55 protein-coding genes (2 of these 55 only partly in view) are annotated in these 57,671 nt (G+C 35.2%); 27 read left to right on the plus strand and 28 right to left on the minus strand.

The window, feature by feature from the left end:
- From ICJ85_RS01340 to ICJ85_RS01375, 8 genes are all read left to right on the plus strand, one after another.
- A protein-coding gene (locus tag ICJ85_RS01340) for a DUF5977 domain-containing protein (protein WP_188221967.1) crosses the window boundary here: on the plus strand, positions 1–1,070 show its 3' portion. Its footprint begins 331 nt before the window's first position; only the last 1,070 of its 1,401 coding nucleotides appear in the window; its start codon lies off the left edge, out of view; its stop codon occupies positions 1,068–1,070.
- Positions 1,063–1,443 carry a hypothetical protein gene (locus ICJ85_RS01345; protein ID WP_188221968.1) on the plus strand — a complete coding sequence of 127 codons (381 nt, stop codon included), beginning with the start codon at positions 1,063–1,065 and terminating at the stop codon, positions 1,441–1,443. Before ICJ85_RS01340 ends, ICJ85_RS01345 begins: the two co-directional genes overlap by 8 nt.
- Positions 1,431–3,104: a phage tail protein gene (locus tag ICJ85_RS01350; protein ID WP_188221969.1), complete on the plus strand. Its 1,674-nt coding sequence runs from the start codon at positions 1,431–1,433 to the stop codon at positions 3,102–3,104. Before ICJ85_RS01345 ends, ICJ85_RS01350 begins: the two co-directional genes overlap by 13 nt.
- On the plus strand, positions 3,104–3,346 hold the full coding sequence (locus tag ICJ85_RS01355) for a hypothetical protein (protein ID WP_188221970.1): 243 nt from the start codon (positions 3,104–3,106) through the stop codon (positions 3,344–3,346). The genes ICJ85_RS01350 and ICJ85_RS01355 overlap by 1 nt, the downstream gene beginning before the upstream one ends.
- Before the next feature lie 11 nt (positions 3,347–3,357).
- Entirely contained in the window at positions 3,358–4,668 is a 1,311-nt protein-coding gene (locus tag ICJ85_RS01360) for a hyaluronate lyase N-terminal domain-containing protein (protein WP_188221971.1), read from the plus strand.
- Positions 4,668–5,432: a hypothetical protein gene (locus tag ICJ85_RS01365; RefSeq protein WP_188221972.1), complete on the plus strand. Its 765-nt coding sequence runs from the start codon at positions 4,668–4,670 to the stop codon at positions 5,430–5,432. The genes ICJ85_RS01360 and ICJ85_RS01365 overlap by 1 nt, the downstream gene beginning before the upstream one ends.
- 5 nt (positions 5,433–5,437) lie before the next feature.
- The gene (locus tag ICJ85_RS01370) at positions 5,438–6,235 is read left to right on the plus strand and encodes a carbohydrate-binding protein (RefSeq protein ID WP_188221973.1); all 798 of its coding nucleotides are present in this window, start codon (positions 5,438–5,440) and stop codon (positions 6,233–6,235) included.
- Positions 6,236–6,501: 266 nt separating this feature from the next.
- Positions 6,502–7,140 carry a thymidylate synthase gene (locus ICJ85_RS01375; RefSeq protein ID WP_188221974.1) on the plus strand — a complete coding sequence of 213 codons (639 nt, stop codon included), beginning with the start codon at positions 6,502–6,504 and terminating at the stop codon, positions 7,138–7,140.
- Here ICJ85_RS01375 and ICJ85_RS01380 read toward each other — a convergent pair.
- Together ICJ85_RS01380 and ICJ85_RS01385 are read right to left on the minus strand one after the other, a co-directional pair.
- On the minus strand, positions 7,137–8,129 hold the full coding sequence (locus ICJ85_RS01380) for a hypothetical protein (RefSeq protein WP_188221975.1): 993 nt from the start codon (positions 8,127–8,129) through the stop codon (positions 7,137–7,139). The genes ICJ85_RS01375 and ICJ85_RS01380 overlap by 4 nt on opposite strands.
- 14 nt (positions 8,130–8,143) lie before the next feature.
- Positions 8,144–9,469, minus strand: coding sequence for a DUF6161 domain-containing protein (locus ICJ85_RS01385; protein WP_188221976.1), 1,326 nt, complete (start codon positions 9,467–9,469; stop codon positions 8,144–8,146).
- 204 nt (positions 9,470–9,673) lie between these two features.
- Between ICJ85_RS01385 and ICJ85_RS01390 the strand changes: the two genes are divergently transcribed.
- From ICJ85_RS01390 to ICJ85_RS01405, 4 genes are read left to right on the plus strand one after another with little or no spacing between them, the layout of a single operon-like run.
- Positions 9,674–9,937 carry a hypothetical protein gene (locus tag ICJ85_RS01390; protein WP_188221977.1) on the plus strand — a complete coding sequence of 88 codons (264 nt, stop codon included), beginning with the start codon at positions 9,674–9,676 and terminating at the stop codon, positions 9,935–9,937.
- Complete coding sequence (locus ICJ85_RS01395; protein WP_188221978.1) at positions 9,934–10,155, plus strand: hypothetical protein; 222 nt, start codon at positions 9,934–9,936, stop codon at positions 10,153–10,155. The genes ICJ85_RS01390 and ICJ85_RS01395 overlap by 4 nt, the downstream gene beginning before the upstream one ends.
- Positions 10,156–10,197: 42 nt before the next feature.
- On the plus strand, positions 10,198–10,755 hold the full coding sequence (locus ICJ85_RS01400; RefSeq protein ID WP_188221979.1) for a glycoside hydrolase family 19 protein: 558 nt from the start codon (positions 10,198–10,200) through the stop codon (positions 10,753–10,755).
- The gene (locus ICJ85_RS01405) at positions 10,752–11,222 is read left to right on the plus strand and encodes a hypothetical protein (protein WP_188221980.1); all 471 of its coding nucleotides are present in this window, start codon (positions 10,752–10,754) and stop codon (positions 11,220–11,222) included. The genes ICJ85_RS01400 and ICJ85_RS01405 overlap by 4 nt, the downstream gene beginning before the upstream one ends.
- A 304-nt stretch (positions 11,223–11,526) precedes the next feature.
- On the opposite strand, the gene ICJ85_RS01410 is transcribed toward ICJ85_RS01405, so the two are convergent.
- Complete coding sequence (locus ICJ85_RS01410) at positions 11,527–11,712, minus strand: hypothetical protein (RefSeq protein WP_188221981.1); 186 nt, start codon at positions 11,710–11,712, stop codon at positions 11,527–11,529.
- Between the two features lie 182 nt (positions 11,713–11,894).
- Between ICJ85_RS01410 and ICJ85_RS01415 the strand changes: the two genes are divergently transcribed.
- Complete coding sequence (locus ICJ85_RS01415; RefSeq protein WP_188221982.1) at positions 11,895–12,161, plus strand: hypothetical protein; 267 nt, start codon at positions 11,895–11,897, stop codon at positions 12,159–12,161.
- On the opposite strand, the gene ICJ85_RS01420 is transcribed toward ICJ85_RS01415, so the two are convergent.
- From ICJ85_RS01420 to ICJ85_RS16640, 13 genes are all read right to left on the minus strand, one after another.
- The gene (locus tag ICJ85_RS01420) at positions 12,153–12,884 is read right to left on the minus strand and encodes an SOS response-associated peptidase (RefSeq protein WP_188221983.1); all 732 of its coding nucleotides are present in this window, start codon (positions 12,882–12,884) and stop codon (positions 12,153–12,155) included. The two genes, ICJ85_RS01415 and ICJ85_RS01420, sit on opposite strands and share 9 nt — an antisense overlap.
- A 15-nt stretch (positions 12,885–12,899) precedes the next feature.
- Positions 12,900–14,309, minus strand: coding sequence for a tyrosine-type recombinase/integrase (locus tag ICJ85_RS01425; RefSeq protein WP_188221984.1), 1,410 nt, complete (start codon positions 14,307–14,309; stop codon positions 12,900–12,902).
- Positions 14,310–14,422: 113 nt separating this feature from the next.
- Entirely contained in the window at positions 14,423–15,163 is a 741-nt protein-coding gene (locus tag ICJ85_RS01430; protein ID WP_188221985.1) for a YebC/PmpR family DNA-binding transcriptional regulator, read from the minus strand.
- Positions 15,164–15,289: 126 nt separating this feature from the next.
- Positions 15,290–15,586 (minus strand): 4a-hydroxytetrahydrobiopterin dehydratase, encoded by a 297-nt coding sequence (locus ICJ85_RS01435; protein WP_188221986.1) that lies wholly within the window; start codon positions 15,584–15,586, stop codon positions 15,290–15,292.
- 64 nt (positions 15,587–15,650) lie between these two features.
- Positions 15,651–16,487, minus strand: a complete 837-nt coding sequence (locus tag ICJ85_RS01440) for a sugar nucleotide-binding protein (protein WP_188221987.1) — start codon at positions 16,485–16,487, stop codon at positions 15,651–15,653.
- 17 nt (positions 16,488–16,504) lie between these two features.
- A complete protein-coding gene (gcvT, locus tag ICJ85_RS01445) occupies positions 16,505–17,587 on the minus strand; it encodes a glycine cleavage system aminomethyltransferase GcvT (protein WP_188221988.1) in 1,083 nt (360 codons plus the stop codon).
- Positions 17,588–17,697: 110 nt separating this feature from the next.
- Positions 17,698–17,937: a CBU_0592 family membrane protein gene (locus ICJ85_RS01450; protein ID WP_188221989.1), complete on the minus strand. Its 240-nt coding sequence runs from the start codon at positions 17,935–17,937 to the stop codon at positions 17,698–17,700.
- On the minus strand, positions 17,938–18,498 hold the full coding sequence (locus ICJ85_RS01455) for a sugar O-acetyltransferase (RefSeq protein WP_188221990.1): 561 nt from the start codon (positions 18,496–18,498) through the stop codon (positions 17,938–17,940).
- A gap of 77 nt (positions 18,499–18,575) precedes the next feature.
- Positions 18,576–20,213 carry a sulfatase family protein gene (locus ICJ85_RS01460; RefSeq protein ID WP_188221991.1) on the minus strand — a complete coding sequence of 546 codons (1,638 nt, stop codon included), beginning with the start codon at positions 20,211–20,213 and terminating at the stop codon, positions 18,576–18,578.
- Positions 20,214–20,327: 114 nt separating this feature from the next.
- The gene (gene thrC / locus ICJ85_RS01465; protein WP_188221992.1) at positions 20,328–21,620 is read right to left on the minus strand and encodes a threonine synthase; all 1,293 of its coding nucleotides are present in this window, start codon (positions 21,618–21,620) and stop codon (positions 20,328–20,330) included.
- A 26-nt stretch (positions 21,621–21,646) separates the two neighbouring features.
- Positions 21,647–22,570 carry a homoserine kinase gene (locus ICJ85_RS01470; protein WP_188222459.1) on the minus strand — a complete coding sequence of 308 codons (924 nt, stop codon included), beginning with the start codon at positions 22,568–22,570 and terminating at the stop codon, positions 21,647–21,649.
- 109 nt (positions 22,571–22,679) lie between these two features.
- Complete coding sequence (gene thrA / locus ICJ85_RS01475) at positions 22,680–25,127, minus strand: bifunctional aspartate kinase/homoserine dehydrogenase I (protein WP_188221993.1); 2,448 nt, start codon at positions 25,125–25,127, stop codon at positions 22,680–22,682.
- Between the two features lie 83 nt (positions 25,128–25,210).
- Entirely contained in the window at positions 25,211–25,342 is a 132-nt protein-coding gene (locus ICJ85_RS16640; protein ID WP_262891393.1) for a hypothetical protein, read from the minus strand.
- A gap of 181 nt (positions 25,343–25,523) precedes the next feature.
- Here ICJ85_RS16640 and ICJ85_RS01480 point away from each other — a divergent pair, with 181 nt between their 5' ends.
- Complete coding sequence (locus ICJ85_RS01480; protein WP_188221994.1) at positions 25,524–27,068, plus strand: NAD(P)H-hydrate dehydratase; 1,545 nt, start codon at positions 25,524–25,526, stop codon at positions 27,066–27,068.
- A 64-nt stretch (positions 27,069–27,132) separates the two neighbouring features.
- Here ICJ85_RS01480 and ICJ85_RS01485 read toward each other — a convergent pair whose 3' ends face one another.
- A complete protein-coding gene (locus ICJ85_RS01485; RefSeq protein WP_188221995.1) occupies positions 27,133–28,509 on the minus strand; it encodes a TlpA family protein disulfide reductase in 1,377 nt (458 codons plus the stop codon).
- A gap of 728 nt (positions 28,510–29,237) precedes the next feature.
- Here ICJ85_RS01485 and ICJ85_RS01490 point away from each other — a divergent pair.
- Entirely contained in the window at positions 29,238–32,720 is a 3,483-nt protein-coding gene (locus tag ICJ85_RS01490) for a T9SS type A sorting domain-containing protein (protein WP_188221996.1), read from the plus strand.
- A gap of 67 nt (positions 32,721–32,787) precedes the next feature.
- Here ICJ85_RS01490 and ICJ85_RS01495 read toward each other — a convergent pair whose 3' ends face one another.
- The gene (locus ICJ85_RS01495; RefSeq protein ID WP_188221997.1) at positions 32,788–34,161 is read right to left on the minus strand and encodes a T9SS type A sorting domain-containing protein; all 1,374 of its coding nucleotides are present in this window, start codon (positions 34,159–34,161) and stop codon (positions 32,788–32,790) included.
- A gap of 478 nt (positions 34,162–34,639) precedes the next feature.
- Here ICJ85_RS01495 and ICJ85_RS01500 point away from each other — a divergent pair, with 478 nt between their 5' ends.
- Positions 34,640–38,017 carry a MopE-related protein gene (locus ICJ85_RS01500; protein WP_188221998.1) on the plus strand — a complete coding sequence of 1,126 codons (3,378 nt, stop codon included), beginning with the start codon at positions 34,640–34,642 and terminating at the stop codon, positions 38,015–38,017.
- 55 nt (positions 38,018–38,072) lie between these two features.
- Here the strand turns inward: ICJ85_RS01500 and ICJ85_RS01505 are convergent, their stop codons facing one another.
- The 6 genes from ICJ85_RS01505 to ICJ85_RS01530 form a co-directional block, all read right to left on the minus strand.
- Positions 38,073–39,293 (minus strand): T9SS type A sorting domain-containing protein, encoded by a 1,221-nt coding sequence (locus tag ICJ85_RS01505; RefSeq protein ID WP_188221999.1) that lies wholly within the window; start codon positions 39,291–39,293, stop codon positions 38,073–38,075.
- A 110-nt stretch (positions 39,294–39,403) separates the two neighbouring features.
- The gene (locus tag ICJ85_RS01510) at positions 39,404–40,258 is read right to left on the minus strand and encodes a substrate-binding domain-containing protein (RefSeq protein ID WP_188222000.1); all 855 of its coding nucleotides are present in this window, start codon (positions 40,256–40,258) and stop codon (positions 39,404–39,406) included.
- A gap of 13 nt (positions 40,259–40,271) precedes the next feature.
- Positions 40,272–41,141: a nucleoside phosphorylase gene (locus tag ICJ85_RS01515; RefSeq protein ID WP_188222001.1), complete on the minus strand. Its 870-nt coding sequence runs from the start codon at positions 41,139–41,141 to the stop codon at positions 40,272–40,274.
- A 1-nt stretch (position 41,142) separates the two neighbouring features.
- On the minus strand, positions 41,143–42,072 hold the full coding sequence (locus ICJ85_RS01520; protein WP_188222002.1) for a DUF1835 domain-containing protein: 930 nt from the start codon (positions 42,070–42,072) through the stop codon (positions 41,143–41,145).
- Positions 42,073–42,075: 3 nt separating this feature from the next.
- A complete protein-coding gene (locus tag ICJ85_RS01525) occupies positions 42,076–42,405 on the minus strand; it encodes a translation initiation factor (protein WP_188222003.1) in 330 nt (109 codons plus the stop codon).
- Positions 42,406–42,409: 4 nt separating this feature from the next.
- Positions 42,410–43,360: an isopenicillin N synthase family dioxygenase gene (locus tag ICJ85_RS01530; protein WP_188222004.1), complete on the minus strand. Its 951-nt coding sequence runs from the start codon at positions 43,358–43,360 to the stop codon at positions 42,410–42,412.
- Between the two features lie 148 nt (positions 43,361–43,508).
- Between ICJ85_RS01530 and ICJ85_RS01535 the strand changes: the two genes are divergently transcribed.
- From ICJ85_RS01535 to ICJ85_RS01545, 3 genes are all read left to right on the plus strand, one after another.
- A complete protein-coding gene (locus ICJ85_RS01535; protein WP_188222005.1) occupies positions 43,509–45,485 on the plus strand; it encodes an alpha-ketoacid dehydrogenase subunit alpha/beta in 1,977 nt (658 codons plus the stop codon).
- 131 nt (positions 45,486–45,616) lie between these two features.
- Positions 45,617–46,096 (plus strand): Hsp20/alpha crystallin family protein, encoded by a 480-nt coding sequence (locus tag ICJ85_RS01540; protein ID WP_188222006.1) that lies wholly within the window; start codon positions 45,617–45,619, stop codon positions 46,094–46,096.
- 81 nt (positions 46,097–46,177) lie between these two features.
- Positions 46,178–46,579 carry a 3D domain-containing protein gene (locus tag ICJ85_RS01545; protein ID WP_317173031.1) on the plus strand — a complete coding sequence of 134 codons (402 nt, stop codon included), beginning with the start codon at positions 46,178–46,180 and terminating at the stop codon, positions 46,577–46,579.
- Positions 46,580–46,585: 6 nt separating this feature from the next.
- On the opposite strand, the gene ICJ85_RS01550 is transcribed toward ICJ85_RS01545, so the two are convergent.
- Positions 46,586–47,143: an ExbD/TolR family protein gene (locus ICJ85_RS01550; RefSeq protein ID WP_188222007.1), complete on the minus strand. Its 558-nt coding sequence runs from the start codon at positions 47,141–47,143 to the stop codon at positions 46,586–46,588.
- Between the two features lie 249 nt (positions 47,144–47,392).
- Between ICJ85_RS01550 and ICJ85_RS01555 the strand changes: the two genes are divergently transcribed.
- Complete coding sequence (locus ICJ85_RS01555) at positions 47,393–48,070, plus strand: hypothetical protein (protein ID WP_188222008.1); 678 nt, start codon at positions 47,393–47,395, stop codon at positions 48,068–48,070.
- A 2-nt stretch (positions 48,071–48,072) separates the two neighbouring features.
- Here the strand turns inward: ICJ85_RS01555 and mgrA are convergent, their stop codons facing one another.
- Positions 48,073–49,086 (minus strand): L-glyceraldehyde 3-phosphate reductase, encoded by a 1,014-nt coding sequence (gene mgrA, locus ICJ85_RS01560; protein WP_188222009.1) that lies wholly within the window; start codon positions 49,084–49,086, stop codon positions 48,073–48,075.
- A gap of 172 nt (positions 49,087–49,258) precedes the next feature.
- Here mgrA and ICJ85_RS01565 point away from each other — a divergent pair, with 172 nt between their 5' ends.
- The 6 genes from ICJ85_RS01565 to ICJ85_RS01590 all read left to right on the plus strand — a co-directional run bounded on the left by ICJ85_RS01565 (position 49,259) and on the right by ICJ85_RS01590 (position 55,153).
- On the plus strand, positions 49,259–50,821 hold the full coding sequence (locus ICJ85_RS01565) for a DEAD/DEAH box helicase (RefSeq protein ID WP_188222010.1): 1,563 nt from the start codon (positions 49,259–49,261) through the stop codon (positions 50,819–50,821).
- Between the two features lie 172 nt (positions 50,822–50,993).
- A complete protein-coding gene (locus ICJ85_RS01570) occupies positions 50,994–51,446 on the plus strand; it encodes a cold-shock protein (RefSeq protein ID WP_188222011.1) in 453 nt (150 codons plus the stop codon).
- A gap of 27 nt (positions 51,447–51,473) precedes the next feature.
- Entirely contained in the window at positions 51,474–52,388 is a 915-nt protein-coding gene (locus ICJ85_RS01575; protein WP_188222012.1) for an EamA family transporter, read from the plus strand.
- Positions 52,378–53,223 carry a DMT family transporter gene (locus ICJ85_RS01580; protein WP_188222013.1) on the plus strand — a complete coding sequence of 282 codons (846 nt, stop codon included), beginning with the start codon at positions 52,378–52,380 and terminating at the stop codon, positions 53,221–53,223. Before ICJ85_RS01575 ends, ICJ85_RS01580 begins: the two co-directional genes overlap by 11 nt.
- Before the next feature lie 82 nt (positions 53,224–53,305).
- Complete coding sequence (locus ICJ85_RS01585) at positions 53,306–54,352, plus strand: glycosyltransferase family 9 protein (RefSeq protein WP_188222014.1); 1,047 nt, start codon at positions 53,306–53,308, stop codon at positions 54,350–54,352.
- A 189-nt stretch (positions 54,353–54,541) separates the two neighbouring features.
- The gene (locus ICJ85_RS01590; protein WP_188222015.1) at positions 54,542–55,153 is read left to right on the plus strand and encodes a Crp/Fnr family transcriptional regulator; all 612 of its coding nucleotides are present in this window, start codon (positions 54,542–54,544) and stop codon (positions 55,151–55,153) included.
- A 287-nt stretch (positions 55,154–55,440) separates the two neighbouring features.
- Here ICJ85_RS01590 and ICJ85_RS01595 read toward each other — a convergent pair whose 3' ends face one another.
- Positions 55,441–56,343: an EamA family transporter gene (locus tag ICJ85_RS01595; protein WP_188222016.1), complete on the minus strand. Its 903-nt coding sequence runs from the start codon at positions 56,341–56,343 to the stop codon at positions 55,441–55,443.
- A gap of 39 nt (positions 56,344–56,382) precedes the next feature.
- Positions 56,383–57,261, minus strand: a complete 879-nt coding sequence (locus tag ICJ85_RS01600) for a DUF1853 family protein (protein ID WP_241739468.1) — start codon at positions 57,259–57,261, stop codon at positions 56,383–56,385.
- Positions 57,262–57,318: 57 nt separating this feature from the next.
- On the opposite strand from ICJ85_RS01600, the gene ICJ85_RS01605 reads away from it, so the two are divergent.
- Positions 57,319–57,671 carry the 5' portion of a DUF4251 domain-containing protein gene (locus tag ICJ85_RS01605; RefSeq protein WP_188222017.1) on the plus strand. The gene runs 202 nt beyond the window's last position, so only the first 353 of its 555 coding nucleotides appear in the window; the start codon lies at positions 57,319–57,321; its stop codon lies beyond the right edge, outside the window.

Raw genomic sequence — 57,671 nt, forward strand, 5'->3', positions numbered from 1 at the left:
AGATTACCCCTAAGTTTTATAGAGGAGGTGCAATTATACAAATTGAATTAGTCGAACCACAAGTAGGCGCTTCGTGTGGTGTAAGTGTGCCTCCTACTATTTATTACAGTGCAGAATACAGTGAAGATGCAGATAAAAATAACTGCCAGGAGGGATATCATGGAAGTACTGAAACATTTACAGCTGAAGCAGGAAAATTTAATAGTACAGTAAGCCAAAATGCAGCAGATTTATTAGCTGTTCAGTGGGTACGTGAAAACAAGCAGAATTATGCCAATGCAACTGGTAGTTGTATTGTTAATCCTCCTGTTTATTATAATGTAAAACTTACCGGTAATTTGCAAAAAGATGATTGTGGATCTGGACTTAGCGGTTCAACTGTTGAGTATGTTGTTGATGCTTTTAAGTATAGTAGTTTAATAAGTCAAGAAGATGCAGATGCTCAAGCGCAGGCCGAAATAGATAGTAATCTTACACAAGCTTATGCTAACGAAAATGGAACATGCGCAGCACTATTTTATAACCCTAGAATAGGTCGAATACTTTATAAAAACGACTGTAGCACTGGTTTTGAAGGTAGTCAAGAGGTTTATATTGTTGAGGCTGGTGTATATTCATCAAACATTAGTCAAGAGGATGCCGATGCACAAGCTTATGCTGATTTAGATGCAAATGCTCAAAACTACGCTAATGAAAACGGTACTTGTTCTTTTATTGGAACTTCTACAGTAACTAAAGATTTCATTAGAAGTTTGCCGAGAGGTGTTTATGAGGGAGTTTGGACTATAGGGAATGAAGTGAAACGAGATTCTATTTTTTCATTCATAGCCTATGGTGTTGATGTTAGGTATTTTGCTCAGGAAGGAGATACCGGAGCTGATGTTGTTCAGGCTTTAATAACTGCTATTAATTCTAAGACAAAATCCTTTTGGAATTCAGATAATCAGTACCCCACTTATTCAAATTATGATAAGCCATATGCTTCAGTTTATGGTAGTGATCCATTGAAAATATCCGTAAAAGTTGGTGGAACCTCTAGTTTAACCTTAGTAGTAAATAACGATGTATAGCATAGACACCATACCAATGATTAATTACGGTTTGCATATTAGCAAACAGGATGGTCAGGTCCATTTAATGGATCCGAAAGAGGAATTCTATACAGCGTATGGAAAGCAAGGGTATCAGATCACTAAGCATAAAGATAACAAGCTTGATTTAGTAGGATTCATCATGGCTGCTGATTTAGCTGATTTTAAAACTAAGGTTTCTGGACTTTATGATGTATTTAAATCCTCTGGGCAAAGAAGTATAGAATTAGAAGCAGATCCAATTAACTGTTTTGCGGAGAACGGATTTTCAATAACAGGAGTGTATGTCTTCAGTAATGTTGTATATGCTCGATTTCAAATTAGTTTAACCATAGTTCAATGGCAGTATTAGATATATATAGAAACGGAAGTATCATAGCATCACCAGAGATTGATGAGCGCACTGTGTTGGTTAAAAAATTAATGAATGCCGATAGAGTGAATGCTGCTTTTGTGAGTAATACCGTATTGCCAGTGGAAATTGGTGATTATATTACTGTGTCTGGAAATAACTATTACATCAATCAATTACCCACTATTGATAAAGAAAACGATAACAGCTACAAGTATGACATGGTTTTTCAAGGCGTGCTGTATGACATGTTTAGTAAGCTTCTTATTTCTTCAGATGGGCTGAGTGATTTTAGTTATTCCGGTAATGCTCAGGACGTACTGACTTTTATAGTTAGTAATATGAATCAGATTTCTTCAGGATGGGCTGTTGGAGATGTGGATGATAGTGAATTAAGAACCTTTCAATTTACAAATGATAGTTGCAGATCAGCTTTAACCAAATTATCTGAGGAATATAATTTGGAGTTTCAGCTAGAGAGCAAAACCATCCATTTAAAAGAAGCGGTTGGTACCGTAAAGAATTTGACTTTTAGATATGGAAAGAATAATGGGTTATATACTTTAACCAGGAAAACAGTTGAGAGTAAAACATTAGTCACAAGGTTATATGCCTTTGGAGCTTCAAAGAATTTGACTTATACCTATAGGGATAATGCTAAGCGATTAGTGTTTGAAGAAAGATATCTGGAGGAGAATGTGTCTTCTTTTGGTGTTCGAGAGGGTGTTTATACCAATGAAGATATATATCCTAACAGAACGGCCACTTTAACGGCTATTAATGGAACTTTTAATGACGAAACGAGTTATGTGTCCGATTCAACATTGGACTTCGATATTAATGATTATTTAGCTGAAGGTTTAGTTGCTAAGATTGTTTTTAAAACAGGAAATCTAAGAGGGTATGAGTTTGAAATTTGGAAATACGATCATACCAATAAGCGAATTTATTTTAACGCGTTTCAGGAGTCTAATGGTTATATAGTGCCAAATGAAAATCTATTGCCTGAAGTTGGTGATACCTATACTTTGGTGGATATCAATATGCCTCAGAGTTATATCATAACTGCTGAGAATAATTTAAAAGCAGCTGCTCAAAAGTACCTGGATTCTAATTGCTTTCCAAAGAGTTTGTATTTAGCAGACCTAGATCAGAAGTATGTTAAAGCTAATGCCATCACATTAGATGCCGGAGATCTGGTAAAAATTGTTGATTCCTATTTAGGTGTGGACCGTGCTATTCGCGTGAATCAAATAACTTATCCAATAGTGAATCCAAATAAGATTAAAGCTGTTATAGCCGATTTTATTCCTTACAGTTTACAGGAACAGGTAACTAAGTCAGCTATTACCACAACCAGAACACTTCAGAACATTTATAATACGGTAAATAATAGTTCAAGTACCACTGTAATCAATAACAGTAGCACAACCATTAATAATAATTCGAATGTTAAGAAGATAACGATTAATGGTCAGGAATTCTGGTGGGAGAAAGGATATGATAACAATGGAACTGAGTTAGAGGCAGGGGATGTGATTTATGGAAATTATTGGAATCGATACATTTTTGTTAAGAAATGGACCTTCTTAGGAGGTATTAAGGAGCTTAGAACCTCATGGGATGAATTAGAAACAATTGATGAAACACCTGAAGCGTAATGAGTGGAATATCGCAATTTAAGAAATTAAGAGTATTGGTTTTAAATGCTCTGACATCGGCACCTGATTATGTGGTATCAGCTGATGCTCAAGGGAATTTTGGAAAGTTAGATTTTGAAAAGTTGAGGTATAGAAACATCGATGGCGGGAGTGCGTCTTCAGTTTATTTACCAACTCAAAATATAGAAGGCGGAGCTTCGGCCACCGCTGCATACGGAACCATAGACGGCGGAGACGCTTAAATAATAAAGACATGGCAGATATAATTCAGTTAAGACGAGATACCAAAGATAATTGGGCAGCGGCCAACCCGATACTTGCCCAGGGAGAACCAGCGCTTGAAATAGACAGTAAACGCGAAAAAACAGGCGACGGTGTAACCCCTTACAACGCTTTACCATATAAAGACACCGGAAGTAATACCAGTACCGGAACCACTACCGAGAATGTTTATCCAGATATGGTGGCCATGTATGCCGATCAGGTTAACCAGACTACAGGTAAATATCAATACGTTATTGATGCCTCCGGACATAGTGAGATTGTTGATGGGTTTGCTTTATTCGATAAGAAAGACACTAACACAGCAAGCGAGGCTGATTACCGTATTTTGACGCCTGGAGAGTCTGAAGCTGTATTAACCGGAAGCACTTACAATGCCTTTACCGTTGCTAATATTGATGTGGAGGTAGCTGCTACCGTGCCAACAGGAAGTGTACGCATACAATATGAGAATGTTGATAATAAGATTACTCACATCCTATTTGATAAACCATTTACCAGCTATTTAAAAGGCTACAGCGATGCTTCGGGCACCAATAACTTAACTTTTAAGTTAATTAACAAGAGTACCAATAAAACGCTTATTGATGTTGTAACCGGGTTTGCTTACAGTAACCCTGGCAATAAGTATTATTTGGTTGCTTTAGATGCTAGTATTGCGGTAACTGAAGTAAGTGCCGGTGATGTGCTTGAGGTAGATATTGATGTGAGTCCGGCAGCCGCCGCTGGTGGCGTGCAAAGCGTAACGGGCGACGGTGTAAGCGGCACAGCTACCGACCCTGTTTTAGATTTAAGCAGTTGGCAATTAAAACCGACTGAAGGCGCATTTATAGATGGTGATAAAACTAAGCTAGATAGTGTAGAGTCAGGCGCAACCGCAGATCAGACAGGTGTAGAAATAAAAAACCTTCTATTCGCAGAAAGCGACACCAATAACCTAACCGATGCTTTACTTTCAAAACTTAACGGAATTAAAACCGGAGTAGTTGCAGAAGGCGATATTACCGGAGCAATAAACTTCGATCATAACAACGTAAAATGGTTAGAACAAAACCTAACAGGAAATGTAACCATTACAGATGTTAATCTGGTAATAGACGATAAAGCCAGAGGCGGTGAGTTTGTTTTAAATGGCTTTACCATGACGTTCCCTTTGTATTGGGTTCCAGATACAAACAGCGAAGACCCAACAGGCGCAATACGTGTGCGATTAACTTGGGATATTATGAACATAGATAGTGGTACTGAGCGTGTGAGCTACACTTATACAGTTATTGAGTAATGGGACAAAGAAGACATTTTTTTAAAAAATCTGGTGGGCGAAGTAGCATAGACCTTACTCAAATAGGGGTTTTAAATATTTCGGCTAGGGTATCGTCGCCTAGACAGATGCAAATAAAAAACGACGGAAGTATGGCCTTTGTGCTTGACTATAGTACTGACAGAGGGGCTTTATATAGCTTGTCTACAAGCTTAGATATTGAAACAGGTTCATATTTACGATACGAACCCTCGAACAACTCGGCGGGGTGGTCTTATTGGTGGCGGGATGACGGGTTAATGCTTTATAGCGTAAGTCTTACGGGTATTATTTATAGAAGTGAATGTATTTCACCTTATGACAGTAATGGCGCAACCGTAACCACATTTAATACTGGTATTTCGGGGTACTCAGCGTCAATTATTTTTAGTGACGATGGTCTTACATATTGGGTTGGTAGTAGAAGTAGTCAGTTTAAACAATTTACGGTAAGTACGGCGTGGGATATTTTAACATCTGTATTAGATTATACAATTGCTTTAACTACATACGGGTTTGGTTTTTTAGATAGTGGGCAATACTTCCTTTATAACGCCGGCGATAATGTTTACTTAAGAAAGTTAAGTACGCCCTACAATGTGTCTACTATGGGTGATATAATAGACACTTTTACTCATGATTTATCACAGGGTGGTAATACATTTATGTCTTTAGACCCTAATGGGCAATATATTTATATTGTTTCGGACGGCGTCGACTCTATATATCAACTTGAAATTTTATAAATACTATGAAAGCAATAATAGCAACCGCACTCGATAAACAATATAACGCTGCTTACTTAGGTAATGCAGAAGTAGGAAGTATAAAAACATTTATCCGTATGCCTAAAGATTGGCGACATATAGTGTTAGATGAAAATAACCAAATAGATAAGGCTTTAAGTTGGTCTAGTGCGTTTTTTAGAACAGATACAGATAAACATGCTATTGCAGGTTTTTACGATGTAGTGGTTCCGGCGTATAACACACAAACCCAGTATTACTTACCTGAACAAATTTATTTTGATGTTGAAAATTTAGTATTTACTTATCCAGTACACGACTTTACACAAGCTGAGATTGATGCTAAGTTGAAGGATGAAAAAATAAACGAATCAAACAGTTTAAAACAGGAACTTATTCAACAAAAACTTGAAGCTCAAATACTGGAATCAGCACAAGCAGAATCAGACGACACTGTTGCATTAGATAATCAAGCTTTATACCCTTTTTGGGAAGTTGGAGTTGCTTATACAGTAGGTTTTAAAGTGCAAGCTTTTGATGGTGTAGACGTATTTTTATATAAATGCGTACAACCTCATACAAGCCAAGAAGATTGGCAACCAAAGGATGTTCCTGCATTGTTTACTAAGGTGGCCTACCCAGGCGAAATACCTGTATTTGTACAACCAACCGGAGCGCAAGACGCTTATAACACAGGCGACCAAGTGCATTATCCAACAGAAAATGACCCTGTTTATGAGAGTTTGATTGATGATAATGTATGGAGTCCGACAGATTATCCTCAAGGCTGGCAACAAGTATAATTTTTAAACCATAACCCAAAAATCCTACACCATGAACCTTAACCTACTTTACAATATTTAAAATTAATAGAAGATATTAATTTGAGGATAGGTTAAAAAGAATCCTCCAGTTTTAAAATAAGTTACCACACCTTTTTAAACAGAGAGCCAGAAGGCTACTGGAGGACTATATTGTCTTTTCCGGTGCTTTCTGGCTTTTTCTGTAAGGTGTGGTAAGGCAAATATAATCATCAATCAATTAAAATCAATTTTAAAAGCGAACAGTTATGAACAACGTTTATTATAAAACATTAGAGAAAATCCTTGAAAAGGGTAAGGTACAGGAAAACAAAAAAGGGGAGATTAAGTACTTGTTGAATCAGAAGCTTCATTTAAAGCCGGGAGATTTATTGGAGATATTTGAAGAGCATACCATTGCTAGGAACAAATTGAAAAAGGAACTTGAATTATTTCAGAGCGGTGAAAGATTAACTCAAAATTACTCTGAAGTTGGTATTACTTGGTGGGAGTATTGCGGTCCCATATTGGTTAATAGTTATCCGACGTATTTTGAAAAGCTTCCTGGATTAATAGCTAAGATTAACAAGGAAAAACGAAACAGCAAAAACTATGTTTTGTTCTTAGGCTCCAATGATACTGAAAGCAACCAGCAACCATGCTTGTCGTTAATTCAGTTTCAAATAGACCAGGGAAAATTGGTGCTTAGTGCTTATCAAAGATCTAGTGATGCTAACTTAGGTTTACCTGCAGATATTTATCATTTATATCTAATTAGCAGGCAGATTGATTTACCTCTTAAATCAATTACACTTACTCTTGGAAACGTACATATTTATGAGAATAACAGGAAGCTTACTAAACAGCTATTAAAAGGGAAGCCGGTTAAGTTTAGTTTGAATGTTTAGTCTAATTTAATAAAATCTTCATCTTTAAATTTTGGGCTAACTTTATTTCTAAATTCATTGTATTTGATGAACAAAAAGTAATAATCCTTATAATTAAAATGATTTTCTGCTTTTTTTAATTTTGTTAATTCTACCGTAAAAAATGTAACTTCTTTAAGGGTGTTTTCATGAGGATGAAATTTTATGTACTTGTTACCAAACATAATATATTTAAATTCATCCTCCTTATACAAGTAGATATTATTAAACCCTAAGTGTAAAAGAATAATAATGAAATTATTAATTTTATCGTTGAGATTTGATTTCATTGATTCTTTAACAAAATCAGCCTGTTTCCAAAATTTTGAAAAAATTAAAAATTCAGAAAAAAACACAAACCATTTTAAAGGAATAAGTAGTTTTCCCATTTTAAATTTTGAGATAAAGTATATTTCTTGAAAATTAGAATTTATAATAGTTTTCAATAATCCATGCTTTCTAATAAAATTATAAAAAAGAGTCATATCAAGTTTTGGATTTGAAAGTAATCCTCCCTTATTTTTAATGATTAGGTTTACGAATTCTAATCCTTTTGGGTTTTCATGATAATGTTCACTTTTTCGGTTTATAGTTTTGTCGAAAAAATCTAAAAAATCACCAAAATCATTTGATTGAACTATGGTGTAATCAGTATTAACAGATCCAGATATGTAAGGGTTTTTTTCAATTTTAGCAACCCACATATTTTTAAAACGTTTATTTTTTTTATTCTTTTTTTTAAGGTCAGGCCTGTGATTGGCTATAAATTTTTTAGCAAACTTTTCATCAGAACTAATAGGGCCTAATTCATTGTCATATAGTGTTGTAATTTCAATGCCAATTTTTAAATTCTTCTCCTTATCTATAATTATAAAATCAGGTGTTTCATTTTTTATAATATTTCCATTAATTTTTTGGGTTTGATATACTTCTTTAAGAATGTCTATTTCCTCATCTTTTTGTCTTTTCATAATAAACTATTAGTTTAATTACTTCCAAATATTTTTGAAGCAATATCATTTGGCATTGTTGGGCCTGAGTCTCCTTTTAATAAACCGCTATCCGCTCTACTAAAAAGAGATTGGATAATTAATTGGCGTTGATCATCATCAATGTCAGATTCGTTAATTAGAGAAAGATAAAAATATGTAAGAGTGTTTCTTTCATCAGCATCCCGAGCTAAATGAAAAGAGCTAAACATTACTTTTGTTATAGCTCTAACACAAAATGCAAGGAATGATATAAACGTAACATAAATAATAGACCATCTTATTGCAGCACTTTTGTCACCTTCAAAAAAACTGGTGTAAATTTGATCTGGTGTTTTCCATAGTAATTCACTTAGGGACCAAACAGTAACACTAACTAAACCTATAAGAATACCTAATGAAATCCAACCTTGAGTTCTCATTCTTTCTGCTCTCTTTTTCCAATAATTTGCAGGTTCTTTTAGGGCTAATAAATTTTTATATGTTTCTTCAAGAGAATTTATTTTCTCTTTAGCTCCTTTTTCTTCGTCACTACCTTCAAACCAATGATTAAAAATTGATTCCTTTTCATTTTTAAACTCATTAAAAATAGATTTAATACCTTTTTCGTTTTCAGTCCCTTCAAACCAATTCGTGAACTGTTTATCTTTGTCTACATGTAAATCATCAATCCTTTTTACATATTCATCATATTTTTTATTTGTTTCAAGAAGGTGGTCATTAAGTTCAATTTCTGATTCTGAAATTTGATTTTCTAAATCCTTTCTAAGTTTATAAAATGAGTTTCTTTCAATATTTCTTCTTTTTAGTATATCTGGGTTTTGTTGTTCAAATTCATAAGCTAAAATTCCTCCAACAAATTCATTCTTGTCCGAGGGGTTTGAACTTTTACCCATAATAAATTTATAGGCACCAGGGTAATTGTTTTGTCTAGTTCTATAAACTTCAATTAAAAACAAGGTTTCTGGTAAGTTGTATAAAAACAAATTAGGATAATTTCTAAATGGTCTATTTATATTTGTCCAATTGTTAATTAATTGCCCTTCATTTATTTTATTTCTTTCCGATTGAGAAATGAAGTTTTCTAGATCTGTTTTAAACTTAGATAGTATATTCTTTGATCTTACAAATTCCACCGGAATATCATCTTTATGTTTTTCCCATCCATCAATTTGTTGTTCTAAAAATTTATATATAGAGACAAAACCTGTAAAACTATGATGATAATTTAAGTTTTCAATTTTCAATTCCCAACTCAAAGATTTAAGCCATTCATAATGATCTGATTTCGAAACTAATTTTCTGACTTCGGAAATGGTCATATTTATGTTGTTTTTTATTTTATTCGACTTGATTTGTAGCCAAAATACGCATGATTTTAAGAAAAGTCTAACATCCTAAAACAAACTTCTTAACCAACCTATCAACAATTCATAGGAAACTACTGAATCCTGTAGTCAAAATCAGAGTTCAAAAAGGCTAATCTGTTGAAATTAGCATGAGTAAATACTAACGAACTCATTATCATGACTAAAATACTTAATCAAATTACAAGTTACCGGAACTGGATAGGGAAGTTAATCCTTTGGGTTCTTGGTTTAGTGATGGTAATCAGTCAGAATTGGGGAATGATTTTAAAGGGTTTTCTGTTAACTGAAAAGGAGATTCATTTAGATATAGCTATCTACATGGTGATTAACAGTTTCGGTTTACTCTTTATTGTGGGTGGTATTTATTTAAATAAGTTTTTAGACAAGTTTACAAATTCCAAAACCCCTAACGAACCATGACAGATAAAGTAGTTACCCTTTATTTAACGTGTTACGATTTATGTGCAAAAGCTTTTCCTTATTTAGTAGGATTAGCTGTTAACTTTTTAACCTTTCAGGAAGCTTTATTGCGTGTAGTAGTCACCTGTATATCTATGCTTTCCGGTGCCGTGTTTGTACATTACTTAAAACCGATTGTCGTTAAACGTATTGACCGATTGAAAAAAAAACCAAAATAAAACTGTTACGGTTTTTCCGTAAAGAAAAACAAAATTAAGGCTATGAACTTACACAATAAATACCGTACCATTTTAGACAAGGCAGGAATTAACACACCTTTACGCTTGGCGCATTTCTTTGCGCAATTGCATCATGAAAGCAATCTGCAACCGGTAAGCGAAAACCTTAATTATTCAACCGATGCATTGTTAAGGGTGTTTGGTAAATATTTTCATAGCACGGTGCATGTTGCAAAATATGCAAGCAAACCTGAAGCAATAGCAAATAGAATATATGCCAATCGAATGGGGAATGGTGGTGAGTTTAGTGGTGATGGTTGGAAGTATCGAGGTCGTGGATTCATCCAGATCACAGGAAAGGATAATTACACAGCTTTATCTGAAGCTACCGGAGTAGATTATTTAACCGATCCTAACAAACTATTGAATGAAGCCGATAGTATGGTGTCGGCCATTTGGTATTGGAACAAACGAGGTTTAAATAAGTATGCAGATCGTGATGAAATTAAAGCCATTACTAAACGCATAAATGGTGGCTATAATGGTTTAGAACATCGAAAAGCTTTACTGGCCGAATACAAAGCATTTTTTAGAGTATGAGACAGTTAATTATCATATTCGCCTTAATATTTGCATTTATGCAAACAGGATGTGGCTCTAAAAAGAAAGCCTCGAACCGGCACCGTACTAAAAGCGTTGAGTATGAACAAAAGGATATCCAGGCTAAAACAGAAAATTATAAGATTGATACCGTTAGCATCAACACTTCAGAACATAAAATTATCATTACTCCAGTCGATAATTCTAAACCGATAACCGTTAATGGTAAAACCTACGATAACGCCAAAATAGAAATTGAAAACAAGCAACACCAGGAACAACAAAAAAGCATCGATAGTTCTAAAACCTCGTATGTCGATAATACCAAAAGCACTAAAGAAACGAAAACCGCTAAAAGAAGCTCAGATAGTTTTTCTATAAGGCAAAGTCCGTGGTTTTGGTTGGCTGTGGTTCTAGTGGTTTGTTTCGCTATTTACTTCTCAAGGAGATGGTATAAAAGCTCCTAAATCATTTATTTTCATCGATTTTAACACAGCATTGTACAAATTTGCCAATAATTTTACTTAATTTGTATAAACAAAAAAAGGAACAGATTAAATATCCATTCCTTTTAGTTGTGACGCTGACCAGATTCGAACTGGTGTAAAATATGCGGCCAGCACATTACCTAACCTCTCGGACACAGCGTCAATACTTTAAAAATCAAAGCTTTCTTCCTAATTGGAATGAAAGCTTTTTTATTATAATGTATTTTTACGTCATTCATTTTACTTTGTTTTAAAGGGTACTATTTCTAGCACCCTTGATTTGTTAACTACTTAAACCCAATCCTTGGTAATGTTTCATACCTAGTCTCATCAATGTTTCAGCCATGTTGTTGAAGTTTCTGTTGTTATCTTCAGCTAAAGTTTCAATACTATCAACAACGTCTTGTTTTAATCTAAGAGTTTTTGACGTTGTGGCAGCTTTTGTTGTGAGTTGTTGGTTTTTTTTCATAAACGCCTTTTAAGATTTAAATTAATAGCCTTATAAAGATATATTTTTATTAAATGAAATTGCACCATTATGTGGTGCAATTTTCCACAAACTTATTAACAATTAGGTAGTTATGTTTAAAGACCTGGTTTCTGCTACAAAACCAAGCAATCAAAACAATAGATAAGATGTAATTTTGCATCATGCAATACATTGAATATTTAAGAAGTTATGTTTGTGGTAATAAGCTACCACAGTTTTCAGATAAAGAGTTGTTAAACTTTATTGAAATTCTTATTACTGAAGCCAGGATAGATGAGGGATTTATAGTTCGTGGCGTTTCTCGTTATGAAGAACGAACAAAGCGCCAAAATGAACTTCATGAAAAACTTTGGGAATTAACCAAACATACACCTGCATATCGTTTATTGGATGAAATGAAGGAGAGAAGTAAGAAAGATTTAGAATAACGTATCTTTTTCAACAGGCTCAATAATATAAGGCTTGTTTGTGTCTATCCCTTTTTTGTAGATATCTTTTGATACAGGATGGGCTTTAAATGTATTATTTGTAAATCCAGTAGCCATTAACTCGTTTAGATCCTGATTAGTTAATCCGTCATCAAACCAATCTTCATGGTAGTTTTTATCCAGAACTAAAGGCATTCGCTTTTTAAGATTATGAACTTCAGCAAAGAAATCGTTAGCCTCTGTGGTGATTATTGTGGCCGATAATTTATTGTTGTCTAATTCGCTATACAGTCCAGCAAAAAAGAATAAATCTCCTTCAGGGTATTCTTTAGAAGGTTGATAACAAAAATAAGGCGTTGAAACCTTGTTAACATGATGCGGTTCGTAGAATCCATTTGAAAGAATTAAGCAACGTTTACTCTCCGCGCTATCCTTAAACGAAGCTTTATCAAAAATGCTTTCAGCTCTCGCATTTAGTGTGTTGCTTTTTTTCCAAAACTCATTTGCATTATGAGAAGCCCAATGTGGAACCAAGCCCCATGCAGCTGGATGAACTACTTCAGGGTCATCCATTTTAATGATGTACAAATTACCATGCGAAAACCCATTAAGGTGATATGTTGGGTGATATTTTGCATCTGGAGCAATAGAAGTAATTCTAAGGTATTCTTTAGTCGCTAAAATTTCTGTTTCCGATTTCCTTAAGGCGTTAGCGTAACACATAGCTTTTAATTTAAATTATTTCCAAGATTTTATATATTCACTTTGTTGTAAAGTATCATCAATTAAAATAAAACCTTCAGGAGTCCATTTAGCAATACTTTCACGGTAACCGCTTTCAGTATGAACTTTCACTTGGTATTCACCTTGTTTTTTGGGGTAATCATCTTCTATATCTATAAAGTTAGTATTTCCCATAATTAACTCTTCTTTTGTGTTATTAGGTGTATTTTTACCATCATTAAATAAGTCATTCATTGTTTGATACTCCATTTCCTGATAAAAGTCTTTAAGATAATGCTGTGTAGTAGCAAGCTTTGTATGACCTAATAATTTTGATATCATTAAAATATCAATTTTATTTTTAACAGCATAATCAGCGAAGCTGTGCTTAGCCATATGGAGGTTTAATTCTTTCCCGAATTCCATATGCTTATCAATTTGCTTTAATGATCTATTTAGAGCATTATTTCTTATGTAAATGCGGTATTCCTGTTCTTTAACTGTTGATTCCTCGTAGCCGTAAAGAGGAGGGAAGACATATTTATCATTTTTACCCTTATACTTTTCTAGGATTCCTTTTGCGCCACCAATTAAAGGTATGGTTCTTCGAGATCCGGAACGGTTCTTGGATTTGTTCATGGTGTATATGATCTCGTTTTCAGAAACATTTTTCCATTCCAGTTTACACATATCAGTGAATCTCATTCCGGCAGTATAGAAGGAGAATAGAAACATGTCCTTTGCTGTAACCATTCCTTTGAAGCGCTTATGAATATTGAACTTAATAAGTTTCTGGATTTGCTCATAGGTCAATGAATCCTTTTCTGTATTCTCAGTAACTATTTCATAACCTTTAATGGGATTCTTATCAATAATACCAAGCTTTACAGCTTTGTTAAGTGTGGCATATATAGCTTTGAAGTTTGATGCTACTGTATTTACAGAATTACCTTCCTTCAGCAAGTAGTTCTCATAATCTTTGGCCCAGGTAGGAGAGAGGTCCGAAAAAGAAATAAATGATGCGAATTTTTTAAGCTTTGTTAAATATACCTGGTTTGTTTTTGCGGAGCGATGTTTTTTCTTCAGATCCATTTCCTGAATTATCTGATCATAGAAATCTAAGAAAGAGGAGGAATCGTATTGTTTGGAGTTTTTATAGATCTGAAGGAGACGTTTAGCAGATACTTCTCGATTCTTGTAATAGACACTTTGAACATTATTTAATAATGACGTTAGTTCTGCGTTTAATTGCTCTTCAAATTGATGTTTTTTTATGAGCTGCTTTTTAGGATCCCATTGCGTTTTTAGAACCGAAACTTTTGAATCAATGTATTGAACATCATTTTTAGAAGTTTCTAATTTAAGACGAATTGAAAAGGTTCCGTTTTGCTTCTTATATGTGTTTAAATAATACTTGAAATTCATTAGTTCGTAATTTGTTCGAAATCCTATAAAAAATAAATAATTATAAACGATTATAAAAAATAAACCCCTGCTGTAATAGCAAGGGTTTTCAGCTTATCTATTGATTTTACTGACTATTCCTCTTGCATGGTGTGGTATACATTCTGTACGTCATCGTCTTCCTCAAGTTTTTCTAAAAGCTTTTCAACATCTGCAACTTCTTCACCCGAAAGTGGCTTCGTTACTTGCGGAATACGCTCGAAACCTGATGATAATATTTCAATGTTATTTTCTTCTAAATACGCTTGAATTTTTCCAAAGCTTTCAAAAGGTGCATAAATCATTACGCTAGTAACTTCATTTCCATCAGCATCTTCATCTGTATCTTCAAAAATTTCTTCAACACCAAAATCAATGAGTTCTAACTCAAGTTCTTCCATGTCCAGACCGTCAGCTTTTACTTTAAAATTACACGTGTGGTCGAACATGAATACAACCGAACCTGAAGTTCCTAAACTTCCGTCACATTTATTAAAATAACTTCGAACGTTAGCGACTGTTCTTGTATTGTTATCGGTTGCGGTTTCAACCAAAACTGCAATACCATGAGGCGCATAACCTTCAAAAATAACTTCTTTATAATCTCCTTGACTTTTATCTGAAGCTCTTTTAATGGCACGCTCAATATTGTCCTTTGGCATGTTTACCGATTTGGCATTCTGAATAACAGCTCTTAAACGCGAATTGCTATCCGGATCGGGACCGCCTTCTTTTACTGCCATTACAATATCTTTACCAATACGCGTAAACGCTTTACTCATTGCGGACCAGCGTTTCATTTTACGTGCTTTTCTAAACTCAAAAGCTCTTCCCATATTATAAAATCTTTATATGAAAGTCATTTATAGAATGACTTATTAAGGTTGTTATTTTTAATCTTCGACTGCAAATTTAAAAAAATCTACAAAGCATGTGCATTAGATTTTAAATTGTTGCAAGTTTTAATCTTCATCTTCCGGTTCTACAATTGCTTCTATGGCTTTTGCTAATGCAAAATCTTTATCGGTTACGCCATGAGCGGAGTGTGTAGAAAGGGAAATGGTTAAGACGTTGTAGGTATTAGACCAGTCTGGATGATGATTTAATGCTTCACATTCAAAAGCAATACGACTCATAGCACTGAAGCAGTCTTTAAAGTTGTCGAATTCAAATTCGGCATGAATGGCATCGTCATAATAGTCCCATTCTGGTAGGTGTAATAAACGTTTTTCAATATCTTGTTCTGATAATTTGCTCATAATGTGTGGTTTTTAATAGGGTTATAATTAGCTACAATGTACTAATTAAGAATTGCAAAATCAATTATATTTCTAACTCTGTTAAAATTTCCTGACTTAATAATTGTAGATTTTTAGGAAGCATATTGTATTTGGGTAAAACCGCTAAATACCTATCGTCGTTTGTTGTGTAAACCCTTTTATAAATCGCTTTTTTGAGTCCTGAAACATTAATAATATCTTTGATAAACTCATCGTGATGCACTAGGTCGGTACTTCCCAAATGAAACACGCCAGATTTGTTCCGGTTGATGATATAGTGAATCTGTTGTGTCACTTTAGTGTGCGTGGTGACATTCATAATTAAATTAGGAAATATTTCAACCGGTTCTTTATCACTAATAAGTTGTGCAATTTCTTTCAGTCGTGGACAATAAGGTCCGAAAACCATGGGTAATCGTAGTATCGCAACTTTCTTTTTAGGCAGTCGAAGCAGCATGTTTTCAATTTTTATTTTGAAATGCCCGTAAATGCTATTGCTTAAGGTTTTATCTTCTTCATAACTGGGGTATTTGCTATATGCATCAAACACATTGGCAGAGGATAAAAAGATAAATTTGGTTTTATGATTACTTATGTATTCGGCAACATGTTTATGTGCTATAAACTGAGCAGAAAAATCGCCTCGAAGTGCTGAAATAATAATACTTGGTTTTACAATATCGAGAATTTCGTAGATATCGTCCTCTTCAATGTTATATTGAAAGAAATGCTGATTTTTATCAAATTGAGGATTCTCTGTATTATAGGTGCCGAAGGTGTTAAAATAGGGGCATAGCTCTTTGTAGATTGCATGGCCTAAAAAACCGCTAGCCCCTAATATTAGTATTCTATGTTTTACTTCGTTCGGCAACCGTTTCATAACATAGAATTTAGAATTTATGCCTTATAAAAAGGTAGTTTTACCACAGTTGCAGGAACTGCATTTTTACGTATTTGAATGTGAATTTTACTTCCTACAGAAGTTAATTCGGTCGGTACATAACCTAAACCAATACCTTTGCTTAAACTTGGCGACATGGTTCCTGATGTTACATTTCCAATTTTATTTCCTTCAGCATCCACGATATCGTAACCTTGACGCGGAATGCCACGCTCGTCTAATTCGAAGGCTACTAATTTACGTGATGGACCATTTTCTTTTTGAGCTTTTAAAGCTTCAGAATTTGTAAAGTCTTTTGTGAATTTTGTAATCCAGCCTAAACCAGCTTCAATAGGAGAGGTGGTGTCGTCTATATCATTTCCGTAAAGACAGTATCCCATTTCTAAACGAAGGGTGTCACGAGCCGCTAAACCAATAGGTTTAATTCCGAAGTCGGCACCGGCTTCAAATACCTTATCCCATACCTGTTGTACGTCTTCATTTTTTACGTAGATTTCAAATCCACCACTTCCGGTATATCCGGTTGCAGAGATGATTACGTTATCGATACCAGCAAAATCACCAACTTCAAAAGAATAAAATTTTATAGCTGATAAATCGTGACTTGTTAAGCTTTGCATTGCTTCAATAGCTTTTGGCCCCTGAATCGCTAATAACGAGTATTCATCACTTAGGTTACGCATCTCAGCACCTACATCGTTTTTAGATTGAATCCAGTTCCAGTCTTTTTCAATATTACTGGCGTTAACCACTAATAAATATTGCTCGTCCTTTATCTTGTAAATAATTAAATCGTCTACAATTCCACCATTATCGTTCGGCATACAGCTGTATTGGGCTTTACCAATGGTTAATTTAGCAGCATCGTTACTCGATACTTTTTGTATTAAAGCTAGCGCATGTTCACCTTCAATTAAAAACTCACCCATGTGAGACACATCAAAAACACCAACAGCATTTCTTACGGTTTCGTGTTCAATATTTACTCCTTCATATTGCACAGGCATGTTATATCCTGCGAAAGGCACCATTTTAGCACCTAGAGCAACGTGAGTTTCTGTTAAGGCTGTATTTTTCATTTACGTAATATTTTAGTTTGTTCCGCAAATGTATTGAAATTTTATAGATCCCTCTTTTTATCAAAAGTTAAAAAGAACTTAAGATTCAATGCCTAAAAATGAAAAATGAACTATTTTAATTTTCTATATCTGAAAAGTGTCAGTAATGATACCAACGCCCAAACACCTTCCAGAATAATAAATGGCCAGTAATTCAATAGGATGGAAGCTAAACATGCTGATGATGCACCAATAAAATTCAGAAGAATAAATGCTACGTGGGTATTTGAAATTTTATTGGTAACATTTAAAATATAAGCGAGGAGTATTAATGATACGCCTACGAAGCCAATCCAATCTGTTAAATTCATTTAGTTCTCTTGATTTAATTGTTTTACAACTTTTGCAGGATTACCAACAGCCAGACAATCGGAAGGGATGTCTTTAGTTACTACTGAACCTGCACCAATAACAGACCGGTCGCCAATGGCTACACCCGGACAAATTGTGGCGTGTCCACCAATCCAGCATTCTTCTCCAATAGTTACGGGTCTAACGTCTTCCCAGACACGTCGATCTTTAATGTTAAGTGGGTGTCGTGCCGTATAAATATGAACGCCAGGCGCAATTAATGTTTTTCTCCCAATAGTTACTTTGGCGCCATCGAGGATGACAGCTCCGAAATTGATAAACACACCATCACCGGCAAAAATGTTTTCGCCATAATCGCAATGAAAAGGAGGTTCTAGGTGAATGTTTTTGGCTGAGTTTGGACATAATTCATTAATGGTATCCTGAAATTTATCGGTGTAATATTCGGTAACATTAAGTTTGTGGAGAATGTGTTTTATTTTAGTTCTGATGTCAATCATTTCGTCGCAATGGGCGTCAAACGGTTCGCCGGCAAGCATTTTTTCTTTTTCTGTTTTCATGAGTAAAAGTTGAGATATAAAGTTAGTTGATATGCTGAAATAAAAAAAGCGTTCCATTTGAAACGCCTTTTTTAAAATTAATGATGATTTCTTTTGTCTTTATATCGGTCTATAAATTTTTGATCTAACTCATCAGAGTCTTTGTATTTTTTACGCATATCAGCTAACTCCTTTTTTAGTTTTATAACGGTGTCGGCATATTCTGGGTTATTATAAACGTTATTCATTTCCTTAGGATCGTTTTTAAGGTCGTATAATTCCCATTCATCCACATCGTAATAAAATTGAATTAATTTGAATTCTTTGGTAGCAATGCCGTAGTGGCGTTTTACGGCGTGCTCAGCAGGGTATTCGTAATAATGGTAATACACGCCATCACGCGTCCATTCTTCGGTTTTACCAGTTAGTAATGGCATTAAACTTTCACCTTGCATATCGTTGGGAATTGAAATTCCAGCCGCTTCTAAAAAGGTTTGTGCAAAGTCTAAATTTTGAACCATTTCATCGCTTGTAATTCCAGGTTTTATTTGGTTTGGCCATTTTATCATTAAAGGTGTTCTGAAGGATTCATTGTACATAAAACGCTTATCGAACCAACCATGTTCACCTAAATAAAAACCTTGATCGGACGTATAAACCACAATGGTATTGTCCTCTAAGTTGTTCTCTTCCAAATAATCTAAAACACGACCGATATTCTCATCAACTGTAGAAATACAGGCTAAGTAATCCTGCATATAACGTTGGTATTTCCATCGCATTTTATCTTCTTTCGTCATTGTAGGCCAATGGTCTTTAAAGTCTTTATTGATAGCGTCTAAAATAGGCATATACAAGGCTTTTTGCTCTTCATTCATTCTTGAGAAATCACCATGGTTAAACATGCCTGTATTTCTCTTATCGGTGTTTGCTCCCAAAGCGTCAACAGTTTCAGGAAACACTTTAAGGTCGTAAGAGAGTAACATGTGATTTAGAATATTCATCTCTGCAGTTTTAGCTGCTGTTCCTCTATTGGTATAATCATCGAATAAAGACTCAGGCTCAGGGAAGCTTCGTTTTGAATAAGCCTTAAATTTGTCCGGTTTAGGCCACCAGGCTCTATGTGGGGCTTTGTGCAGATACATTAGTAGGAATGGCTTTGTGGTGTCACGCTTTTTATCCATCCATTCAATAGACATATCTGTGATGATATCTGTCGCATAGCCTTCTTTGTTTACTCTTTCTCCGGTTGTGGTAATAAAATCAGGGTTGATGTAATTACCTTGTCCCGGAAGAATCATGAATTCATCGACTCCTTTGGGACTGTTTCCAAAATGAAGTTTTCCAAACATTGCGGTTTGATAACCCGCCTTTTGAAATAATTGTGGGAATGTAATCTGAGTCGTGTCAAAAGGGGACAGGTTATCTATTTTTCCGTTAATATGTGTGTGCTTACCGGTAAGGATTGTTGCTCTGGAAGGCGCACATATAGAGTTGGTAACCGAGGCATTGGTAAATAAAATTCCATCGTTAGCTATGCGATCGATATTGGGAGTTGTGGTTAGCTTATCACTATACGCACTTATGGCTTGATAAGCATGATCATCGGACATGATAAAGATGATATTGGGTCGCTTAGCTATGACCTTAGTTTTGTCTTGATTTTTATTGGTTTTACCACAGGAAACGAATAAGGCAATAGATAAGGTTAGGGGTAAAAGTTGTTTAAAATTCATGGTTGATTTTAAGTAGAATATTTTGAAAGTTTTAGTTTGAGGGGTAAATATAAACATTCAAAGGTATTCTTTGGAGCAAAAAAAAGCGTTTCACTTTTGAAACGCTTGTTGGTATTATTTTAAAAGGAAATTTTTTAAATCATCGTAAGTAGAAATAACTAAAGATTCCTTTTTCTTATCCATTACATCTTGAATTTGCTCCGGTAATGGTTGTTTTTCTTTTATAACCTCTTCAACTACATCTAAGAATTTTGTTGGGTGTGCAGTTTCTAAAAACACACAATGTGCATCAGGTTGTTCTTTTAAATAATCTTTACAACCTAAATACCCCACAGCGCCATGAGGATCGGCAACGTAGTTGTAGTTCTTATACATTTCCAGCATCGCTTCTTTCGTTTCTTCATCAGAATAACTAAAAGACGACAAATTCTCTTTTAAATGTTCAAAATCATTTTTGTAAATCTCTTGAATACGAATAAAATTGCTAGGAGCACCAACATCCATGGCGTTACTAATGGTTTGCACCGATGGTTTTGGTTCGTATAACTTAGAAATTAAATAACGAGTTACAACATTATTAGCGTTGTTTGAGGCTACAAAATGTTTGATGGGTAAACCTAATTGTTGCGCCATCATTCCTGCGCAGATGTTACCAAAGTTTCCGCTTGGTACTGAGAAGACAATATCTTTATACTGCTTGTGTAATTGCTTGTAGGCAAACATAAAATAGAATAATTGTGGTAACCATCTAGCGACATTAATAGAGTTAGCCGATGTTAGCTGCATTTGGCTCGTTAAGCTTTCATCTAAAAACGCTGTTTTTACCATCGCCTGGCAATCATCAAACGTCCCGTTAACCTCTAATGCCTTAATATTTTGCCCGAGTGTAGTTAATTGTTTTTCCTGAATATCACTCACTTTTCCACTAGGATATAAAATAACCACATTTACACCTTTAACCCCTAAGAAGCCATTGGCTACAGCGCCACCAGTATCACCAGATGTCGCTACTAAAACAGTAACTTCTTTGTCGTTATTCTGGTTAAAATAGCCTAAGCAACGCGCCATAAAACGTGCACCAACATCTTTAAAGGCCATGGTTGGCCCGTGAAATAACTCAAGCGTAGAAATGTTATCATTTAACTTCACCACAGGGAAATCGAAAGACAATGTTTCTTCAACAATGGTTTTTAAAGTATCTTCAGGAATTTCCGGAGAGACAAATTGCTTAATGGCTTCAAAAGCAATTTCAGAATATGATAGATTATCAATAGTATCGAAAAAGGACTTTGGGAGCGGCGTTATACTTTCTGGGAAATATAAGCCTTTATCAGGAGCCAATCCTTTTATCACGGCATCTTTAAAAGATGTATTTGGTGCTTGTTGATTTAATGAGTAATAGTTCATTGTATTATCAAATTAATGATGAATAGTTAGTTTAATACTTTAATTCCTGAGGTGTTAATTTTAGTCACGTGGATATCGAAATCGATGTCTGTATTCGCGTAGACTTGACTCATTGCATCTTTTACCTTTTCTGCAGTTTCTAAGCCTTGACTTAAAGAAAATATTGAAGGGCCAGATCCTGAAATGCCAGCGCCTAAAGCACCTGCAGAGATTACAGCTTGTTTGACTTCGTTGTAATGTGGAATCAATTGACTTCGGTATGGCTCCACAATGACATCATTTAATGAACGTTGAATTAAACCATAATCGCTGGTATGTAACCCATGAATTAAACTTCCGAAATTTGCCCATTGTGTAATGGCATTACTTAATGCTACTTCTTTTGGAAGGATAGCACGGGCTTCAGAGGTTTTAATTTCAATTTGCGGATGAATGATAGTAGCGTATAAATCTTGAGGCGAAGGGATTTCTAAAATCTCTAACGGACTAATACTTTTCACTAAGGTAAAACCACCAAACATAGCAGGAGCTAGGTTGTCGGCATGTTCGCATTTACTAGCTAAAGCTTCACCTTTAATAGCAAATTCGGTTAACTGTGTTTTGTTAAACGGACGACCGATAAGCTCATTCATACCAAATACAGAACCAACAGCACTTGCGGCACTGCTACCAATGCCACTTCCAGGTTTTATGTTTTTGTAAATTTCAATTTCGAAGCCATAATCAACATCGATAGCGTCATACATGGCTAGAGCAGAAACACCGGCAACATTTTCTTCAGCTTTGTATGGTAAATCGAATCCTTCAATGTTCGTGATATGAATCCCTTTTCGTTCAACCTTACGAATAACCATCTCGTCTCCAACACTGTCCAGGCAAAAGCCTAACACATCGAAACCACAAGCTACATTGGCCACAGTGGCAGGTGAAAATATTCTTATTTCGTTCATTTTTTCTAATAAATAGTTCTCAGCAGCACTAGAGCAAAAGCTGGAATTTTGTTTGTGTAATGTCATCTGGTTTAGTTTTAGAGTTTGACTATTTCTATTCAGATAACAATTAATTATTTCCAATTCTTATAATATCGGCAAACAAACCAGAAGCGGTAACATCAGCACCGGCCCCAGCACCTTTAATAATCATGGGTTGGTTCGCATAGCGGTTAGTATAGAACATTACGATATTATCACTTCCTTTTAGATTGTAAAATGGGTGATCGCTTGGAATTTCCTGTAAGCTTACACTAGCTTTACCATTATTAAATTGAGCAACATATTTTAACTGACATCCTTTGGCTTTCGCTGAAGCATACAGCGCTTGGTAATGGTCTTCATCAGCTATTAAGGTTTCATAAAAATCATCTACCGTATCACTTTTTAAACCGGCTTCCGACAAGAAAGGTATGTTTTCAATATCTTCTAAATTCATTTCAAAACCACTTTCTCTGGCAAGAATTAAAATTTTTCTAGCCACGTCTACACCACTTAAATCAATTCTTGGATCTGGTTCAGTATAGCCTTCAGCGCCAGCTTGTTTTACAATATCGTAAAACTTAGTGGTATCGTTAAAGTTATTGAATACAAAGTTTAAACTTCCTGATAATACTGCATGGATAGATGTTACTTTATCTCCCGATGCTACTAAGTTGTTGAGTGTATCGATGATTGGTAATCCAGCACCAACATTGGTTTCAAATAAGTAAGGCGCATTATATTTTAGAGATAAACGTTTTAGTAACTTATAATTCTCATAATCGCTGGAACAAGCAATTTTATTACAAGCAACAACGCCTATACTTTGACGTAAATATTTTTCATAAAGAAAAGCGACGTCTTTATTAGCTGTCACATCTACAAAAATGCTGTTGCGTAAGTTTAGTGATTTTGTTTTTTCAAAGAAACCGTCTAAAGAAGCCTGTTCTCCACTTTCAAGTTGCTCTTTCCAATTACTTAAATCAATACCATCCTCGTCGAAAATCATTTTTCTTGAATTCGATAAACCAGCAACACGTAAATTGATTTTTAAATTCTCCTTTAAATATTTACGTTGTTGTTTGATTTGCTCCACCAATTTTTCACCAACATTACCAACACCTGTGATGAAGACGTTAAGTTGCTTGGTTTTAGACTCAAAGAACTGTTCATGTAAGGTATTCAATGCTTTTTTTACATCTTTTTCAGCAATTACGGTAGAGATGTTTTTCTCTGAAGCGCCTTGAGCAATGGCTCTAATATTGATATTGTTTTTTCCTAAGGCACTAAACATTTTACCACTAATGCCTTGGTGGTTCTTCATATTATCTCCAACTAAAGCAATGATTGAAAGTCCTTTTTCAACAATAATTGGATCGATTTTATGCAGTTGAATTTCATTCTCAAATGTCGCATCGATAGCTGTTTTTGCTAAATCGGCATCACTTTCATCAATACCTAAACAAATAGAATGTTCTGATGAAGCTTGGGTTATAAGGATAACATTAATTTTTTCCTGGGATAGGGTTTCAAATAAACGTTTAGAAAATCCAGGAATACCAATCATACCACTCCCTTGTAAAGTAATTAAGGCAATGTTTCCAATATTACTAATTCCTTTTACTACGGAACCATTTACAGGGGCATCGTCGTTAGAAATAACAGTGCCTGCAGCTTCAGGATCTAATGTGTTTTTAATGTGTATTGGAATATTTAAATCTAATACCGGCTGAACGGTTGGCGGGTATAATACTTTCGCTCCAAAATGAGACAATTCCATAGCCTCCTGATACGATATTTTTTCAATCGGGTAGGCCTGTTTTACCAGTTTTGGATTTGTGGTAAACATACCACTTACATCGGTCCAGATTTCTAATTGCTCTACTTTTAAAGCGGCCGCTACAATGGCAGCAGTAAAGTCTGAGCCTCCACGACCTAAAGTCGTTTGCTCTCCTAGTTTAGATTTAGAAATAAATCCTGGAAGAATAGTAATTTGCTGTGAAGCACTATTAAAATAATCCTGAATATTTTTATTAGTTACGTCATATTTAACTTCAGCTTTTGTGAAGTTCGAATTTGTAACGATTAGTTCCTGTGAATTTTTAGAATCTGCTGAAATGCCACGATTTTTCATCGTTTCAGCAATGATATAAGATGATAATAATTCACCAAAACTCACCAATTTATCTGATGTTTTTGGCGATAATTCATTGATTAAAAAGATACCATCTAATAAGCTTTTAAGTGCATTCAGCTTATCGTCTACAAAGGCGATAATTGCAGAACTATCCCCTAAATTAAGTTCATTAATAATGTTAAAATGAATGTCCTTAATCAGGTTGAATGTATCTATATACTGTTGGTCTTTGTTTTGTGCTTGTTTGCCAGCTAGAAGCAATTTGTCTGTAATACCACCAACAGCCGATACCACACATGTGATTGTATCTTTTTTAGAATAGTTTTCTAATATATCTATAACGTTGTTGATGTTTTTCGATGAACCTACAGATGTTCCTCCAAATTTTAAAACTTTCATGTTTTAATAAATTGATTGTTTGGTTAAATATGTTGTTTGGTTGTAATTGTTGAAATTACAAAATGAGCCTGAAGAATATATAATTAGTAACCCCAAGGGGTTGTAATAATTGTAGTTGTACCAAAAATAGTAGTGTATCCTTTTGAAGAAAAAGGATGTGTTGTACTCATATTTTGGGTTAAAAGATTCATTATTTCTGTAATAGTATGTTTCAAAAGTATTATTTTTAATGGTATAAAAAAACAAATTGATTTTTTTTACAGTATTCTTACATTGAGTCGATTTTCATTTAATAAAATTCACGAAAGGAATTAAGAAATGAAAATTTAATAAATAAATTTTAAGATAATATTAAGAGAATTTAAAAGAAGCAACTTACAAACGATAAAGATATAAATGAAAATATTTTCAAATGAACAGATTTATGAAGGTGATCGGTTGACTGTAGAGCGGCAGCAAATAAGCTCTGCAGATCTTATGGAGCGTGCCGGTACAGCTATTTTCAATTGGTTTCATCAGCGAATGCAGGGGGCCCAGGTACCCATTCATATATTTTGTGGTATAGGTAACAATGGCGGGGATGGTCTGGTATTGGCAAGGCATCTTATTCACGATGGTTATAATGTGAAAACCTATATCGTTAATTACAGTGATAAACGTTCTAAAGATTTCTTAATTAATTACGACAGAATTAAGCAGTCTACAAAAGTCTGGCCGACATTACTAAAAGAAGGTGATGACTTTCCTGATATAGGAGAGAAGGATATTATTGTTGATGCCGTTTTCGGTATTGGATTAAATCGACCAATACACCAGTGGGTATTATTATTATTTAAACATTTTGATGAGTCAAGAGCCTTTACTTTATCGGTTGATATTCCTTCGGGGTTGCAAACCAATAAAGTGCCTGAAAGTGATTTGTGTGTCGTGAAAGCAAATTATACCTTAAGTTTTGTCACGCCAAAGCTTGTGTTCTTTTTACCTGAAACAGCAAAATATACAGACCAATGGGAAGTATTAGACATTGGGTTTGATCAACAATATATTTTTGAAACAGAAACCGAAGCTAATTTAATTGGAAAAAATGAAGTTATACCATTATATAGACCTAGAGATAAGTTTTCACATAAAGGAAGTTTTGGACATAGTTTGATTATTGGAGGAAGCTACGGAAAGATTGGCGCGGTAACCTTGGCCAGTAAAGCAGCCCTTACGGTGGGCTCAGGATTGGTAACGGCTTATGTTCCAAAATGTGGCTATATACCTTTGCAATCTGGATTTCCGGAAGCGATGGTAATAACTGATAAAAATGAGGAGAAAATCACGAATATTTCTTTTGTGATTAAGCCTACGGTTATCGGTTTGGGTGTAGGAATTGGGACAGCAACACCAACAATCAATGCTTTGGAAGTGTTTTTTAAAGAAAACAAAACACCCTTGGTAATTGATGCTGATGGTATAAATATATTGTCTAAAGCCCCAGAGTTATTAAAGATTTTACCTCCGGAAACAGTTTTAACACCGCATCCTAAAGAGTTAGAACGATTAATTGGGGGGTGGACGGACGATTTCGATAAGCTTAATAAAGTGAAAACCTTTTCAAAAAAATATAATGTTATTGTAATTATTAAAGGCGCTCATACCATTACTGTTTATCAAGACAAACTTTATATTAATTCTACAGGGAATCCTGGGTTAGCAACAGCTGGGAGTGGCGATGTGTTAACAGGAATAATTACAGGATTAATAGCTCAGGGGTATGATCCGTTGATTGCATCTGTTTTTGGTGTGTATTTACATGGAAAATCAGCAGATATTGCTGTTGAAGATTATGGCTATGAAAGTTTAGTTGCCAGTCATGTTATAAACTACCTTGGAGAAGCTTTTTTAGATTTGTTTCAAAAACCAGAACAAGTTCAGCAAGCAGAACAAACAAAATAAATAATAAGCAAAACTAAAAAAGGCAGCTTTACAGCTGCCTTTTTTAATAGTATATAAGTTGGAATTAAATGTCTAAAGACGTAAATAATTCTGTTAATTCAGGATTTGAAGGTCTTGGAGCGTTTGAGTTAACGATATTTCCATTCGGATCGATTAAGATGAAACGAGGAATTCCATTAATTTGATACTCTTGAACAAATGATGATTTCCAGTCGCTATCAGCAAATAACTGAACTCCTTTAAGTTCCTTTTCAGCAACCATAGATTTCCACTTTTCAAAATCTTTTTGTTGGTCGATTGAGATGCTTACAAATTCAATGTTTTTATCATGAAATTTTTCTTCAACTTCTTTTAAGAAAGGAATTTCACGTTTACATGGTCCGCACCAGGTAGCCCAAACATCAACGTAAACATATTTTCCTTTTAAGTCAGCTAACGATGTTTTACCACCTTCATAATTTACATAATCGGTAAAGTTTGGAGAAGGTTTTCCTTTAGCTAAAGCCATTAACTTATTGTACTTCTCTTTAATAACCTCATTGTTTTCTTCGTTTGTTGAGTTATCAATGTATAAGTTATAAAACGCTTCAACATCCTTTGCGCGACCTATGTATTGGTCTGCGAACTCGAAAGCTAACGTGTTTTTCATTTCTGGAGTTGTAATTGGAGCTATTGTTTTTAAGTAAGCTATACTATAATCTATAGCATCTTTTTCTGCTAATTCCTGTGCTTGTTTTCCGTAATGATTTGATACTAAATTTTTATAGTAGGTAGAATATTTAAAATCTTCTATATTAGAAAAATCTACATTATCTAATTCTTTCAGAAAATCATCAGACACCTTAAATGTTGGATTTTGAGTTAATGCACGATGGGCGTTTTCATAGTTATTATGAAGACTCAAATAGAAATAATTAATGTTTCTTAATTCTTTTGCTTTAAAGGCTTCCGGAAGTCCAGTAGTTTCATTAAGAAGTTTTGTAAGTTCTTCTTTTACTGTGGCTATTTTTGTTTTATAATCCGCTTCATTTAGTTGATATGTCTCTCTCGGATTACCGAATAATTCACCTTCTTCTTTTCTTTTAGCAATTAAGTAATTGTTAATTTCAGCACCTTTTCCTGTAATAGCCAAGGAATTTTGAACATCGTTAATATCGTAATTGATATTTAGGTTGAAACCTGGTTCTACGTAAAGGTAAATAGGTGTCTTTCCGTCGTATAGCGCGTAAAGGTTCTTATTGGTATTTAAAGTGTCCGTAAAGGTGCCGTTATCTGCAACCATTAAATCTTCTTTAACCGAACCGTCAGGTGTATTAATTGTTACTTTAGTATTGGTTTTAAAGTTTGTAATGGTTCCGCCAATAAGCGCATAATCAACTTTAGGCGTTTCTTTACAAGCTATCATAGCAACAGCTGTAGATAAGATGAGTAGTTTTTTCATGTTTGATTTTAGTATTTATGTTCTCAAAAATATAAAATCATGTGGTTTACAAGGCAACTTTCACTTAATATTAACGATTGAATATTACTGGTTTCCTATTATTTTTAAAGTTGCGGTATAGTATAAAAGGTTAGGTTTTGGAGATGAAAGACATTGTTAAAAATCTTTTAATCGTTTAAATGTGCGGATGGTCTAAAAATAAATTTTAAGGTAAAATCTTCTTGCTTAACAGTATTTTATTACATATATTTGTTATAACCCATTCTCTCATATTCTTTTCATATTTATATTATATTCTCTTTAATAGTTAAAAGCGCATTTTGATTAATAGCAGTTTGAAATGCCCTATTTTCATCCTTGTACTATTAAGTTTACTTGAGTAATTTGTTATATAATTACTTTGGTTTATTTTAACTTTTCTTTTGTTGGGTAAAGCGCCCTTAATTTCTATGTATTTTATAGTTTGAACTATTTTTTAGTTCAATCTGTTTAAAATTTACGACTGTTAGGTAATTAAAATGCCCACATGTCACCCTGTTCTAAAAAAGATCTTAACTGTTCCAAACAGTTAGGGTGTTTTGAACTTTACGATTGTTGTGTTAAAATATTTACTAATTAAAACTACTGTTATGTTAATGAACAATTTTACTCAACGATTTACTAATCGAACAGCTTATTGCTGTTGGTTAACAAAGCATGTAAAACGGGCCGCGAGCTTGGTTTTATTCATGCTTTTTTTGTTTAGCGTCACTGCGGTGAAAGCGCAGGTTTTAGTAGATACTAAAACTACAGTTTTAGCTGATTTTGGCGTAGATGGAGATGCTTATCATCAGGAGATTTCTCTTTGGCCAACGGTATCTATTCCTAATCCTACTATTGATCCTAGTTTTATTGATGGAACTGATGACTGGATTGGTCCTGTTCCTAATGGAAACACAACAACTAGTGATGATGATTCTCCTGAAGGATCAGGTGTAATAAAGTACTTGGATGAATTTGGGGCCTATTTACCTGAAGTAAATAAAATTTTATCGGGACTGAACAAAACTGCGGAATTACGGATGAACGCCGATCTTTATTCTGAGCCTGATGGAAACGGAACATGGATTGATGCGGCTTATATAAGAGATAATTACGTAAGTGGTAATAATCAGGATTCCACTGTATTTGCTCAGTCAATAAATAAAAATTTCGATGATCCAAGATCCTGGACATTTAAAACAGGAGATGTTCCTGCAAAGACAGATATTATTGATGTCTTCGGACATTTAAGAAGAGCTCCAGATCCAGGGCCTGGTTTGCCTACAGTTTCAGATAGTGAATATGCTTTTTTAGCAGCTTCAACTGCAGATGCCGATGGAAGTAATCACCTCGATTTTGAATATTATAGAAAGAAAATAGACTTTATAGGTGGGGCTATAGTTTATGAAGATGCGGCTGATGAAGACCCTCTAAACAATATTAATTGCGGGCATAGTACCTACTCTTTTGATGGTACTGGTAATGTGCTTACTCATGGTGATGTATTGTTATCTGTAGATTATCAAGATGGGGGAAGAACAGCGGAAGTAACCTTGTTGGCTTGGATTGACAGAACAGAGTTTCCTAATAATAATGCAATGACTATATTTAATGGTCTTAATGACAGGCCTTTTGATTTTGTTATTTCCAATGATAATTTTACGGCGTGTACGAATGCGTTCGACTCAACTGTTGAGGCCAACTACGGATATGCCCAAATTAAGTTAAGAGAAGATTTAGGACCACTAGTTCCTGATGCTGTACACACCCAACTTAATAATACAGGGACTACAACTGCTCCACCTTGGGGAACTATAGATTCTGGTGGAAATTTAATTATGAATTATCCAACAGATACCTTTGTTGAAATAGCAGTTAATGCAACCCTTCTAGGTTTTGATACACGTTCTACGCCAGGTTGTGATTCCGGTTTAGGAAGTGTAATGGTTAAGTCTAGATCTTCACACTCATGGACTTCTTCCTTAAAAGATATGGGGGGACCTTTTGATTTAGGAGATCAACCGGAATTAAAGGTAGAAATTGCTGGGGGAGCTGCATGTGTAGGTGATAATCCGGTAATATTAACAGCTGATACAACACCAGACGACCCAGGAACATACAGCTATGCTTGGGAATATGATAATAATGGTACTTGGGATTCCGCTCCAGGACCTAATGCCTCCTCTACATACGAGGCAAGCACAGCTTTAGCTGGAACAACAACTTACAGAGTTTTAGTTACAAGACTAGGTGGCTGTACAGCAACTAGTAATGAGGTTGATGTTGTTATAAGTGGACCTCCTGGATTTACTCCTCATGCATTTTCAATATGTGAAAATGAAATTGAAGATATAGAGGAAACAGATTTAAGTGATTATAATGATAATGTGAGAACCAATTCTCTCTTTTCTGTTACTTGGTACAAGGCACCAACTAGAAGTCTTGCTGATGTTATTACTACTATTGGAGATATTATTTTAACACTTGGGGATAATTTGTTTTATGCAAGAATTACAAATAATGTAACAGGTTGTTATGTTGATACGCAATTAACTTTAACTATTGATGAGCAGGCTACGGTATCTGATGCTACGGATGCGTTCTGTGATGCGGATCAAAGTGATACGACATTATCAGATTATGATGCCGAGGTTGGAAATGGAGACAGTGTTGTTTGGTATAGCGATATAGCTCGCACGATGATGGTTACCACCACAGGAGATTTAAGTGTAGGATCACATACTTTCTATGCAAGAGTAACCAATAGCAATGAGTGTTATGAAGACGCTGAGTTAGTGATTACCATTTACGCACAGCCAGATGTAGATGATGCTACGGATGCGTTCTGTGATGCGGATCAAAGTGATACGACATTATCAGATTATGATGCCGAGGTTGGAAATGGAGACAGTGTTGTTTGGTATAGCGATATAGCTCGCACGATGATGGTTACCACCACAGGAGATTTAAGTGTAGGATCACATACTTTCTATGCAAGAGTAACCAATAGCAATGAGTGTTATGAAGACGCTGAGTTAGTGATTACTATAAATGAAAATCCTTCATGTACAGCAGGTAACGACCCAGCACAATGTCCTGGTGCATTAGATATTAATGTTTGGGTGACTCCAACTACAGGAGATGTTGCCGATTATGATTTTGAATGGACAGGGCCTGGAGCAGCATATTTAGATGATACAACGTCACCAACACCTGTATTCTTGAATAGTGGGGTTTTACCAGGAGATTACTACCTTGAAGTTGAAATTACAAATAAAGTGACTTTATGTTCAAGCACATGTAATACAACGGTAACCATTCAGGATTGTGTAGTAGATTGCGGAACAGCATTTGGGGTTGCTATTACACCTGAGGGAGAAGTTGATGATTCTATAAGCAGATGTTTCCGTCTTGATGGATTCAGCCGCTGGGGATGGACCAACTTTATTTCAGATTTTGGAACCTATACTTTAGAACTTTATCAAGGAGCAGGTAAATGTGACTTGAATAAAGGAACTTATGTAGGTACTGCAACCGTTACATATTCTCAAATAGGACTTACCGATGAAGGTGAAGTAAATGTAGTTTATGATATGGCGCCAGGTTACGGATTAGATGAAGTACACTTGTATATTGGCTGCGAAATGTATCCGGAGAAAAAAGAAACTCCAACAGTAGCTCCAGGTCAGTATACCTTTGTTGCTGGCAATCTGGAACATGCAGATATATGGACTTCAGATAATGCAACCATTTCAGCAACAGGAGGCTTCTATGTCATAGCGCATTCCGTTGCCTGTGGAGAGGAAATTCCTGAAGGTAGTTTTATTCCAACATCACCAATGGAACACGGTAGTTTCAATGGAGGTACTGATGCAGATTGTGAAGTTGATGTTGTTTGGGGTAAAGTAACAGACTCTAAAGTAGATGTTACAGCCTATCCAGTACCTTATGAAAATGAGGTTAATATTAGCTACAAGTTTGAGTATGATACTGATGTTAATATCGATATTTTTGATCTGAAAGGCGCTTTAATTAAAAGAGCAGCTAACACCAATTATATGAAAGGTGTTCGTGAGCAAACCAAGTTCGATTTATCTCATGTAGACGACCAGATGTTGTTGGTTAGATTAACAACAGCGAAAGGTACCATAGTTAAGAAAATTGTTTCAAGCAAGAAGCAAAAGCATTAGAAAATAGCAAATATTAAAATGAAAGAGCAGCCACCAGGCTGCTCTTTTTTGTTTTTAAATTATCGCATTAGTTTTTTATAAACTTTATTACAGTCCCTATTTCGTTAAATTTTAATAAATACATCCCCTTGTTTAAAGTGGACACATCCAAAGTGTTTTTATCTTGTAACCTAGTATTCATAACCAAATGACCTAATATATCATAGATAGAAATACTAGAATTAGTATCGTTAAAATTATTGAAATTTAATTTATTTTTAGATGGATTGGGGTAAATTTGAATGGCAGTTACGTCTGTGTTTTTTACACTCAATGATTTTGAAACTGTCGTGTTCTCAAACCAGTTTAAATGATTCTCAGCTAAAGAAATAGTTGCGATATCCAAATCGCCATCATTGTCAAAATCATTAACAGTAATAGAGTAAATATCATTTTGAGAGCCATCAATAAGCGTTTCACTTGAAGGGTTCGAAGATTTGTATAAGGTTAACTGGTCGTTAGCATTTCCGCTTGAGTAACCAACTATGACATCTTTCTTAGAATCATTATCAATGTCTGCTATAGCGGTGGCTGAAGGAGATTGATTTGAGGTTGTTAATATGGTTTCTGTAAAACTACCATCATTCTGTTTTTTATAATAAGCAGGGTTTGTGGTGGTGTTTAATTTAACAATTTCCAGATAGCCATCATTATCAACATCTCCAAATGCGATATCCTGTATTAAAAGGTTACCACTGGAAACATTATTGGCTTCTGCAGTAAATGAAACACTACCTGTTTGAGATAGATTGTTGTTAAATAATTTGGCGGCATAATTATACTTATAAGCAATAACGATATCGAGATCACCGTCTTTATCGTAATCTCCAAGATCGAAATCTCTTGGGCCAGATGTAATACTACTAATAATATTTGCATTTCCAAAGTTACCTGAACCATCATTAGAATACCAGGCAACAAGGTTAGATACAGGGGCAGAAACAACCACATCCATAGTGTTATTTCCATCGATATCAGCAACCTTAACCGTAAATGCTTCCTGTAATCCGCTGGAAATTAATTTTTCAGAACTAAAATTTCCATTACCATCATTTTGAAACCAAACTAAACGTTCTCCGCTATTAGAAGTGGCAACAATATCATTATCAGAATCTTTATCTAAATCGGCAATAGCTAGTCCGTAAACTTTAGGAAGATTACTTGATACGAGAGTCTGTAAACTAAATGTACCATTACCATTATTTTTATACCATTCAATGGTATTACCAGAAGAGGTTCCAATAACAATATCGATATAATTATCATTATCTATTAATCCTGAGGCGATCACCCGAGGTGTTGCTCCTGTGTTTGAATTAATGGTTTGTTTAGGGCCGAAAGGTGATTGGCTAAAAGTAAGTGTGCTATAACAAAAAACAGCAACAAGTAATAATGTTCTCATAATCAATAGTTTAATTTGGAATAAAAATAACAATAAATACATTTAATCGGATAAAATATAATTTTTATCGATAAAAAACATGTATTATTAACATTTGTGTAGGATTATGAGTATGATTTTAAAAATAAGTATGCTATTAATCTATCCGTTCAATCATTATCCCACCTGCTATTTTAGATTTATTTCGGGCAAAAATAACTAAATCTCTGAAAACTAATTAATTAAACAAGGTTAGTTATTAACAAGTTATCATTAAAGAAAAATTGTACCAGACTTAAATAAAATGGATTACAATTTAATTTTTAGAAATATTCACTGTTTTGGTGTGTATTTCGACGATGTTTTAAAGGTTTTATCTATTATCTTATTGTCTTTTCTTTTTTTGAAATAACTTTAAGAGAGTTTCTTAAAATGCTTGTTTAGTGATTCTTAAGGTGCTGTTTTTGCTTTTTTGAGACCTGTAAAACCTTATGAGTATATGAAAAAAATTACTTTATTACTTCTTGTAATTATAATTTATCAGCATTCAGTCATCGCACAATGCATCAACTCCACGTTAAATGCATCCACAACCTTAATGCCTAATAGTGGTTTTGTTGAAGAAATTGCTTCAAATCAGGAAACTTCAGAATTTACCGAAGTAGCAGGATTAATTATAGGGCATGATTATAGGTTTACCAGTACGCATAATAGTGGAACGGTAGATGATTTTATTACAATTACCGATATCACCAACGGTACGGTTATCGCCTCAGGTACATCATCAGTGTCAACTACCAATTTGCAATATACCGTGGTTAGAGTCCATATAAGTACTGATAATGTGTGTGGAACAGATTTATTTTTTCATAAAACAACTATAGAAAATTTAACGAATGCATCTTTAGCATGTTATCAGCCTGTTGTTACCGCGAACGATGTTACATATAAATCAGACACCAGAATAGATTTTAAATGGAGTGCACCTGCGAGTAGCTCACCTGTGGGTTATGATTGGGAAATTGGTTTAAATGGTTTTGAAGTTGAAACCGGAACTGAAGTTATAGCTGGTTCTACCGTAGCTCCAACCACAAATGATAGTTCCGGTGATGTTTTAACTGCGGGATTAACATATCAGTTATATTTAAGATCAGATTGTGGCGACGGTAATACAAGCGCATGGTTAGGCCCATTTACATTTGTTACGAACGCTGTAGAACCTCCTGTAAATGATTATTGTTCTGGAGCTATTTCAATTTTAGAAGAAACAGGGAAAGCCAATGAAACAGAGGCCACACCTATTGCGGGAGATTTAAATGGAGGTGCAGGAACAGATGTGGATGCTGAAACCTGTAACGGCAGCACAGGAAATGCGAGAGACGATGTCTGGTATTCATTTTTGGCCCAGACTCAGGATATAAATATTTTGGTTGTACCTAATGCTAGTGTCGATTTTATTGTCACTTTATATTCAGGAGATTGCAATGGCTTATCTTATATATCATGTAGTGATGATGATTCCTCAACAAAAAACGAGCAAATTACTTATTCAAATTTAAACATTGGTGATACCTATTATATTCGAGTGTATTATTTTAACACGTCTATTTCGGTAGACAGGACATTTAATTTAAAATTATGGTCCTCAACGGCAACCACAGATTTAGATAGTGATGGTTATGCCGATACTGTAGATTGCGATGATACCAATGCTGCCATTTATCAACCTGTTATGTACTACGAAGACAATGATTTAGATGGATACGGCTCAGGCATTGAAGTCATGCGATGCGAATTAACACCTTCCGCAGGCGTTTCCACAAATAATACAGATTGTGATGATACTGATTCAGCTATAAATCCAGATACCCTTTGGTATGCCGATGGTGATGGTGATGGGTATGGTGATATTAATAGCACGCTAACGCAATGCTCTAAACCCGACAATTATGTTTCAAACAGTGAAGATTGTGATGATACTGATGCAGCTATAAATCCAGGTACTCTTTGGTATGCTGATGGCGATGGTGATGGTTATGGAGATATCAATACTACGATAACACAATGCACTAAACCTAATAATTATGTTTCAAACAGTGAAGATTGTGATGATACAGATGCAGCTATAAATCCAGATACCCTTTGGTATGCTGATGGCGATGGTGATGGTTATGGGGATATCAATACTACGATAACACAATGCACTAAACCCGACAATTATGTGTCAAATAGTGAAGATTGTGATGATACTGATGCAGCAATAAATCCAGATGCCCTTTGGTATGCAGATAGCGATGGTGATGGTTATGGGGATATCAATACTACGATAACACAATGCACTAACCCCGACAATTATGTGTCAAATAGTGAAGATTGTGATGATACTGATGCAGCAATAAATCCAGATGCCCTTTGGTATGCAGATAGCGATGGCGATACTTATGGAGATGCCTCAGATAGTATGGTTTCCTGTAATCAACCGGATGGCTATGTTTTAAATAGTTCAGACTGCGATGATACCGACCCTGATATTAATCCATCTGCATCAGAGATTCCGAGCAACGGGGTAGATGAAAATTGTGACGGAGTCGATATTTATTTATGGTTTGAAGATGCCGATGGAGATGGTTATGGAAATCCTGAAGTAAGTCAGCAGGCACTTGAGCAACCGACAGGATTTGTGTCAAATAGTTCAGATTGCGACGATACAAATGTCGCAATTCATGAACCTATTACATATTATGTAGACAATGACCGGGATGGTTACGGATCAAGCGAAACAGCCGAATTATGCGAATTAACTGCACCTCACGGATTTTCGACTAACAATACCGATTGTGATGATGATAATAATGCTATACACCCTGGAGCAATAGAAATTTGTGATGATATAGATAATGATTGCGACGGACTTACAGATGATGATGACCCAAATGTTGCAGGGCAAAGCACCTGGTTTGCTGATGCCGACGGCGATACTTATGGAGATGGCTCAGTTAGCGTATTGTCGTGTAGTCAGCCAGACGGTTATGTTTCTAATAGTTTAGATTGTGATGATACCGATGATGCTATACACCCCGGAGCAGTAGAGATTTGTGATGGTATAGATAATGATTGCGACGGACTTACAGATGATGATGACCCAAATGTTACAGGGCAAAGCACCTGGTATGCTGATGCCGATGATGATGGTTATGGAGATGGCTCAGTTAGCATTTTGTCGTGTAGTCAACCCGATGGTTATGTTTCTGATAATACCGATTGCGACGATACAAATGCGGCAATTCATGAACCTATAACATATTATGTGGATAATGATGGTGATGGTTATGGTTCTGCTCAAACAGCTGATATATGTGCAATTATTGCCCCAACAGGATTTTCTGCTTTTAGTGGTGATTCTGATGACGCAGACCCAGATGTTAATCCTGATGCTACCGAAATTTGTGATGGGATAGATAATAATAGTGACGGACAAATAGATGAAGGTTTCACCGATACCGATGGAGATGGTGTTGCCGACTGCGTGGATGTATGTCCTGGTTTTGACGATGCGGTCGATACTAATAACAATAATATACCAGACGGGTGTGAAAGTTTAAGCTTAAATACAAATGCGTTAAACCATTTAGCAATACAGCCCAATCCGTTTAACGCAGACATTTTTATTCAAATACCACAACATTATACATACACGAGTTTTGAGGTAATCATTTATGATTTAAATGGCAGAGCGGTGTTAAGTAAGCGTGTTCAAAGTCACAATCACCAAATTGAAATTAATAACCTTCATATATTTCAGCAGGGCATGTATTTAATTAAAATAAGTAATTCTGAAACCAGTGAATTTACGATAAGACAAATGATTAAATTTTAAAAAAGATGTTTAATACCAACAAAGGCTACTGAAAAGTAGCCTTTGTTGGTATAGCTTATTTTATAATTAGCTTTTTAGACATTGTATGTAAACCATCGTATACTTTCAGGAAATAAAATCCATGAGATAAGTTTGAAACATCCAATTGTAAATGGCTGTTTTCAATTATTTTTTGTGTCCTCAATACTAATTTCCCTTGAATGTTATAAATGCTAATATCAAGATTATTGTTTGTTCCAGACTTAAACTTCAAGTTCACCGAAGATTGTGCGGGATTTGGAAATAAGACAAAATCCTGAGATAAAAAATCTTTGTCATCAAGACTGGAAATGTCTGTGGCACATATATTAAATGTTCCGGTTTCTAAATTATCAAGCGACCATATTCTAACAAAAATAGTTTCGTTTCGACGTCCAAACAGTTCAATGCGCTCAAAATTTTCATTGGTTATTATTCCGCTATCATCATCACAGGTGATTTCTGATAAACCAGCTGTACAGTTACCGGATTCATTTTCAGAATAAACCGCCATAACCGCATCGGTTATTGAGTTATCAGTGTCCTCATAGGTTTCTATGGCTATATCATAATCTTTAGTATCGTCTAATACAATTTTAAACCATACATCGTCGTTCCCATTCCCACAATTTGAAACAGCAACACCAGAGTTAGTAGCTCTGAAATTCGAGCCAATTATGGGAGAGCATGAGGTGTTTAATGTAAGTTGTATAGCTGTGTCGCAATTATCGTTGGTCGCCTCCAGAGGTGGTTCTACGGCATATGCACATATTCTGTGTGTTCCGGCATTGTCTAGAACGTTGTTTTGCCAAAGTCTTATGTAGATGGTTTCTCCAATAGTTCCCGAAAATGTTATTTTTTCGAATGGAGCCAAGGTAGAATTACCATCGTCATTACATTCATAAAGCACCAGATTGTTACAATCTCCGGTATAGATAGCCATGCCACCATTATCAATACTGGTAGGTCCTGAGAAGCTGTCTTTATTGGTTTCAATGGTTATAGCTCCAGTTGATGGAACAACAGCGGAAAACCAAATATCGTCTCCAACATAATTAGCACAATCCGGATTGGTTATACCGGAATCTGTCTCATAACCATTAAAGGTAACAGTTTCATAAGTACAGCCTCCATTGGGGTCTACAGTTAGGGCAATTGCTCCAGAACATAAATCATTCGCAGGAGGGGCTTGTGAAAAAAGTATTTGGCAGCAAAATAACAAGGTAACTTGAATTAAATCAATAGTAGTTTTTTTCATAAATAAATAAGTTTAGGCTTTATTAAATTTATGAAAAAAAATACCAGATGTTAATTTATTATAGTCTAAGTGTTTAATTATTAGATTAAAAGAAGTTGATTGGCGCGGGTTTATAATTTGTAAGTTAATCTATCGTAATTGACAACCCCAGAAATAATATTCAAAGTATGAAGTTCTTTTTGAGTATTCATAATAGTTTCCTCATCAATTAAACTTTGAGACCATTCGGTGATACTTAACCATTCTCTAACATCTTCCAGTTCCTGTTCGTAACGATTGGCTATGGTTTTATCTATATTTGGAATAGATTTAAAATCAGCTGTAGTAGTGTTGATAATGTTTAGAATGGTTTTTAGATCCTCTTTATTATTTTCAATAAAATCTTCACGAACTGCAATTACAAAACATGGCCAGGGTGTAGGGCAGTTGCCAATATTTCTGAAAATACCCCGGTCGACAATGGGTTTGGTGGTGAATTTTTCCCACATGAAATAATCGGCAGAACCATTAGTGAGGCCTTCAATGGCGCCATCTAAATCTTTTATAACTTCAAAATTTAAATCGTTTTCTATATCCCAATGATGGTTTTCAGCATTGATATAGGCCATTAAATGTGATCCTGAACCATAACGACTTATTGCAGCTTTGGTTCCTTTTAAATCTTTAACTGTTTTGTAAGGTGAATGATGAGCAACATGAATTCCCCAGTTTAAAGGACTCTGAACAAAAGTTTGCACAATTTTGCTAGGGTTTCCTTCAATAATATCTTTAATAATACCTTCTGTAAGGATTATGGCAATATCAATTTCTTTTTCACGTAACGCTTTACACATGGCACCTGTGCCACCCGGATAATCCTTCCAACGCAGATTGATACCCTTTTGCTTGTGTTCACCATTCTTTAATGTTAAATACCAAGGTAAATTAAAATGTTCCGGCACGCCACCAATAGTAACTTTCTTCATGAATCCTTCTCTTTTAAATGGTAATTTTATTTAGTGTATAAGTTATGAGTTTTTCTATCGTTTCGGAAGGATTTTTACTAAAATCTCCGGTGGCTCGGTTGGCAATAATGGCATTTAACGACACAGCATGATGTCCTAAAAGTTTGGATAACCCATAAATTGCAGACGTCTCCATTTCAAGATTTGTCACTGTCATTCCCTGAAAACTAAAACTGTCTATTTTTTTATTTAGATCCGGATCTTGAACTGGAAGGCGTAAAACACGTCCCTGTGGCCCGTAAAAGCCACCAGCAGTTAGTGTTACACCTTTAAAGATATGATCTTCAATTAGTATGTTTTCTAAAGCTTGACTATTTTTTACTAAAATGGGTTTTGCTTTGTTTAAATTCCAGCCGGTATGTTTTATAAAAGCGTCTTCATAATCGGGATTACAAATGCGTTCTATACAATAGGAGTGGAGCATACCGTTAATATCTAAACCCGCGGAGCTTAAGACAAAGCTGTCTACAGGAATTGATGACTGCAATGCTCCTGAAGTTCCAATTCGAATGATATTTAGAGATGTTAACTCTTCTTTGGGAGAGCGTGTTTCTAAATCGATATTAACCAATGCGTCCAATTCATTTAAAACAATATCAATATTATCAGGTCCAATACCTGTTGAAACAACTGTAATCCGTTTGTCATTTAGTGTTCCGGTATGGGTTTTAAATTCGCGCTTTTGAGTTTTGAACTCAATAGCGTCGAAATGTTTCGAAACTTTTTCAACCCGATCCTGATCACCTACTAAAATTATGGTTTGAGCTATATTTTCTGGTTTCAAATTTAAGTGATAAACACTGCCATCAGGATTTAATATTAGTTCGGAAGCTTTAATACTCATGTTATGCGTTTTTAACTAATCGGTTGATGGTGCTATTAAATTGAAAATCTGATTTTTTCACCCCTCCATAAACCATGCGATTATCAAGTTCAGAAAGATAACGATGTGTACCTAATAGTACCTCATGACCTTTTCGGTTTAGGGTTAATTTGTTTTCTTCTTTATCAATATACACCATCAGAGTTTCAATGATTCTTATTAATTGCAAATCACCATAGCCATAGAACCCCTGAAAATGCAAGGCGTATCCTAATAAGTGATTCGTAGAATTAACATCAATATCTCTTACTATTTCAAGGATATTTCGTTCTAAATTATTTAAGCCATCCTTGGTAGCTGGAAATCGCTCTAAATGTGCCTTAAGGCAATTACTTAGATAGTCGAAAGATGATTCTTTTAGAATATAAGGTTTTAACAAGTTGTGATCTTTGCCACAATAAATGCTCCAAACGGTTCGAGCTAAATCAATATCTTCCGGAGTTAACTTTATTTTATCGTTGTAATGTTTAAGAAGTTGTCCACTCGTTAATTCGTTCAGCGCTTTCATATTCTTACTTCTTCTAACACGACCGCTACATACTAAATAAAGAGGAAGGTCAATTTTCTTCTGCTGAATTAAACTAATCACAGCAATCATGTTGATGTGACAGAATAAATCGTATTCAAACCAAAGTATAATTTCAGTAAAATCTTCGGTATGATTTAAAACATCTAAAGCAGATTTTATTTTTTCAATTTCTAAATCAATACTATAAAACTGATCAAAGAACTGTTTTCTTAGGGCATAAAACTCCTCAGAGTACACCTGTTCTACGGTAGGGCCTTCACATAACATTTCCTGCCAGGTAAGTTTTTTACCTTCTATATTTAACTCCTCTAAGCGGTTGGTTAAAACGGTGCCGTTGGTAATATGTAGTGAAGTTTCACTCATTATTTATCCGCCAACGCGCTTTACAAGAAACCCTTTATCTTTAAGCATTTGCATGATTTTATCACGGTAGTCTCCTTGAATAATAATTTTATCATCTTTAAAGCTACCTCCAACACTTAATTTGGTTTTTATCTCTTTTGCTAATATTTTAAAATCGCTCGTGGCTCCCGTATAACCTTCAATAATAGTAATAGGCTTGCCTTTCCGTTTTTCGTATTTACAAATTAAAGGATCGTCCTGCATCCATATTCCCGTTTCTTCTGTTGTCTCTTCTATTGGTTCTTCCGACACGTGATCGGGAAACAGATTTTTTAACTGGTCTTGTAAATCCATTTTTTTATTTTTTAATGAGTCCTAATTCTATTAAACGCTCTGTTAAAAATTCACCTGCAGTAATATCTTCAAAAGCTTTAGGCGTGTTTTCGTCTACACAACTGTCTAAAACATCTAATTTCATACTACTGATAGGGTGCATGAAGAACGGAATAGAATAACGTGAGGTGCTCCAAAGTTCTTTTGGAGGATTCACCACACGATGAATGGTCGATTTAAGCTTATTGTTTGTATGTCGAGAGAGCATGTCCCCAACATTAATCATTAATTCGTCGGGTTCAGCGATAGCATCAATCCATTCGCCTTTATGGTTTTGTACTTGCAAACCACGACCTTGAGCTCCCATTAATAAAGTAATTAGGTTAATGTCACCATGAGCGGCAGCACGAACAGCCTCTTTTGGTTCTTCTGTGATAGGCGGGTAGTGTATTGGTCGAAGAATAGAGTTACCATTATGAATATATTCATCAAAATACGTTTCTTCCAAACCTAAATGAAGCGATAAAGCACGAAGCACGTATTTCGCAGTTTTTTCTAACATTTGGTAGGTTTCTTTACCAACCTTATTAAACTCAGGTAATTCTTCAACAATTACGTTATCTGGATATTCTGCTTTAAGCTTGTCGTCATCTTCCACATACTGTCCGAAATGCCAGAATTCTTTTAAATCGCCTTCTTTTTTGCCTTTAGCACTTTCTTTTCCAAAAGACACATAGCCTCTTTGTCCTCCAATGCCTGGAATTTCATATTTCTGTTTTATTTCCAGAGGTAAACTAAAAAAGTTTTTGACTTCTGTATATAAGTTTTCAACCAAGGTGTCATCTAGAAAATGACCCTTTAAAGCAACGAAACCAATTTCTTCATAAGCTTTACCGATGGCGTCTACAAATTTCTGTTTTCTGGAAGCATCACCCGAAATAAAATCGGATAAATCTACACTAGGAATTACGTTCATGTGGCATTTATTTAAAATAAGACTCTATACAAATGTACAAAAACATTGATAAGTTTAGAGTATACTATTTTGTTTATCGTCCACTTATTTTATAGTATATTTGATATAAATCAACCCACTAAACGACATCTAATTATACCACTTAAATATGGAATTTAACACCGAATTTCTAAGTCCTAATTTACAAATTGAAATTTACAGAGCATTATTAAAACCTCGATTGATTGAGGAAAAGATGCTGGTATTGTTGCGTCAGGGTAAAATTAGTAAGTGGTTTTCGGGTATTGGACAAGAGGCAATTTCGGTTGGAGTGACCATGGCTTTAGGCGCTGAAGAATACATATTACCAATGCATAGAAATTTGGGAGTATTTACAACTCGAAATATTCCATTGCACCGATTGTTTGCGCAATGGCAGGGGAAAGAATCCGGGTTCACTAAAGGAAGAGATCGCTCGTTTCATTTTGGCACGCAGGAATACAAAGTGGTGGGGATGATTTCGCATCTTGGACCTCAATTAGGGGTTTCCGATGGGATTGCTTTAGCGTCTAAAATAAATAATAAGAACCAGGTAACCGCTGTTTTTAGTGGAGAAGGCGGAACCAGCGAAGGGGATTTTCATGAAGCTTTAAATGTGGCATCGGTTTGGCAATTACCTGTGTTATTTTGTATTGAAAATAATGGTTATGGACTCTCAACGCCAACAAACGAGCAATATAATTGCCAGCATATTGCTGATCGAGGTATGGGGTACGGCATGGAATCACACATTATTGACGGAAATAATATTATCGAAGTCTATTCTAAAGTTTCAGAAATTGCCAGAAGTGTTCGTGAAAATCCACGTCCTGTATTAATTGAATTTAAAACCTTCAGGATGCGTGGTCACGAAGAAGCAAGCGGAACCAAATATGTCCCTCAGGAACTTATGGATGTTTGGGGTGAAAAAGATCCTGTAGAAAATTATGAGCGATTTTTGAAAGAAACAGGTGTTTTAAATGACGGACAAATTGAAGCTATAAAAGCTGAATTTACTAAAGAAATCACCGATAACTTACAGATAGCATTTGAGGAAGAAGATATTACGCCTAATGAAATTAATGAATTAAATGATGTTTTTCAAGTTATTGATTTTGAGCATTTTAAGTCTAACTCAGAAGTTGAAGAGATTCGATTTGTTGATGCTGTTTCTGATAGTTTAAAACAAAGCATGCAACGACATGAAAACCTGGTGATTATGGGACAGGATATTGCTGAATATGGTGGCGTGTTTAAAATTACGGAGGGGTTTGTTGAAGCTTTTGGAAAAGAGCGTGTTCGCAATACACCCATTTGTGAGTCTGCTATTATTGAAGCAGCAATGGGATTATCAATTGCAGGTATGAAAAGCGTCGTAGAACTTCAGTTTGCCGATTTTATTTCTTCCGGATTTAATCCGGTTGTGAATTATTTGGCTAAAAGTTTTTATCGCTGGGGACAACATGCTGATGTAGTTTTGAGAATGCCATGCGGAGCAGGAGTGGGAGCAGGACCCTTTCATTCACAAACTAATGAAGCCTGGTTTACAAAAACTCCCGGATTAAAAGTAGTCTATCCTGCATTTCCATACGATGCAAAAGGATTATTAAACACAGCTATTAACGACCCGAATCCAGTGTTGTTTTTTGAGCATAAAGGATTGTACAGAACCATAAAACAAGAGGTGCCTATAGATTATTACACCTTACCGTTTGGAAAAGCCTCACTTATTAGATCTGGCGAAGAGATTACCATTATTTCTTATGGCGCTGCTGTGCATTGGGCGTTGGAGGTTTTAGATAGGCATTATGAAATAAAAGCTGATGTAATTGATTTAAGAACGCTACAGCCTTTAGATATTGAAGCCATATATACTTCTGTCAAAAAAACGGGACGTGCTATTATACTTCAGGAAGAGTCTCTTTTTGGTGGAATTGCCAGTGATATTTCAGCATTAATATCAGAACACTGTTTTGAGCACCTAGATGCCCCTGTAAAGCGGGTGGGAAGTTTAGATACCCCAATTCCTTTTAATAAGCGATTAGAGGAACAATACTTGCCTAAAGTTAGGTTTGAAGATGCGTTAATTGAATTAATAAATTACTAGTAAATCTTTTGTTATAAGGGTGTTACGGTGAAAATTTGTCAGTTTTTATGAAAAATTTTCAGTCTATTTAGCATGGTATTTTTTTTGATGTTTTTAGGTTAAAATAAATGTTTAATTTAAAATCAATAGTTATGAGTACTTTAATTCCAACAACTAATAGAAACGGTAATAAAATTTCAGACTCTAACTTTAATTTGTTACCAAATTTAACATCTTGGTTCGATGAAATATTGGATCATAGATTCAGTACAGATTTCATGTCTAATTTTAATACAGGAATTTCATCACCTGCTGTAAACATCATGAATTCTGAAAATAAATACACTATAGAAATGGCTGTGCCAGGACTTAAAAAATCAGATTTTAATATTGACATTGACAACAATGTGCTCTCTATAAGTGCAGCTACCGAAACAGAGCATGAAGAAGAATCTGAGCAGTATACACGAAGAGAGTTTGGTTATTCTTCGTTCAAACGAACATTTACCATTCCTAAAACTGTAGACCTCGAAAAGATTAAAGCCGAGTACAATGAAGGTATTTTAAATATCCATTTGCCAAAAATGGAAAAAGACAAAACTAAGTCCATTAAGAAAATTGATGTGTCTTAGAAAGTAAAGAGGGCGTTAGCCCTCTTTTTTTATAATCCAGAACAAATCAAATTATCGTATATTTAAGAAAACCTCACTGAATTGAAAACGATTGTAATAACTGTAGCTTTTTTGTTAAGTCATCCTTTAATACCTTATGACATACAGGATAATTATGTCTGGCATGATTTAAAGGTAACAGCAACGGCTTATAATTCTCTGCAATCACAAACCAATTCAAGACCTCAAATTACAGCTTTTGGAGACAGTTTAAAACCAGGTTTAAAAGTTATTGCTGTTTCAAATGATTTGTATAAAAAAGGACTTAAATACAATACACCGGTAAAAATAAAAGGGCTTGAAGGAATATATTATGTAAAAGATAAAATGCCAGCGCGCTGGCAAAATAAAATAGACATTTATATGGGAGTTGATGTAAAAGCTGCCAAAGCTTGGGGGTGGCGAACCATTACCATAGCTTATGGCGAGCTTATAGATGAATAGCTTGTTTTATTTTGTTTCAGCTTCCGAAATAATAAACGGATAAGCTTCTTTAACCTGTTTTAATTCTTCCGATGTTAACTCGGTGGCAGGTTTGTTTAAAACATTTAAACAATAATCGTTTCTTAGTTCGTAATAAGCAGCAGTAAGCCTGTCCTGTACTTGAATAAAGCGATTATATGTAGCTTGTGGGTGTGTTAATAGTGAAATCACAGCTTTTGATGGGTTATCAGACCCTTCAGGGTTTTTAATACCAGTGCAATACGCACAAGATCCATCACCGTTATTATTAATAAACAGTTTTGTTAACGCTTTGAGCTCGTCTAAATCAATAATTTCGTTTTCAACCATTATTTCATCTTTGTTATTGATTGAAATTCGAAATAAGTTGCGTTCAGGAATCATGGTTTCACAGTCTGTACCCGGTGGACATTCCGCTGGAAGTTTTCGGTTAATACCTTCATCCGAGGAGATCGTCGCGGTTACCAGAAAGAAAATAAGTAATAAAAATGCAATGTCTGCCATAGAACCAGCATTGACTTCTGGGTGTTGTTTTGAAAGTCGCATAAGAATATGTTTAGAGGTTATATGTTAATTACCTCACAAAAACAATACCATAAACAAAAGAGAATGAATAGGTTGGGCTATTAATGCGAATTTTAATTAAGTATTTCCTGTTTTATTGATAAAATAGGAACGATTTTTGTTAAATCAATGCAAAATACCGCGTACAACGAGGTGGTTTAAATTTTAAGAAATATATTTGAATGAAATATAAACCGATACGTTTAGGCGAACCCAAATTTTAAATTGACAATGAAGTTAGTTTCGTTATATATTATCATATTTTCTATATCGTTATCTGCATACGGGCAATTAGATAACAGAAAAACGTCTGTAGCTATTCCTGCGGTTGAGACCAAAAAGGAAACCAAGTCTAAAACCATATTGCCTGCTGAAAAGAAAGAAGACCCTGTGGTGTTTGGGAAATTAGATGTTCCTGATATTTCTGCTACAGGACTAAACACCCCTAAAAAGTCGTTTTCATTATACGAAGAGGAATTTGGGAACCCGGGAGAATTATATAAAAAGCAAATCGATAAAAATATAGCCGATTTAAAACTATCGCCAGAGGAAGTAGAACAGTTAAACGGAAGTAAAACTGATCAGTATTTTGGGGATTTTAAAAGCAATGCCAAATTTGTTAACGTCGTATATCGTGATCATGGCGCTGTTGATGGCGATATAATTCAGGTTCGTGTCAACGACGATGTTATCAAATCCAGAGTGTATTTAAATGGCGGATATCAGGGGGTTAAAATTGATTTAAGACCTGGATTAAACAAAATAGACTTTGTAGCTTTAAACCAAGGGCAATCTGGCCCAAACACCGCTGAGTTTAGAGTGGTCGATGATCAGGAAAACTTAATTTCAGGCAACCGATGGAACCTTGCCACAGGTGTTAAAGCCAGTATAATTATTGTAAAAGAATAATACTATTTAATAATTCGTTCTATAGCTTCAAGTTCTTCATGGCTAAAGCTTAAATTGTTTAGTGCTTTTACATTTTCTTTTAATTGATTAGAAGAACTTGCGCCTATTAAAACAGAGGCCACTTGTGGCTGACGTAAAATCCATGCAATAGCCATTTGAGAAAGCTTTTGGTTTCTAGACGCCGCGATAGTGTTTAAGGCCTGTATTTTTTCAATTTTTTTATTTACCGCATCGGTGTCTAAATAAGTTAAACTTTTTGATGCTCGAGAGCCTTCAGGAATACCTTTTAGATATTTATCGGTAAGCATGCCTTGAGCTAATGGCGAAAAGGCTATACAACCTACACCATTATCCTCTAATGTATCTAATAAGCCTTCTTCAACCCAACGGTCAAAAATCGAGTAACGCGCCTGATGCAAAATAAACGGCACATTTAAATCTTTAAGTAGTTTCGCTGCTTCGGCGGTTTCTTTGGGTTGATAATTAGAAATACCCACATACAAGGCTTTTCCTTGTCGGACAATATCAGCTAATGCGCCCATGGTTTCTTCTAACGGGGTTTCAGTATCAGGTCTGTGGTGATAAAAAATATCGACATAGTCCAGATTCATACGCTTTAAACTCTGGTCTAAGCTTGAAATTAAATATTTTCTGGAGCCCCAGTTGCCATAAGGTCCCGGCCACATATCATACCCTGCTTTCGATGCTATAAAAAGTTCATCACGATACGGTTTAAAATCCTTTTTAAAAATGGTTCCGAAGTTTTCTTCAGCCGATCCGTATGGTGGGCCGTAGTTGTTCGCTAAATCGAAGTGCGTGATGCCTAAATCGAATGCGGTTCTTAAAATATCTCGTCCGTTTTGAATACTATCTACAAATCCGAAATTATGCCATAAGCCCAAAGATAATGCCGGTAGTAATACACCGCTTTTACCTGAGCGATTATAAGTCATGGTATCATAGCGCTGTTCGTTGGCGTAATAGGCTTTGGTTTGGCTTTTGTCGTTGATTTGCATAAATATGTATTTGTTTAATTGGTTTGTAAAGATAAATTTCTTTTCAAAATTATTACAGTTTAAATCTATCTTATTGAAGATTAGAATAAATAAAAACTTCGAAATTTTTATACCATTTATTCGTCATAAACCCTGCAAAGGTGTTATTTTTGCACGCCTAAAAGTTAAATACATGTCTATTACATCGAAAGCAGAATTAGAACAAGAAGAGCGTAAAGCAGGGAAGGACTTATATAGTTATCAAAAAGGAGCCATCAGTAAAATTTTTCAGGCTTTTGATGAATCACGTGACGATTACCACTTGTTATACCAGTTGCCTACCGGTGGAGGTAAAACGGTTATTTTTTCTGAAATTGTAAGACAATATTTAAAAAACCACAACAAGAAGGTGTTAATCATGACACACCGTATTGAGCTGTGCAAGCAAACATCTAGAATGCTTACAGAGTTTGCTGTAGAGAATAAAGTGGTTGATAGTAAGGCAGACTTAAGCGACCAGGCCAACTACAGTTGTTTTGTGGCTATGGTTGAAACTTTAAACAACCGTTTAAATGACAACAAACTTGATATTTCAGATATAGGTTTAGTGATTATCGATGAGGCGCATTACAACTCATTCACGAAGTTGTTTAAATTCTTTAGCCAGTCATTTATACTTGGAGTTACAGCAACCCCTTTGAGTTCTAGTATTGAATTACCAATGACCGATAATTACGATGAGTTAATTGTTGGAGAAAGTATTGAGTCGCTTATTGAAAACGGATTCCTGGCACGTGCTGATATGTACACGTATAACGTAGGGTTAACCTCGTTAGTCGTAGGTGCTAATGGTGATTATACCGTGAAATCTTCAGAAGATCTGTATACAGCAGATGACATGTTATCGAAATTGCTTCAGGCTTATGAGGAGCGTTCAAAAGGGAAGAAGACCTTAATCTTTAACAATGGTATTAACACGTCTTTACACGTTTACGATACGTTTAGAAGAGCGGGGTATCCTATTGCGCATTTAGATAATACCAATACTAAAAAGGAGCGTGCTCAAATCTTAAAGTGGTTTAAAAATACACCGGATGCGATTTTAACCTCGGTGAGTATCCTAACGACCGGATTCGATGAGCCATCAGTGGAGAGTATCATTCTTAACCGAGCAACAAAATCGTTGACCTTATACTACCAGATGATTGGTCGTGGTTCTCGTATATTTAAGAATAAGAATAAATTTACGGTTATAGACTTAGGTAATAACTTTTACCGTTTCGGGCCATGGGGTGATAATTTAGACTGGCAACGCATCTTTAAATCACCTAACTATTACCTGGATTCTATTATTAGTGATGAAGAGTTAGAAAGCAACTTCCGTTACGAAATGCCAGACGAATTACGTAAGGAGTTTGGAAATAGTAAAGAGGTGTATTTCGATATTCAAAAAACGTATGTCGACTCAATTAGAAGTGGAGAGTCTTCAAAAGTGGTCTTAGAACGCTCAATAGAGCAACATGCCAGAATATGTATTGAAAACAGTGAGGATGTTTACGATGCCATTGGGTTAGCTAAGATGCTGGGCGATGATATCGATTTCAGAATTCAACGCTATACGAAGTGCATTAGTAAAAGTACTTACAATTTTGTAGAATGGTTAAAAGACGATTATCGCAAGAAATTAAACTCATACTTACGTCAGAACTTTGACGAAGTGTTTGAAGATATTCATGGGTATCCTCCGGAAGATTAAATATATCTTACAATAATTATTAAAACGAAAAAAAAATAAATGTACCTTTACGCCATATAAGTGTGTTAGGCAATTTTTATTTAATTTTTCCATTTTTTTTTCAGAGGTCTTGGTTTAGGTTTTTCATAAAAATTCACTGTAACATTCAGTATTAATAGAAAACGAATTATTTATGGCAAAATCTCAGGTTACTTATAACAAAATTGAAAAAGAAAAGAAACGTTTAAAAAAGCGCGAGGAAAAGCAGAAGAAGAAAGAAGCACGTAAGACCGAAGCGAAGGAAAATCCTAAAGGAATTCAGTTCGCCTATGTAGATCATAACGGCAATTTAACTGATACACCACCGGATCCACAACTAAAAGAACAGATAGACCTGGAAAGTATTGAAGTGGGAATTCCAAAGAAAGAAGAACGCGAAGAGGAGGAGCCGGCTGCTAAAGAAGGTAAAGTATCATTTTTTGATACCTCTAAGGGTTTCGGATTTATTTTAGACAGTATTAATCAGGAAAAATATTTCGTTCACGTTAGTGGTTTACTTGAACCTATCTCTGAAAATGACAAGGTAACTTACGAGCTGGAACGCGGACCTAAAGGCATGAACGCTGTAAGAGTTAAAAAAATATAATTTGCAATAAGAACTAATTGTATATTTATGAGTATACCTCGTAAAACTGTTTTAATTGTATTGGCATTTTTTGCTATCTACGTGATTTGGGGTTCTACCTACCTGTTAAACAAAATAGCCGTTTCCGAATTACCACCATTTTTTTTAGCGTCCTTCCGTTTTACTTTAGCGGGAATAATCATCTTTGCGATTTCTAAAGCAATGAGGTTGTCTTTGTCAATAACAAGAAGACAACTTATCAACTCAATCATAACCGGGTTTTTATTTCTGGTTTATGGTAATGGCGTGTTTGTTTGGGCTTTAAAGTATGTTGATAGTGGTTTTGGAGCTCTGGAAGCTTCAACACAACCCTTATTCATTTTATTACTTTTAAAGCTTATAGACGGAAAAAAAATGCAGACCAATTCTATTATTGGTGTCACCCTAGGGGTTATTGGAATGTATATTTTGGTGAGCCAACAAGAGCTGGTAACACAAGAAGGAACCTTACTAGGTATGTTTATGATTTTAACTTGTGTATTAAGCTGGAGTTACGGCAGTATATTTGTGTCTAAAGCCGATTTACCAAGTAATTACTTTGTCAGTACCGCCTACCAGATGATTGCCTCAGGGGTTATGTTAGCAATAACCAGCGTTATTTTAGGTGAAACCTGGGTAGCTCCAAATAAATGGAGCTCTCAAGTGACTTTAGCCATGGTGCTTTTAGCTGTCTTCGGAAGTGTTGTAGCATTTACATCCTTCAATTATTTACTTAAAGTGGTATCACCAGAAAAGGTGTCTACTTCGGCGTATGTGAATCCTGTTATCGCTATTTTTTTAGGTTGGTTTGTTCTAAACGAACCCATTAGCTTTCAAACCATAATCGCTGCTACGATATTATTAACCGGTGTGTATTTTATCACTACCAAACGAAAAATTAAACTCAGACCTTTTGGACGTTAAAAAAGCTTTAAAATACATGTTTTTTAGTACGCTGGGCTTCGCATGTATGAATGCCACAGTAAAGTACCTGAAAGACGTTAATAGCTATCAGATTGTATTTTTTAGATCTCTTGGATCTTTATTTTTTACTTTCGGTTTTCTTTTAAAAAACAAAATTCCCATCATCGGAAAACATAATACACTGCTCATTGCGCGCTCTGTAGTGGGGGCGTCTTCTATGTTATTGTTTTTTATGTCGGTGAAGTATTTATCAATTGGGACAGCGGTGTCTTTACGGTATACGGCACCTATTTTTGCAGCTATAATGGCCGTATTTTTACTTCGTGAGAGAGTAAAACCCCTGCAGTGGCTGTTTTTTGTTGTTTCATTTATTGGGGTAATCGTCTTAAAAGGTTTAGATAAGCATATTAACAGTTATGGATTAATACTGGTGCTTATTGCGGCTGTTTTAAGTGGTTTGGTGTATATCATAATCAGTAAAATAGGTAAGCGGGAACATCCGGCGGTTATTGTCAATTACTTTATGGTTACCGCTACTGTTTTAGGTGGTGTACTTTCAATTGGTAATTGGGTAACGCCTAAGGCTTCAGAATGGCCTTTCTTATTCTCTTTAGGGGTATTTGGTTACATCGGTCAAATATACATGACCAAAGCGTTTCAGGCGGCTTCTACAAATATTGTGGCCCCTTTAAAATATATAGAAGTTGTTTTTACAGCGGCTATTGGTGTGATGGTCTTTCAGGAGATCTATACGATTTGGAACCTACTGGGTATTGCATTAATTATAGGTGGTTTGGTGCTAAATGTCTGGTACAAATCTAAATACATTAAATAGCAGAGCAATACAGGGGTAATTCTTGTTCTTAACTAATCAAATTGGTACTTTTGTTCGCCTTTACATAAAATCAGGGTAGCACATGTCATTTAAAACAGCAGTCAATAACGTTCGAAGAAAAGTGATGCACAGCATTACTAAAAATGTAGGAAGCTCTTATAAGGAGCCTGAATACGGTTCATTGAAGCCGGAAGACATCAAACGGGTGCTAATTATAAGGCCGAATCATAGATTAGGGAACCAGCTGTTGTTAACTCCAATTGTTCAGGAGGTTATTGCAACATTTCCTAATTGTGAGATTGATTTGTTTGTTAAAGGCGGTGTGGCATTTCCCGTATTCGAAAATTATCCTGAAGTCCATAAAATCATTCAGTTACCACGTAAACCCTTCAATAATTTATATAAATACGCGAAGAGTTGGGTGTCTATAAAAAACAAATCTTACGATTTAGTAATTAACGGTGACAAAGACTCCTCTTCAGGACGCTTATTAACTCAGCTATCTCGAGCAAAGTTTAAAGTATTTGGTGATGTAAATGAAGAGATTCAAACGTTGCACCCCGATCATAAACATATTTCAAAATACCCGATTTATAATTTACGCTATTATTTAAAACATCTTGGGGTTGACCTAAATGAGCGTGAGCTGCCTACTTTAAACATTCGCTTAAACGACGAAGAAATTAGTAAAGGTAAATCTATTTTAGACGGTATTAGCAAAAACGATAAACCCTCTATTTGTATTTACACCAATGCTACTGGGGACAAATGTTATTCTCAAGAATGGTGGGAGACGTTGTACCAGCGTTTGTTACAGGAGTTTCCTGAGTTCAATATTATTGAAATGTTACCTATAGAAAACATTTCCCGAATTAACTTTAAAGCGCCTAATTTTTACAGTAAAGACATTCGAGAGATGGGTGGCGTACTTCATAATACAGCTATTTTTATTGCGGCTGATAATGGCGTAATGCATCTTGCAGTAGCTTCAGAAACCCCTACAGTCGGCTTCTTTTCAGTAACCGATGAGTATAAATATGGTCCGTATGGTAATGGCAATATCGCTATTAATACCAATAACACCACTATTGAAGACTGGATAGAAAGTATTCGTAAAATTCTTGAATAAATCATAGGCCTGTAAAACAAGTATATAGCTCCTGTATGATTGTCATCTGGAGATTTTTTTTATGAGCTTTTACTTAATTTGGAATAAAGTCACATGCCAAGCTAATTTAAAATCACTATAGATTTCCTGATTAGGCTTGATTTTTACTGAGTTTTGTTTACATTTAGTTTCGAAGTAGATCCTTGAACTATGAATGGCAAAAAAATATCTTTCTCTCTATATTTTTTAGAAAAAATAAGTCCTTTATCTAATGAGTTTAAATCCTTTTATCAGCAGCAGGTTAAGCATGCTTTGTACAAAAAGGGGAGTATTTTAAATGAAAGTGGCACCTTGTGCGATAAATTGTATTTCATTAAAAAAGGCATGATTAGGGGCTTTCATAACATTGAAGATAATGAAATAACCACATGGCTTAGCTCCGATAACGAACTGGTAACCTCTATAACCGGCTTTTTTAAGCACATTCCGGCATCAGAAAATATTCAGGCTATAGAAGATACCTATGTTGAATATTTAAGCTATGACGATTTTCAAATAGCCTTGAGTAAGTATCCTGAAATGGTACGAATTTTTAATATTCTGCTTATTGAATATTATATACACGCCGAAAACCGCACCCTCTTATCACGTATTCCTTCGGCTAAAGGTCGGTTTGATCATTTTGTATCTAATGGCAATACCTTTCTTTTAAATCGCGCACCTCACAAGTTTTTAGCTAATATGTTAAGTATGAGACCCGAAACATTCAGTAGAATCTTAAAGGCGAATGAGGCTGATTTTGCTAACGAAATGGAATCTTGATATATGTCAAGACAATCTGTTTTAACAATCAATTTTCTATCATATTTAATGAAAACATAATACTATTGTAGGGTAAATTGCTAGTATCTACAACCCTTTTGTTTGCTATTAAACAAAAGACTTAACCTACTAATTTTTATTTTTTTATTATGGTATCTTTAGTTATCACTTCAACAACCATACTTATTGTTACCTTCGGATTAGGCATAGGTATAGGTTATCACATTGGTCAAAGGCATAACCGAAAAAGCATTAGTCAATAAGGCGTTAGTTACTGTTTGGAATAATTAATTTGAATAGAGTATTAAGGCAACCCCAACCATAATACCTAGAAGCGGAACAAGTTTTTTACGTTTGTTTTGCTCTTTAAAAATTAGTCCTCCTATAACCACAGCTATTAAAATCTGACTGCGTTTTATGGCGGAAAGTAACATGATTAAAGCGTCAGGGTCCTGTAGGGCTTTAAACGAAAAGTAATCGGCCATCTGAAGCAAAATCCCCACTGCTGGAATGGTCCATCGGAATTTAAACGCCTTGCGCTTTTCTGCGTTCGGGAAAAACGTAATCGATAGTACAGCCAGTAAAATTAATGTGGTATATAAGCAGAACCAAAACTGTAGTGTCTGAGGTTCTAAGCTTAAGTTTTGAATTAAGAATTTATCGTATAGACCTGCCGAAGACCCTAGGAATGTTGCGCCTATAATAGCAAAAATCCATTTGTTGCTTTTAAAATGAATCCCTTCTTTTTTTCCGATTTTCGAATATAAAAACACCGAAAAGATAATTAAGAAAAACCCTAGCCATTGCGGCATAGTTGGGGCTTCTTTATAAATTAAAATAGCCCCGATAAACGTAAAAAACGGACCCGCAGAGCGAATAGGGGTTACAATGGTAATCGGTAAATGTTTTAAGGCCTGATAGGCTAAAATCCAGGACGCCGCCATAATAGCCGACTTTATAAAGATAAAGCCATGCTTAGATAATGGAATATCGGTTATGTATAAGCCAATATATTTTGCTAAACTCGGGTTCATTTTAGATAAAACAAACCAAGGTAACAACAATAAAAAACCAGCTAAAATAGTACCAAAAAGTACCGGAAACACTTCATTGCCTTGCACGGCATGTTTTTTACATAAATTATGTAAGCCTAAAAATAATGCTGCAAGCAGCCCTAGATACATCCACATGGCCGCAAAGGTAATATTTTAGGGTATTTTACAAGGGTATTATTCCCACCAAACCACAAAAAACTTTTGAACAATTCCGTTAGGAAACTTCACCCAGCATAATGGCGATGTTTTGTTTAAAATATAAGCATACACAGCTTCATAAAACTTGTCATAAGTAAGCCAGTTACTTTGTGTTTGAGTTTCAGATAACCAATTGATTTTGTTTGGAATATAAAATTTATTGTTATCTAAAACTTTAAGATCTTTAAACGAAATATAAAACCCTTTTATACAGGTTTTATTCAGAAGTTCAAACGATATGTTGGCATCATTATATGGCGTAAAAAGCTGAGCCTTAAACAAAACGCGTTGTTGCAGGTTTTTAATATCTAAATTTAAATCTTGTAACAAAGGCTGTGTATATGGGTTAAAAAGCAAAGGCAGCTGCTTATTTTTAAGTTTATCCAGCTTTTTAACTAAAGTATCTTTTCGGTTTGGACCAATCCAATGGTCGAGTTCGGAATCCCCAACACGAGCATCATGTAAATAGAATTTATATACTATTTCCAGGTGTATCGGTTGGTTGTTATATAGCAACAGCGCGTCCAGTTCACCTAAAGTGAGCTTATCCTTTTGTATTTGTATATTTTCAGCTAAAATGGTTGTGTGCTCATCCTGAGACAGTTCATAACTCACAAAGCGCTCCACACGTTTTCCTAGACGTAAGCCCTCTGGTACTGACTGGTTAAAGTTAGAAATGTTATGAGAGGGGATGTCCAGTTGTTGTAAACCGTACACATCTTGATGCTGCCAAAGTAAAGGTGTGTTTACATAGCCTTCATATTGTAATTGAATGTCTTTGTCTTTAAAATGTGGCATAACGCTAAAGTAATTGAAATCCACCTTTGAGCCAAGCCAATGGTTGACTAAACCCATTAGGTAAAATTCCTTTTTTTTTGTAATTTAGGTTATTAAATATTTAGACAACACATTATGAAAGCTCTTACATTCCTTCTTAGCCTGTTTATATTAACCATTTTTTCCTGTGGTAGCACACAATATGCCGCGACACCTGAAGAAATCCAGGCTTTAAAAAAGCTGGTAGATAGCAAGTCGTTTTATATTGAGTCTGAATGGGCTTATCCCCAAGTAACAGCTGCTATGTCACAGGTTTTAAATTCACCTTTAATGCGAGGTGGGGCTAGTGGTGGTGGAAACATTAATTTAATAGGTAATCCTAACTTTTTAAAGCTGGAAGGCGATAGCATCACATCGTATCTACCTTATTTTGGCGAGCGTCGTATGGGAGGTGCTTATGGTGGTACCGACAGTGGTATAGAGTTTAA

The organism is Aestuariibaculum marinum, assembly GCF_014596975.1.
Taxonomy (GTDB): domain Bacteria; phylum Bacteroidota; class Bacteroidia; order Flavobacteriales; family Flavobacteriaceae; genus Aestuariibaculum; species Aestuariibaculum marinum.

Excerpts from the sequence above, each read along its gene's own strand:
- ICJ85_RS01370 (WP_188221973.1), top strand. The coding sequence starts at position 5,438 with ATGAAAGCAATAATAGCAACCGCACTCGATAAACAATATAACGCTGCT.
- ICJ85_RS01585 (WP_188222014.1), top strand. The coding sequence starts at position 53,306 with ATGTCATTTAAAACAGCAGTCAATAACGTTCGAAGAAAAGTGATGCAC.
- ICJ85_RS01345 (WP_188221968.1), top strand. The coding sequence starts at position 1,063 with ATGTATAGCATAGACACCATACCAATGATTAATTACGGTTTGCATATT.
- ICJ85_RS01530 (WP_188222004.1), bottom strand. The coding sequence starts at position 43,360 with ATGAACGTAATTCCTAGTGTAGATTTATCCGATTTTATTTCGGGTGAT.
- ICJ85_RS01460 (WP_188221991.1), bottom strand. The coding sequence starts at position 20,213 with ATGAATTTTAAACAACTTTTACCCCTAACCTTATCTATTGCCTTATTC.
- ICJ85_RS01470 (WP_188222459.1), bottom strand. The coding sequence starts at position 22,570 with ATGAACGAAATAAGAATATTTTCACCTGCCACTGTGGCCAATGTAGCT.
- ICJ85_RS01565 (WP_188222010.1), top strand. The coding sequence starts at position 49,259 with ATGTCTATTACATCGAAAGCAGAATTAGAACAAGAAGAGCGTAAAGCA.
- ICJ85_RS01390 (WP_188221977.1), top strand. The coding sequence starts at position 9,674 with ATGACTAAAATACTTAATCAAATTACAAGTTACCGGAACTGGATAGGG.
- ICJ85_RS01600 (WP_241739468.1), bottom strand. The coding sequence starts at position 57,261 with ATGGGTTTAGTCAACCATTGGCTTGGCTCAAAGGTGGATTTCAATTAC.
- ICJ85_RS01355 (WP_188221970.1), top strand. The coding sequence starts at position 3,104 with ATGAGTGGAATATCGCAATTTAAGAAATTAAGAGTATTGGTTTTAAAT.
- thrA (WP_188221993.1), bottom strand. The coding sequence starts at position 25,127 with ATGAAAGTTTTAAAATTTGGAGGAACATCTGTAGGTTCATCGAAAAAC.
- ICJ85_RS01455 (WP_188221990.1), bottom strand. The coding sequence starts at position 18,498 with ATGAAAACAGAAAAAGAAAAAATGCTTGCCGGCGAACCGTTTGACGCC.
- gcvT (WP_188221988.1), bottom strand. The coding sequence starts at position 17,587 with ATGAAAAATACAGCCTTAACAGAAACTCACGTTGCTCTAGGTGCTAAA.
- ICJ85_RS01430 (WP_188221985.1), bottom strand. The coding sequence starts at position 15,163 with ATGGGAAGAGCTTTTGAGTTTAGAAAAGCACGTAAAATGAAACGCTGG.
- ICJ85_RS01525 (WP_188222003.1), bottom strand. The coding sequence starts at position 42,405 with ATGGATTTACAAGACCAGTTAAAAAATCTGTTTCCCGATCACGTGTCG.
- ICJ85_RS01515 (WP_188222001.1), bottom strand. The coding sequence starts at position 41,141 with ATGAGTATTAAAGCTTCCGAACTAATATTAAATCCTGATGGCAGTGTT.
- ICJ85_RS01550 (WP_188222007.1), bottom strand. The coding sequence starts at position 47,143 with ATGCGACTTTCAAAACAACACCCAGAAGTCAATGCTGGTTCTATGGCA.
- ICJ85_RS01485 (WP_188221995.1), bottom strand. The coding sequence starts at position 28,509 with ATGAAAAAACTACTCATCTTATCTACAGCTGTTGCTATGATAGCTTGT.
- ICJ85_RS01505 (WP_188221999.1), bottom strand. The coding sequence starts at position 39,293 with ATGAAAAAAACTACTATTGATTTAATTCAAGTTACCTTGTTATTTTGC.
- ICJ85_RS01380 (WP_188221975.1), bottom strand. The coding sequence starts at position 8,129 with ATGAAAAGACAAAAAGATGAGGAAATAGACATTCTTAAAGAAGTATAT.
- ICJ85_RS01575 (WP_188222012.1), top strand. The coding sequence starts at position 51,474 with ATGAGTATACCTCGTAAAACTGTTTTAATTGTATTGGCATTTTTTGCT.
- ICJ85_RS01510 (WP_188222000.1), bottom strand. The coding sequence starts at position 40,258 with ATGAAGAAAGTTACTATTGGTGGCGTGCCGGAACATTTTAATTTACCT.
- ICJ85_RS01520 (WP_188222002.1), bottom strand. The coding sequence starts at position 42,072 with ATGAGTGAAACTTCACTACATATTACCAACGGCACCGTTTTAACCAAC.
- ICJ85_RS01450 (WP_188221989.1), bottom strand. The coding sequence starts at position 17,937 with ATGAATTTAACAGATTGGATTGGCTTCGTAGGCGTATCATTAATACTC.
- ICJ85_RS01555 (WP_188222008.1), top strand. The coding sequence starts at position 47,393 with ATGAAGTTAGTTTCGTTATATATTATCATATTTTCTATATCGTTATCT.
- ICJ85_RS01425 (WP_188221984.1), bottom strand. The coding sequence starts at position 14,309 with ATGAATTTCAAGTATTATTTAAACACATATAAGAAGCAAAACGGAACC.
- ICJ85_RS01490 (WP_188221996.1), top strand. The coding sequence starts at position 29,238 with ATGCTTTTTTTGTTTAGCGTCACTGCGGTGAAAGCGCAGGTTTTAGTA.
- ICJ85_RS01540 (WP_188222006.1), top strand. The coding sequence starts at position 45,617 with ATGAGTACTTTAATTCCAACAACTAATAGAAACGGTAATAAAATTTCA.
- thrC (WP_188221992.1), bottom strand. The coding sequence starts at position 21,620 with ATGAACTATTACTCATTAAATCAACAAGCACCAAATACATCTTTTAAA.
- ICJ85_RS01590 (WP_188222015.1), top strand. The coding sequence starts at position 54,542 with ATGAATGGCAAAAAAATATCTTTCTCTCTATATTTTTTAGAAAAAATA.
- ICJ85_RS01385 (WP_188221976.1), bottom strand. The coding sequence starts at position 9,469 with ATGACCATTTCCGAAGTCAGAAAATTAGTTTCGAAATCAGATCATTAT.
- ICJ85_RS01375 (WP_188221974.1), top strand. The coding sequence starts at position 6,502 with ATGAACAACGTTTATTATAAAACATTAGAGAAAATCCTTGAAAAGGGT.
- ICJ85_RS01480 (WP_188221994.1), top strand. The coding sequence starts at position 25,524 with ATGAAAATATTTTCAAATGAACAGATTTATGAAGGTGATCGGTTGACT.
- ICJ85_RS01535 (WP_188222005.1), top strand. The coding sequence starts at position 43,509 with ATGGAATTTAACACCGAATTTCTAAGTCCTAATTTACAAATTGAAATT.
- ICJ85_RS01495 (WP_188221997.1), bottom strand. The coding sequence starts at position 34,161 with ATGAGAACATTATTACTTGTTGCTGTTTTTTGTTATAGCACACTTACT.
- ICJ85_RS01400 (WP_188221979.1), top strand. The coding sequence starts at position 10,198 with ATGAACTTACACAATAAATACCGTACCATTTTAGACAAGGCAGGAATT.
- ICJ85_RS01395 (WP_188221978.1), top strand. The coding sequence starts at position 9,934 with ATGACAGATAAAGTAGTTACCCTTTATTTAACGTGTTACGATTTATGT.
- ICJ85_RS01435 (WP_188221986.1), bottom strand. The coding sequence starts at position 15,586 with ATGAGCAAATTATCAGAACAAGATATTGAAAAACGTTTATTACACCTA.
- ICJ85_RS01570 (WP_188222011.1), top strand. The coding sequence starts at position 50,994 with ATGGCAAAATCTCAGGTTACTTATAACAAAATTGAAAAAGAAAAGAAA.
- ICJ85_RS01415 (WP_188221982.1), top strand. The coding sequence starts at position 11,895 with ATGCAATACATTGAATATTTAAGAAGTTATGTTTGTGGTAATAAGCTA.
- ICJ85_RS01360 (WP_188221971.1), top strand. The coding sequence starts at position 3,358 with ATGGCAGATATAATTCAGTTAAGACGAGATACCAAAGATAATTGGGCA.
- ICJ85_RS01595 (WP_188222016.1), bottom strand. The coding sequence starts at position 56,343 with ATGTGGATGTATCTAGGGCTGCTTGCAGCATTATTTTTAGGCTTACAT.
- ICJ85_RS01420 (WP_188221983.1), bottom strand. The coding sequence starts at position 12,884 with ATGTGTTACGCTAACGCCTTAAGGAAATCGGAAACAGAAATTTTAGCG.
- ICJ85_RS01365 (WP_188221972.1), top strand. The coding sequence starts at position 4,668 with ATGGGACAAAGAAGACATTTTTTTAAAAAATCTGGTGGGCGAAGTAGC.
- ICJ85_RS01440 (WP_188221987.1), bottom strand. The coding sequence starts at position 16,487 with ATGAAACGGTTGCCGAACGAAGTAAAACATAGAATACTAATATTAGGG.
- ICJ85_RS01410 (WP_188221981.1), bottom strand. The coding sequence starts at position 11,712 with ATGAAAAAAAACCAACAACTCACAACAAAAGCTGCCACAACGTCAAAA.
- mgrA (WP_188222009.1), bottom strand. The coding sequence starts at position 49,086 with ATGCAAATCAACGACAAAAGCCAAACCAAAGCCTATTACGCCAACGAA.
- ICJ85_RS01405 (WP_188221980.1), top strand. The coding sequence starts at position 10,752 with ATGAGACAGTTAATTATCATATTCGCCTTAATATTTGCATTTATGCAA.
- ICJ85_RS01500 (WP_188221998.1), top strand. The coding sequence starts at position 34,640 with ATGAAAAAAATTACTTTATTACTTCTTGTAATTATAATTTATCAGCAT.
- ICJ85_RS01350 (WP_188221969.1), top strand. The coding sequence starts at position 1,431 with ATGGCAGTATTAGATATATATAGAAACGGAAGTATCATAGCATCACCA.